The organism is Pseudomonas sp. TE3552, from assembly GCF_056278945.1.
This window is the reverse complement of the sequence record NZ_JBWBQJ010000001.1, coordinates 2,983,437-3,041,107: the sequence shown is the minus strand read 5'-3', so window position 1 is coordinate 3,041,107 and position 57,671 is coordinate 2,983,437. Positions and strand designations below refer to the sequence as shown.

Genomic DNA, 57,671 nt, shown 5'->3' with positions numbered 1-57,671 from the left:
TTCTGGGGTTGGTGCTGGCGACACTGATCGCCGGTGTGCTGCCGGCACTGGCGGCCTGGTTGGGGCAGCGGATTGTCGATGCGGTTGTCACCGCCATGCAGTTGCACGCCCAACAGGGCAGTGCGCCGTTGTGGCCGGTTGTGCGCTATGTGCTGCTCGAAGCGGGTGTGCTTGCGTTGCTGTCCGGGACGCAGCGCGCACTGTCGGTTCAGCAGTCGTTGTTGCGAGTGCAGTTGGGGCAGAAGGTCAACACGATGATTCTGGAGAAGGCCCAGACGTTATCGTTGGTCCAGTTCGAGAATTCCGAGTTCTACGACAAGCTTGTACGGGTGCGGCGCGAAGCATCGACCCGGCCGTTGGCGCTGGTGATGAAGTCGCTGGGGCTGATCCAGAACCTGATTGTATTGATCAGCTTCGGTGTGTTGCTGGTGCATTTTTCGCCGTGGGCACTGGTGCTGCTGGTGGTCGGTGCGTTGCCGGTGTTCTTTGCCGAAGCACATTTTTCCGGGGATGCCTTTCGGCTGTTCACTCGGCGGGCGCCGGAGAGTCGCCAGCAGAATTACATCGAAACGCTGCTCTCTCATGAGGGCTATATCAAGGAAGTGAAACTGTTTCGGCTTCGCGCCGCTGCTGTTGAAGCGCTATAGGGACACGTTTGCTCGACTTTACGCCGAAGATCGGCGCCTGACGCTGCGTCGCGATGGTTGGGGATTTGTGCTGGGGTTGCTGGGCACCGCGGCGTTTTACCTGGCCTACGCCTGGGTTGTGGTCGACACTGTTCACGGCAGCATCAGCCTCGGGCAAATGACCATGTACCTGGTGCTGTTCAAACAGGGGCAGGCCGCCGTGAGCAGTAGCTTGAGCGCGATCAGCGGTCTCTACGAGGACGGCCTTTACCTGTCGAGCCTCTACGAGTATTTGGCCGAGCCCGTTGTGGCTGACACCGGAAACCTTACCGTGGGCGCGGTGCCCGGCGATGGTTTGCGTTTTGAGAACGTCGGTTTCCGTTATCCGGGGGCGAGCCGTGCTGCTTTACAGGGCATCGATCTGCACTTGATGCCCGGGCACAGCGTGGCGCTGGTGGGGGAAAACGGTTCGGGCAAAACCACGCTGATCAAGTTGCTGACGCGCCTGTATCGCCCCGACCAGGGCCGTATCTTGCTGGACGGCAGCGATTTGCAGTCCTGGGAAGAAGAAGCGCTGAGGCGACGCATCGGTGTGATCTTCCAGGACTACATTCGCTACCAGTTCTCCGTGGGCGAGAACATCGGCGTGGGCGATACCCTGGCGTTCAACGATCAAGCTCGTTGGCAGCAAGCGGCTGCCGAGGGCATGGCCGCACCTTTTATCGAACGTCTGGATCGCGGTTATGCCACGCAATTGGGGCGATGGTTCGCCGGTGGGCAAGAGTTGTCCGGCGGGCAATGGCAAAAGATCGCTTTGTCTCGCGCTTACATGCGCCGCGACGCCGATATCCTGATTCTGGATGAGCCGACCTCGGCCCTGGACCCGGCGGCAGAAGCGGCGGTGTTCGAGCATTTCAGTCAGCACACCGAAGGCCGTATGACGTTGCTGATTTCTCACCGGTTTTCCAGCGTGCGCAATGCCGATCACATCATCGTGCTGGACCAGGGGTCGATCCTTGAGCGAGGCGATCACGACAGCCTGGTCGCGGCGGGCGGGCGTTATGCGCAGTTGTTCAACGTGCAGGCTCGCGGTTACCGGTAGCGCCTCAATTCCCTGTGGGAGCGGGATTTGTGCTGCCCCGCGTGCCATTTTTTTTTGTGCCTGGTGATACGGACTAATGTGGCGAGGGGGCTTGCCCCCGCTGGGCTGCGAAGCAGTCCTGAGCCCTGCCACCACGGTGAATCAGGCACACCGCATTCACTGGCTTGGCGACTGCTGCGCAGCCGAGCGGGGACAAGCCCCCTCGCCACAAGGTGTGGGGCTTCATGGCATCTGCGGCAATTCCTGCGGCCGCAAATCAAACACCAACACCTCGGCATCCACGCCGTTGCTCAAGGTCAGTACCTGTTCTTCCCGAACCCGCACACCGTCGCCTTCCTGCAACGGCATGCCGTTGAGCTCGACACTGCCGCGCGCCACATGCACATAGGCGTAGCGATCGGCGGCCAGTTCCAGGGTGGCGCTTTCCTTGCCGTCGATCAGGCCGGCATACACCCGTGCATCCTGCTGAACTTTCAGCGAACCGTTAGCGCCGTCCGGGGAGATGATCAGCTGCAAGCGCCCGCGTTTTTTCTGCGTGCTGAAGTGCTCTTGTTGATAACGCGGTTTGGCGCCGCTGACCTCCGGCACGATCCAGATTTGCAGGAAGTGCACCGGGCGTGTCGCCGAGTGATTGTATTCACTGTGGGCGACGCCGCTGCCGGCGCTCATCAATTGCACGTCACCGGGGCGGATCACCGAACCGGTGCCCAACGTGTCCTTGTGTTCCAGGGCTCCTTCAAGCACATAGGAAAATATTTCCATGTCGCGGTGAGGGTGCTGGCCAAAACCTTTTCCGGCGGCCACGCGGTCGTCGTTGATCACCAGCAGGTCGGAAAAACCCTGCTCGCGCGGGTTGCGGTAATTGGCGAAGGAAAAGGTGTGGAACGACTTCAACCAACCATGATTGGCCGCGCCACGATCCGAAGCTTTACGAAGGGTCAGCATGATGAAATCTCCTGTCAGGACGTGAATTCGTCCGAGTGAGGAGAAGGTTAATGTTTACCTTCTGGTGCAATAAGTAGATGGAAACTGAAATACTGTCCCGTTCAAGTTGACAGTTATGTGAGCGGGTTCATGTATTCTTGTTGTTACATTTGGCCATAATGCCGGGCGTGATACACAAGGGTTTGGCGTTCGGCGCAGTGCTATTAAACAGTTCTCTTTTAGTGACCTTGAACCCATGAAAACCGTGGCAATGGTGTTGTTTCCAGACTTTCTTCTGCTCGACATGGCCGGGCCCATGGAAGTGTTTTCCATCGCCAATCGCTATCTGGAGCCGGCGGACCGTTATGAGCTGTCGACCATCGGCACTGAACACGGCGCGTTGCGGGCCTCCAATGGCGTGAGCCTGCAAGCCGATCTGCACATCGATCAAGCGAACGAGCGCTATGACTTGTTGCTGGTGCCCGGTGGCCCGGGTGCCTATAACGAAAAGCATCCGTCGCTGCTCGGCTGGCTTCAGGGCGCTGTTACCCGGGCGAGTCGTTATGGTTCGATCTGCACCGGCGCGTTTGTGCTCGGGCATGCCGGGCTGCTGGATGGCTACCGCGTGACCACTCACTGGCATTACACCGAACGACTGATCAAGGGCTTTCCCAAGGCCAGCGTCGAGACCGATCAGATTTACGTGCAAGACCGCAATCTCATCACCTCCGGCGGCGTCACCGCGGGTATCGACCTGGCGTTGGCGGTGGTTGCCCAGGACCATGGTAAAAAAGTCGCCCAGGATGTCGCCAAAGTGCTGCTGGTGGTGATGAAGCGCCAGGGCGGGCAGGCGCAGTTCAGTCCGTTGATGGCGGCGGTGGCGCCCCATGAAACGCCGATCACCCGGGTGCAGAACTATGTACTCGAACACCTTGATGAAGCGTTCAGCATCGAACGCATGGCCAGTCTGGCAACCATGAGTGCGCGGCACTTCGCCAGGGTTTTCGCCCGGGAAGTGAACATGACGCCCATGGAGTTTCTGCAAAATGCGCGCATCGATTGCGCCAGGAACCTGCTGGAAACCAGTGACGTGCCGCTCAAGACCGTGGCCTTTAAAAGTGGTTTCGGCAGCGTGCGGCACATGCGTTTCCTGTTCAGTGAAAAGCTCGGCCTGACCCCCACGCAGTATCGCGAACAGTTCAGTTAAGAGGCGTTGTCCGTTGCGCGCACCGTGATGTCCGTGACGCTCCTCCCGTGGCCGTTGTACCGTCATCCATGCCTGCCAAGATACCCGTGAACTCTTTGCCATGGAGGCGCGGGAGCCTGGATGGACTCGTGCGACGGATCTTGCAGTACCTCGAGCGGGACCGGGTTTTCAGCGCATGAACGTGCATGAACAGCCTTAGAAATATAAATAGCGATTCGGTACTGCGGTTCGGGCCCTATGCGTTCCACCTGCATCAGCGACTGATCCTGGACGGTGATCGGCCGCTGCGCATGGGCGGGCGAGCCCTGGAAATTTTGCAGGTGCTGGTCGAGCACGCCGGTGCGGTGGTCAGCAAAGAGGCGCTGATTGCTCACGTCTGGCCGACCTCGGTGGTCGAGGAAATCAACCTGCGCGTACACATTGCCGCCCTGCGTCGGGCACTCGGCGATGGGGAGAACGGGCAGCGCTACATCGTCAACGTTCCTCAGTGCGGTTATAGCTTTATCGCCCCGGTGCAGCGCGATCGGGTTGGCACACAGCTTCTGGCCGAGACGGTGTACAAGCCTCAGCACAACCTGCCGGCGCGGCTCACACCGGTGACCGGCCGCGATTCGATTGTCGGCAGCGTGGTCCGGCAATTGCCGGTTCGACGCTTCATGACTTTGGCTGGTCCGGCCGGCATCGGCAAGACCACCGTGGCGTTGCGCGTAGCCGAGTTGCTGTTGCAGCACTATCAGGATGGCGTCTGGATGGTGGATCTGGCGGCCATCAATGACCCGTCGCAGCTCGTCGATCATCTGTCGTGCACTCTGGAACTGGAGGTCGGCGGGGAAGCGCTGGCGCAACGGCATGCCTTGGTGCTGCTCGATAATTGCGAACACCTGCTCGACCGTTGCCGGGCAGTGGTGGAAGACCTGCTGGCCTCGGCGCCACGGTTGTCGATCCTGGTCACCAGCCGTGAACCACTGCAGGCTATTGGGGAAACGGTGCTGCGTTTACCGCCCCTGACGGTGCCGCCGGCCTCGGCGATCTACAGCGTGGCCGAGGCCATGGACTACTCGGCGGTGCAGCTGTTTGTCAGCCGCGCCCGAGCCCGGCAGCATGGGTTTGTCCTGCGCGAACAAGATCTGAAGGCTGTGCGCGAAATCTGTCGACGCCTTGATGGCCTGCCCTTGGCCATTGAACTGGCGGCGGCGCAGATCGATGCGCTGGCGCTGGTGGGGTTGCAAGCGCAACTCGGCAACTGCCTGCAGTTGTTGACTCAAGGCCGGCGCACCGCGGTACCTCGGCATCAGACCCTCAAAGCGGCGCTGGACTGGAGCTATGAGCGGCTGGGCCCGTTGGAGCAAACCGTGTTGCAGCGGCTGGCGGTGTTCAACATGGCGTTCACGCTGGACGCGGCGATCAACGTAATCAGTTGCGCGGTGCTGACGCCCGCAAGCCTGGTGAAAGTGGTGGAACATCTGGCGCGCAAATCGCTGCTGTCGGTGGAGCAGGGGGGCGGCGCGACGCGTTACCGTCTCCTCAATACCACCCGCACCTATGCCCTGGAAAAACTCGAACACAGTGGCCATTTTTGCGCGCCGTTGAACAGCGCTATACCCGCTATACCCGCTACATCAGCCAGGCAGGTGTCGCTGCAGCTCGTCGAGTAACCGACGGACTTTCGTCAGGTCCGGTGTGGCAAAGCCTTCGGTGAACCGCTGGTAAATCGGCGTCAACAGCTCATAGGCTTGCCGGAAGTGGCCCTGGTGCTGCCATAACTGTGCCAGCGACGTGGCGCTGCGCAGCTCCCAAGCCAGCGCGCCCTGGTTTTTTGCCACGGCCAAAGCCTTGAGCAGCACCGCCTCGGCCGCGTCGGCCCTGGTCGGGCAATCCTCGGCCAGCACCGCCTCGGCCCTGGCCCGCAGAATCTCCGCCGTGCTCCAGCCGGCCGTACCGTTTTCGGCCCGTTCCAGCAGCGCGTCATCGATGAACCCGCTATCCAGGGTCACCATGATTTCCTTGATCAACCCGGTATCCGGTGGCGGGGACGCGTGCGCGTCGGCAGCGTCGATCACTTGCGCGTAGTGCCTGGCCCAGGTGTAGAACAGCAGCACCGAGTGTTTCTGCGCTTGCTCGCGCAAAAGGCCCAGGAGCTCGCGGGCTACCGGGGCATCGCCGTTGTAGTGGGCGATCAGGCAACCGGACAGCGCCAGGGTGTAGCAGATAGAGGTGCCATGATTGATCTGAATCGCGATGTCGAGCGCCTGTCGCGCGGTGCGCCAGGCTTTTTCGGGGTGCCCTTGTAACCAGAGGATACGCGCCAGAATCGTCAGCGCTGCAACGCTCTGATCGTACTGCACACCAAAACCGTAGGTGAAGCGGTTGAGATGACCGCTCTGGGCCAGGCCCTGAATGACCTGTTCGGCATTCTCCCGTGCCAGTTCCTGATGCCCGGCAAAATGCAGGGCAAGGACTTGCAAGCGCTGAGTGCTGAGGGACAACATGGCATCGCCATGCAGCCTCAACCGGTCGAACTGCCGGCTCTGTTTCAGCGCCATTCGGTAGTTGCCGCAAACGAGGTTGACGGCCAAGTGCCCGGAAATGGCTTTGAGCTGACCGGACATATCGTTGCAGTGTTCGGCCAGACGTTTGGCGTTGACGAACGCTTTGACGGTTTCGGCGGTACCGGCCTGGGTGTGGTAGCAGGAACTGCCGAGGGCGAGCGTCAGGGTCATTTTCAAACGAGGGCAGGGCTGATGCGCCGCCTCGAGCAACGCCAACGCTTTGCGCACATGCGCCCCGTGTTCCTTGAGTAGCGACAGTTCCTGCCACAGCGGCGTTGAGGCTGCCGCAAGGCGGATCGCCAGGCTCTTTGACCCTTGAGCGTTCAAGCCCCAATCGAGCGCAGCCCGGATGTCTTCCAGGCTGCGGGCGTAACGCTCGGTCCAGCGCTCGCTCGGGATGTGCTCCCAGTCATTCTGGGCCTGATGCATCAACGCCAGGCAGCGTTCGGCGTGGCGCTCTCGGGTGTCCGGCAGCTCTTGGGCCTGGCCGAGTTTTTCCAGGGCATAGCTACGCGTGGTGTCGAGCAGACGGTAGAACACCTCTTCGTCGCCGACTTCCACGTTTAGCAACGACTTGGCGACCAATTGGGTGATCGAGCCGAATACCACATCGGGCTCGATGTGTTCGCCGACGATCACCGCGGCCGCCGACTCCAGGGTGAAACCGCCCCGGAACACGCCCAATCGGCGCAGGCAGGTTTGCTCACAGGCATTGAGCAGTTCGAAGCTCCAGTCCAGTGTGGCGCGCAGGGTCTGATGGCGGCCCAGGGTGGTCTGGCAGCCTTGGGTGAGCAGGCGAAAACTGCCTTGCAGTTGCGACAGCAACCCACTCAAACCCAGGCTGCCCACTTGTGCCGCTGCCAGTTCGATGGCCAACGGTATGCCGTCCAGGCGACGACAGATTTCAATCGCCAGCGGCAGTTCGGCTTCGCTCAGTTCAAAACTGTCGTGGCTGGCCATTGCCCGTTCGACAAACAATTGCAGCGCCGAAAATGTCAGGGCCTGAGCGCGATCGAGCACCGCGATGGGCGGCGGGCAGTCCAGCGATTCCAGGCGCTGCACGCATTCGCCTTCGGCCCGCAGGCTCTCGCGACTGGTGGCCAGAATGTGCACCTGGGGCGCCGCGCGCAGGATGCTTTCGCAGAGTACGGCAATGGCATCGATCAGGTGTTCGCAGTTGTCGATGACCAGCAGCATCTGCCGCTCGCGCAGAAAAGTCGCCAGACCGTTCATGGGTTCGGCATCGTGCAAGGACAAATCCAGCAGCGTCGCTAAATGCGCAGTGATCATCGAGGTGTCATTGATCGGTGCCAGGTCCAGCAGGCGAATGCCGTCTCGATAGTGGCCGATCAGTTGCTCGGCGACGCGCAGCGCCACGGTCGTCTTGCCGATCCCGCCGGGGCCCGCGAGGGTGATGAAACGCTGCCGCGACAGTTGCGCCAACACGCTGTCGACCAGGGACTGACGACCGATCATGCGGGTCCGGCGGATCGGCAGGTTATGGCCGCCCGGCTCAACGGTGTCGTTCTGCGGGTGTTGTTCGATGGGCGCCAGGGAAAACGGCGCGACAAAACTGTAGCCGCGCTGGGCAACGGTGACGATGTAGCGCTGGCCGGCCTGACCGTCGCCGAGGGCTTTGCGCAGCGCCGCCATGTGCACCCGCAGGTTGATGTCTTCCACCACGCTTTTAGGCCAGACCCGGGCAATCAGTTGTTGCTTGCTCACCACATTCCCGGCGTGCTCCAGCAGGATCAACAGAATGTCCATGGCCCGCCGGCCCAGGCGCAGGGGCTGGTCGGCCTCCATCACCAGGCGTTGTCCGGGGTAGATCCGGTAAGGGCCGAAATGGATGGTCTGTTCGGGGGAAAGGGTCAACGGGTCACTCCTGCTTGCATCCGCCTATCGCACGGTATACGGGCATATTCCTGAGGTTTTTCCGGCAGTGCAATGCTCTGTCGGGCACCTCGTTGGTGTGTGCATCGCTGCCGGGTTCCCGCCAGCACTTGTCGATCCCGTATTTATTGGGGGCGGCGCTGGCCGGGTTCGTGGGCGCACCGTTGAAAATTAACAACGTTTAACTCGTCTGCGTTCGGTCTACGCTCAAAAATCCATTTCTTCAAGTAGCCGAAGGTATCGGCCTTTAAGCAATAAAAAACGTGCTGCAAAAAGGAAGAACACTTCTGGAGGAGCCGGAATGAGCAACGTGGTGGTGGTCTATCACAGTGGTTACGGGCACACCCGGGCCATGGCCGAAGCCGTGGGCCAGGGTGTGGAACGGCACTTGGGCAGCACCTGTCGGCTGATTCCGGTCGAAGAAGTGGACGATCACTGGGAACGCTTGCACCGCGCCGATGCAATCATCTTCGGCGCCCCGACCTATATGGGCAGTGCCTCGGCAGCCTTCAAGGGCTTCATGGACGCTACCGCCTCTTTCTACCTGGCCCAGCCATGGCGCGACAAACTCGCCGCTGGCTTCACCAACTCCGGCTGCCTGTGCGGCGACAAGCTCAACACCTTGCTGCAGATGGCAGTGTTCGCCGCCCAGCACTCGATGATCTGGGTCGGCCTCGACCTGCTGCCGGCACGTAGCAGCACGGGCCTGTTAGATGGGCAATTGAACCGACTCGGCAGCTCGCTGGGGGCGATGGCCCAATCGAACGTCGAACAGTCCCCCGAACTTGCACCCCCCCTCGAAGACCGCCGCACCGCCGCGCATTTGGGCGAGCGGGTGGCGCGCCTGGCCGAACGAATGGCCCACACCTCTTATTAACCACCGTAACCCCCTGCTTTAGGAGGCATCACAATGAGCACCTTTACCACCCGAGACGGCACCGAGATTTACTACAAGGACTGGGGCACCGGTCAGCCGATCGTCTTCAGCCACGGTTGGCCGTTGAATGCCGACAGTTGGGAGTCGCAGATGATCTTCCTGGCCTCCCAAGGCTACCGGGTCATCGCCCATGACCGCCGTGGCCACGGTCGTTCGAGCCAGCCATGGTTCGGCAACGAAATGGACACCTACGCCGATGACCTGGCGCAGCTGATCGAGCATCTGGATCTGCAAAACGCTGTGCTGTTCGGTTTCTCTACCGGCGGTGGCGAAGTGGCGCGTTACATCGGTCGCCACGGCACCGCTCGCGTGGCCAAGGCCGGGCTGATTTCCTCGGTGCCGCCGCAGATGCTCAAGACCGAGGCCAACCCTGGCGGCCTGCCAATGGAAGTGTTCGACGGTATTCGTCAGGCGTCTTTGGTCGACCGTTCGCAGCTGTACAAGGATTTGGCCAGCGGTCCGTTCTTCGGTTTCAACCGACCGGGTGCCAAGCCGTCCCAAGGCATGATCGACTGGTTCTGGCTGCAGGGCATGATGTCCGGCCACAAGAACGCGTATGACTGCATCAAGGCGTTCTCCGAAACCGACTTCACCGAAGACTTGAAAAAGTTCGATGTGCCAACCCTCGTGGTGCATGGCGACGACGACCAGGTAGTGCCGATCGAAGCTGCGGGCATCGCCTCGGCGAAACTGGTCAAGGGCTCCACGTTGAAGGTCTATCCGGGAGCCCCGCACGGCCTGACCGATACCCACAAGGATCAACTCAACGAAGATCTGCTGGCGTTCATCAAGGGCTGATCAAAATCAAAGGCGCCTACAGGGACATGTGAGCACCTGTAGGCGCTGGCGAAGGCCGCGATCTTTTGCTGTTGAGAGAGGGAAGAGCACGCACGGTCCGGCAACGCCAGGCAAACGGTGTGATGCCTTCGCTGCGAGTAAAGATATGAGAGAAATGTGCCTGATCGCAGAAGCCACATTCCAGGCTGATTTGCGTCAGGGTCAGGTCGGTGTCCTGGATCAACTGCTTGGCCCGGGCGATGCGTTGCAGACGAATCCAGTCTTGCGGCGAGAGGCCGGTGCTGCACTTGAACGCTCGGGAAAAATGACTGCGTGACAGGGCGCAGGCCCGTGCCAGTTCGGTCACTTCCAGGGTTTCGCCGATATGGTCGAGGATCAATTGCTTGACCAGGGTTTCGCGCCAGGGGCTAAGGCCACCCGTGGGTTTTTTTTGCGTTTCAATGGCACACGCCTTGATCGCGTTTTGCTGAATGAGAGCCATGGCCAATGTCCGTATCGATGGGCGCGCGCGGGTGCACTGCACGGTGGGTCAGCACGTTCCCTTGTCTAAAAAAACAAGTCTGCGCAGAAGGCTTCATTCTTGGTCGCGAGGGCTTTGGCTTACGAGTTAAACGTTGTTAATTCCGCAGTCAGGCTTAAGGGTGAAAATGTGCCAACTGAGCACATCGCTGCAATTCGCACCGATGCACGGTCATGCAAGATTGACGACGTGTAGCGGCCTGGGCAGGACCGCTTTTTCTGGCTCGATCAAGGGTGATCTCATGAAGCAATCCCGCGTTTGCACGCTTGGCGTACTCGGCCTGGCATTGGCGCTGATGTCCGGCACCAGCCTGGCCCAGGCACCGGCTCAGGTGAACACTCAGGTGCCCGGTTACTACCGGCTCGCGGTGGGCGACTATGAGGTGACGGCGTTGTTCGATGGCTACAACGACCTGTCGCCTAAATTGCTCGACGGTCTGACCCAAGACCAGATCCGCGCGTTGCTGGCTCGTCGCTCGATTGAAACACCGGGGGTGCAAACCGCGTTCAATGCGTTCCTGGTGAACACTGGCAAACAATTGATTCTGGTGGATACCGGGGCAGGGCAGTGCATCGGTGCCACGGCGGGTCAACTGTCGGCGAACATGAAAGCCGCCGGTTATCAGCCAGAACAGGTCGACACCATCCTGCTCACCCACTTGCATCTGGACCATGTGTGCGGGTTGGTTGATGCGCAGCACAAACCAGTGTTCGCCAACGCAACGGTCTACGCGGCCAAGGCGGAAGCCGATTACTGGCTTGACCCGCAGGCCATGGTCAAGGCACCGGCCGGTGCCAGGGAATTCTTCAAGATCGCCCAGGACTCCACCGCGCCATACATCGCTGCGGGCCGTTTCAAGACCTTTACTGCCGGGCAGTCGCCAGTGCCGGGCGTTGTCGATGCCGAACTGGAGGCCGGGCACACACCGGGCAGTACCACTTATCAGTTCAACTCCCAGGGCCAGAGCATTCTGTTCATGGGCGATCTAGTGCATAACCTGGCGGTGCAGTTCGAGCATCCCGAGGTATCGATCCGTTTCGACGTCGACAATCAGCAGGCGATCAAGAGCCGCGCCAAGGTGTTCAGCGATGCGGCGGCCAGCAAGATCTGGGTCACGGCGGCGCATTTGCCGTTTCCGGGTGTCGGCCATATCACCGCAGTGGACAAGCATTTCCAGTGGGTACCCATCGAGTACGGGCCTTACAAACGAGCGGCGAAAGTGCCGATGATCGAGTAAAGTCCGACGGACCTGTGCCTGGCTGAAGACAAAAGGGAATCGTGCCCATGAACCGTAATGATCTGCGCCGCGTCGACATGAACTTGCTGGTGATTTTCGAAGCCCTGATGTTCGAAAAAAACCTGACCCGGGTCGCCGAAAAGCTGTTCATGGGCCAACCGGCGGTTAGCGCCGCGCTGGGCCGGTTGCGTGATTTGTTCGACGATCCGTTGTTGTTGCGTAACGGCCGCGGGATGGAGCCAACGGCTCGGGCGCTGGCGATTCTCAAGGAGCTGCAACCGGCGATGGACACCATCTCGGGGGCGGTCAGCCGCGCCAAGGAATTCGACCCGGCCAGCAGCTGCGATGTGTTTCGCATCGGGCTGTCGGACGATGCCGAGTTCGGGCTGTTTCCACCGTTGCTGCGGCAATTGCAGGAAGAGGCACCGGGGATCGTGGTTGTGGTGCGCCGGGCCAACTATCTGTTGATGCCAGCGTTGCTGGCGTCGGGGGAAATCTCGGTGGGGGTGAGCTACACCACGGATCTGCCGGCCAATGCCAAGCGCAAGAAGCTGCGGGACATCCCCTGTAAAGTCCTGCGCGGCGATGACCGCCCGGGGCCGCTGACGCTGGACGAATACTGCGCCCGTCCGCATGCCATGGTGTCGTTCTCCGGCGACCTGAGCGGCAACATCGATCTGGATCTGGCCAAGGTCGGCCGCTCTCGCCGCGTGGTGCTGGGCGTGCCGCAATTCAGTGGTTTGCGCGCGTTGCTCGCCGGTACCGAGATGATTGCTACCGTGCCGGACTACGCCGCGTGTGCGTTGGTTGAAGGCTGTGCGTTGCGTGCTGAAGATCCACCATTTCCCATCGACGCGGCGCAATTGTCGATGGCCTGGAGCGGGGTGCATGACAACGATCCTGCCGAGAAATGGCTGCGGTCGCGGATCAGCCAGTTCATGTCCGAACCCCTCAAGATACCAACGCCGTAGGAACTGCCGAAGGCTGCGATCTTTCGATCCTGACGGCCGCCCCGATTTTGCGGATATACCCGACCCCACAGGGGAATGCGTTTCGCAGCGAACCGTGGCAGCTCCAATGACTCTAGGAGCTTCACCACGCTCAAAGCCACACCTAACCCGCCAGAAACCGACGGACGTTTCCCCCTACGATCCCCTCGACCCCCAAAAACTCCACGAAGCCGCCGAACGCGCCCTCGATCACTACCTCAAACCGTCCGACACCAAGACCCCGCGCAAACCGAGCACGATTTACACCGTCGCCCCGAACATCGACATCGAAGAGCTGCTGGCCAATGCCTGCGAGTCCTTCGCCTCGGCCAAGGTGATCGCCAGTGACTGCGCCGGGTTTCTGGAGGGGCCGCAGCGCAATACGATACTGGGCGTCGCGCAGCTCATCATGTTCGGTGAGCTGGCAGTGAATCGGGCGCTGGATAGTCTGGAGCTGAAGGCCAACCCGGCCCTATAACCTGATCCCCCTCGCCACAGGGGTTGCGTTGTCTGTGTATGGCGTTCCCACGGTACAAAGAAAGCACGTACATTCAATTTTTCCCTACCCCTTGGCGGCACTATTCAATCCAATGATTGAACAGGGGTGAGCCATGAATGCTTCGCAACGGGATGAACAGGCGCGGGATGTCGGGCTGCTGTTTCTGCGGGTCAGCGGCGGTCTGTTTCTGTTGTGGGTTCACGGCTTGCCCAAGCTGCTGGACTTCAGTGCGCAGTTGCAACTGATCGAAGACCCGTTCCACCTCGGTGCCCACCTCACCCTGAGCCTGGCGATTTTCGCCGAAGTGCTGTGCCCGCTGCTGATCGTCGCCGGTGTTCTGACGCGATTGGCGTGCTTGCCTATTCTGTTTGTGCTGCTGGTGGCGCTGCTGGTTGTGCATCCGCAATGGAGTGTGGCCGAAGGGCAGTTCGGCTGGCTGTTGTTGATCCTCTTTACAACTGTATTTATCGCCGGGCCTGGACGGCTGGCGCTCAATGTCCGTTTGCCCGGAGTGCTCCGTTATGTCTGAAGCCCAAACTCAAAAAACGCCGGGGTCCGATGAGATCGTGACGCTGATCGTCAAGCACCGGGTCAAGGCCGGTTTCGAAGCAGCCTATGAAGCCTGGCTGCGCAACATCGTCAGCGTAGCGGGGCGCACCGAAGGACATCTGGGCGTGGACGTGATCCGCGGCAAGAACGGTGGCCTGGACATGTTCACCTGCGTGCTGCGCTTTTGCTCCACCGAGGCCATGCAGCACTGGCTCGATTCGCCGCAACGTCAGGCGCTGATCGATGAAGCCGCGCCGATGCTGGCCGACGGCGACCAGACCGAGGTCAACCCGGTCAACGAATTCTGGTTCGCGCCGCTGGCCGATGCCGCGTCGCCGCCACCGCGCTGGAAGCAAGCGGTGGTGACACTGTTGGTGATTCTGCCGCACACCTTGCTGGTGCCGCTGCTCTGGGGGCCGCTGCTCAAACTCAACGCTTTTCTCTCCAACTACGTGGTCGCCACGTTCCTGATCACCCTGACCATCGTGGTGTCGGTGGTGTACGTGTGCATGCCGGCCGCGACTCGCTTGTTTGCGCCGTGGCTGACGGCCAGTCAGCCACGGGAGCACCTCGAATCCAACGCAAATTCGCCGCGCTGAGCCGGCGCTTGTTTGCTTCATTTCACTGATGACGAAGGAACTGCGATGAACGCCGATCTGATTCTGTTCAATGGCCAATTTCATACCGTAGACCGCGAAAAACCCCTCGCCAGCGCCGTGGCGATCCGCGCCGGTCGCTTCGTCGCGGTCGGCACCGACGCCGAAGCCATGGCCCTGCGTGGCTCGGGCACTCAGGTGATCGACCTCAAGGGCCGTTGTGTCATCCCTGGCCTCAACGACTCGCACTTGCACCTGATTCGTGGCGGTTTGAACTACAACCTCGAACTGCGCTGGGAAGGTGTGCCGTCCCTGGCTGATGCCTTGCGCATGCTCAAGGAGCAAGCCGAGCGCACACCGACACCGCAATGGGTGCGGGTGGTGGGTGGCTGGAACGAATTCCAGTTTGCCGAGAAGCGCATGCCGACCCTGGAAGAGCTCAACCAGGCGGCGCCAGATACCCCGGTGTTCGTGCTGCATTTGTACGACCGCGCCTTGCTCAACCGCGCTGCATTGCGGGTTGCCGGTTACACCCGCGACACGCCGAACCCGCCGGGTGGCGAAATCGTGCGTGATGCCAACGGCAACCCGACCGGCATGTTGGTCGCAAGGCCCAACGCGATGATTCTGTACTCGACCCTGGCCAAGGGGCCGAAGCTGCCGCTGGAGTATCAGGTCAACTCGACCCGCCAGTTCATGCGTGAGCTCAACCGCCTCGGCCTGACCAGTGCGATCGATGCCGGTGGTGGTTTCCAGAATTACCCGGACGATTATCAGGTGATCGAGCAGTTGGCCAAGGACGAGCAACTGACCATCCGCATCGCCTACAACCTGTTCACCCAGAAGCCGAAAGAAGAGCTGACCGATTTCCAGAACTGGACCGGCAGCGTCAAGTTGCACCAGGGCGACGATTTCCTGCGGCACAACGGCGCCGGCGAGATGCTGGTGTTCTCGGCGGCGGATTTCGAAGACTTCCTCGAACCGCGTCCGGACCTGCCGCAGACCATGGAGCAGGAGCTGGAACCGGTGGTCCGCCATCTGGTGGAACAGCGCTGGCCGTTCCGTCTGCACGCCACTTATAACGAATCCATCAGTCGCATGCTCGACGTGTTCGAGAAGGTCAACCGCGACATTCCCTTCAATGGTTTGCCGTGGTTCTTCGACCACGCCGAAACCATCACCCCGCACAACATCGAGCGGGTGAGGGCGCTGGGCGGTGGTATTGCGATCCAGGACCGCATGGCGTTCCAGGGTGAATATTTTGTCGACCGCTACGGCAAGCAGGCCGCCGAATCTACGCCGCCGATCAAGCGCATGTTGGCCGAGGGCGTACCGGTCGGCGCCGGCACCGATGCCACGCGAGTGTCCAGCTACAATCCCTGGACCTCGCTGTACTGGATGGTCAGCGGGCGCACCGTCGGTGGCCTGGCGCTGTACGAGGAAGGCTTGCCACGGCAGACCGCGCTGGAACTGTTCACCCATGGCAGTGCCTGGTTCTCGTCCGAGCAGGGCAAGAAGGGCCAGATCAAGGTCGGACAACTGGCGGACCTGGCGGCACTGAGTGCGGACTTCTTCAGCGTCGAGGAAGAAGCGATCAAGTGGATCGAGTCGGTATTGACCGTGGTCGGCGGCAAAGTGGTGTACGCCGCCGGCGACTTCGAAAAACTCGGGCCTGTCAGCCTGCCGGTGCTGCCGGACTGGTCGCCGGTGGCGAAGGTTCCGGGACACTGGCGGCCGAACGCGCCGATGCAGGCGCAGGTACACCAGTGCAGCGGCCCATGCGCCGTGCATACCCACAGCCATGAGAAGGCCCGTATGTCGAACGTGCCGGTGAGTGACTTCGCCGGTTTCTGGGGCGCCTTCGGCTGTTCCTGCTTCGCGTTCTGAGTCTTGCAACAAAAGCGTCGGCCATTTGTGGTCGACGCTTCACTCACCACCCTCCGAGGAGTTTCACATGAGCAACGTTCCTTACAAACGTCTGAACAAAGATGACGCCGTTGTGCTGCTGGTCGATCACCAGACCGGCCTGATCTCTCTGGTGCAGGATTTCTCGCCCAACGAATTCAAGAACAACGTGCTGGCCCTGGGCGACATCGCCAAGTTCTTCAACCTGCCGACCATCCTCACCACCAGTTTCGACAGCGGCCCGAACGGCCCGATCGTGCCGGAGCTCAAAGAGCAGTTCCCGGACGCGCCGTTCATTGCCCGTCCAGGCCAGATCAACGCTTGGGACAACGAAGACTTCGTCAAGGCAGTCAAGGCTACCGGCCGCAAGCAACTGATCATCGCCGGCGTGGTGACCGACGTCTGCGTGGCGTTCCCGACCCTGTCGGCCATTGCCGAAGGCTTTGAAGTATTCGTGGTAACCGACTCTTCCGGCACCTTCAACACCACCGTGCAACAAGCGGCGTGGGCACGCATGTCGGCGGCGGGTGCACACCTGCTGAACTGGTTCTCCGTGGCCTGCGAGCTGCAAGGCGACTGGCGCAACGACATGGAAGGCCTGGCCAACCTGCTGTCCCAGCGTCTGCCGAACTACCGCAACCTGATCAACAGCTACACCAAATTCACTGCCAAGTAAGGCGCTGAAGAAAAATGCCCGCGATGTGCGGGCATTTTTTTGTGCTGCTCGAATGTCCGCTGCATCAGCGCTTCTGCAACCATCCCAAAAAACCACCTTTGCTGATCGGCACCGGTTTGGCCATCAACGCCAGCCGACTGTTCTGCTGGCGCACCGCCTGCAACTTGTTCAACGCCCGGCCCACTTCGCTGCGCTGTTCCATGCACTGGCGGGTCAGGTTCTTGTCGAGACGGTAGATGATCGAAGATGTCAGCGCGGTGAACGTCGCCTGCGACGGCGTATCGGCCAGGATGCTCTGTTCGCCCATGACTTCGCTCGGCCCCATGCGACCGGCCTCGGTGAAACCATTGCCGTCCGGCACGCTGGCGCTGACGACGCCAGTGGCGATCACGAACAGGCTGTCCGGCACTTCATCCAGATCCAGCACCACCTGACCTGCGGCGTATTGTTGCGCGACCATCGATTCGGCGAGGCGATCACGTTCTTCATGGCTCAGCGAGCGGAAAATCTTCACTTCATCGAGCAGCGCGCGGGCGCGGGTCGAGGGTTCGATCACGCCGTCGGGGTGTCGCGAGATGCCGGCCGCTTCCAGATGGCGATGGGCAAGGTCGAACAGTTGATTGCGCACGTCGTTTTTCTTGCCCAGCTCGGCGATGAAACCGCTGGCCACGTATTCGGACATCTCTTCGCCAGCCTCTTTCAACACCGCTTTGGGGGCCGGATTCAGCAACAGGTTGCTGCTGCCTTGCAGCGTGCGGTCGAGGGCGTCGAGCACCCGGCGTGGGCGGATGTGGTTCGCCACCTTGATGCTGATCGACACCCCGTGCAGGTTGTTCGGGCGGCTGAGGTTGACGATCTTGGCCTTGGCCGCCACCGAGTTCGGCACCACGGCCATCGTGCCGGCGCTGCTCAACAGATGCGTGGCGCGCCAGTTGATGTCCAGCACTTTGCCTTCGACGCCATCGATAACGACAAAGTCGTCCACCTGATAGGGTTTGGTGGTATTCAGCACAATGCCGCAGAACACGTCGGCCAACGTACTCTGCAGCGCCAGACCGACCACGATGGCGAACACGCCGGACGTCGCGAGCAGACCTTTGACCGGCAGATCCAGCACATAACCGGCGGCCGCGACGATGGAGGCCAGAAACACCAGCGCACCGATCACGTCCTGCAACAAACGGCCGCTGTGACCGATGCGACGCATCAGCACCAGACCGAACACTTCCGTGAGTACCCGTGCGGCGTACAGCCACCAGAGAATCCCCAGTGCCGTTGCACCGAGTTGCGCCACCGGGTCATCGGCAAACAACGGTGCCTGCAACGGGCTGACGCCGGCATTGATAATCAGCGCGCTGAACGCCAGAAACAGCACCAGCCGCACACCGACTTTTGGCGCGCGATGCTTGAACGGGACGAGGTGCCAGAGCAGAGCGTCGAGCACCAGCAGCAGGGCGCTCCAAGGCAACAGGTGGGCAGAGAAAAGGCTCATGGACTGCACTCCAACGGGCACAAAAAAACTCGCCACACCTTGGGGTGTGGCGAGAGGATGGACTTAGTTCAGATGCGTCTTGAGCTCGGCCGCGGCCTGACGTACCGCCGCTTTGACTTCCGGAATCTGATTCAGCGGATTGAGCAGGCCAAAGTCATGAATCATCCCGTTGTAGCGCACCGAGGTCACCGGCACACCGGCCGCATCGAGGTGGCGGGCGTACCCTTCGCCTTCGTCACGCAGCACGTCGAATTCGGCGGTCTGCACCAGTGCGGCAGGCAGGCCCTTGAGTTGTTCGGCGCTGGCGTTGAGCGGCGAGGCATGCACCTGCGCACGCTCGGCCGGGTTGGTGGTGTAGTTGTCCCAGAACCACTGCATCATCCCTTTGGTGAGGAAGTGCCCCTCGGCGAATTGCTGGTACGAACCGTCGTCGAACTGTGCATTGGTCACCGGCCACATCAACAGCTGGAAGCGCAGGGCAGGGGTTTTCTGCTCCTTGGCCATCAGCGCCACGACTGCCGCCATGTTGCCGCCGACGCTGTTGCCGGCCACCGCCAGTCGCTTGCCGTCGACACCGATCTCTTTGCCATGCTCGGCCACCCATTTGGTCGCGGTGTAGGCCTGGTTGATGGCGGTCGGGTATTGCGCTTCTGGCGACGGCGTGTAGTCGACGTATACCGCGACTGCGCCGGAGCCCACTACCAGGTCACGGATCAGGCGCTGGTGAGTCGGGAAGTCGCCCAATACCCAGCCGCCACCGTGGAAGAACATGAACACCGGCAACTCGCCCTTGACCTTGGCCGGACGCACCACTTTCAGGTTGATGGTCTGGCCGTCGACCTTGATCGCCTTGTCGCTGACGTCAACACCCGACAGATCAACCTTCACCGAAGCCTGGGCACCGGTCAGCACCGCGCGGGCGTCTTTCGGGCTCAGTTGTTCCAGCGGTTTGCCACCGCCGGCGGCGAGGGCATCGAGGAAGGCCTGGGTGTTGTGTTCGACACCGGGGCTGCCGGCGGCGAATGCGTTGCCGATGGACAGGGCGAGGACGGAAGCGGCGAGGGTTTTCTTGATGTTCATGTGCAATTCCTTTTTAAATCGTTTGAGTTTTTGTATGCCTTGGGATCGGGCTGCTGTGGCGCTGGGGTTCAGGCCTCAGCAACACCGTGAGCACAGATTAATGAGATGCCGGAAAGTGAAAAAGCGGCTATAAAGCGAATAACTGTCAACCAGAGAGTGACAATGAACCCGTTCGAAGACATGCGTATTTTTTGTCAGGTCATGGACTCCGGCAGCTTCACGGCAGCGGCTGATCAGTTGGGCCTGTCCAAGCAGTTCGTCAGCCGCCGACTGATGCAACTGGAAGAGCGCCTCGGCGTGCGCCTGCTCAATCGTTCAACCCGGCGACTGGACGTCACCCCGCTGGGGCAGAGTTATTACGAATCGGCCCTGCGTCTGCTCAGCGAAGTCGAGCAAGTGGAGCAGGGCATCGCCGGCCAGACCACCGAGCCTCGCGGCACCATTCGCCTGAGCGCGCCGTTGTCGTTTGCCGTGGCGCATTTGGGCTGTCTGCTGCCGGTGTTTTTGCAGCGTTATCGCGATGTCACCGTGGAAGTCGATTTGAGCGATCGGCCGGTGGACTTGCTCGGTGAGGGTTACGATTTGGCCTTGCGCATCGGCGTGCTGGAAGACTCGACCCTGATCGCACGGCGCATCGCCTCCATCGAGCGAGTGTACTGTGCCAGCCCGGCGTATCTGGCCGAGCGCGGCACGCCGCTCAAACCCGAGGATTTGCATGCCCACGATTGCCTGCCTTACGGCCATGGTCGTCAGGTGCAATGGCGTTTCGAAGGGCAGGGCAAGCCGCTGACGGTCAACGTTGGGGGGCGGATGCGGGTCAACAACGGTGAGTTGCTCAAGGACGCGGCCATTGCCGGCATGGGCATCACGTACTTGCCGACCTTCATCGTCGGTTCAGCCCTGAAGGACGGCAGGCTGGTGACAGTGCTGGAGGATTTGCGCCCCGAGCCGCTGACTTTGTCGGCGGTCTACCCGCAGCACCGTCAAAGTTCGCGACCGGTGCAGGCGCTGATCGAGTTCTTGCGTGAGCGGCTGAATCAACGCGAAGAGGGTTCGCACTACCGGTGATTACAAGATTGCAACAAACCCCGGATGTGGTTTTTCCTGACGCTGATCTAGACTCGTGCCGGCCAATCAAAGACCCGGATTCTGGAGCGAGCAATGGATATGCCGACAAACGAAAAAGCCATCGCCAGCAATCGCGATGCGTGGAATGACTCCGCCCAACACCACAAAGACACCCCTGAGTGGCAGGCCTGTTCGAGTGCCGTGAGCCATGGCGATTTTTCCTGCCTGGATGACACCCTCACCGGGTTGCTTCAACAGGTCGGCGTCGACGGCAAGGATGTGGTGCAACTGGGCTGCAACAATGGGCGGGAAAGTCTTTCGCTGTTTGCGCTGGGTGCGCGCAGCGTAGTGGGCGTCGACCAGTCCGGGGCCTTTCTCGATCAGGCCCGGGAGCTGGCATCCCGTTCGCCTCATCAGCCCGAATTCATCGAGGCTGACATCCATCACCTGCCGACGGAACTTCACCAGCGCTTCGACGTGGCGGTGATCACCATCGGCGTATTGAACTGGATGCCGGACATCGGCGAGTTCTTGCGCCATGTCGCGCAAACCCTCAAGCCCGGCGGTGCGCTTGTGGTGTACGAAACCCACCCGTTTCTGGAAATGTTCGACCCCGAATCAGCCGATCCTTATCGTCCGGACAGCTCGTATTTTCGCAGCGAACCTTTCGTCCAGAATCAGCCGATCGTCTACGAAGGCAAAGTCGAACAGCAGGCCTCGGCGTCCTACTGGTTCGTCCACACCCTGGGCGCCATCTTCACCGGTGCCGTCGAGGCGGGATTGCAGATCAGCCATTTCAAGGAATACCCGCATTCCAATCGCGAAGAACTCTACGACAAGTATGAGCAGCAAAAAGCGCAGTTGCCGTTGTGCTACACGTTGGTGGCGGAGAAGCGAGCAACGTAGTGCCAGGGATATTCTCAGAGCGTTGAGTGATTTGCCGCATGTCCTGGTTGTGCGCAGAGATCAATACCTAAGGCATGAATGACCTTTAGAACCGTATCAAAATGTGGTTTCGCACCGGGTGCGAAGGCCTTGTACAGGCTTTCGCGCCCCATCCCGGAATCTTTGGCAATTTGTGTCATGCCGCGGGCCTTTACCACGTAGCCGATAGCACGAAGAAATTCTTCGTTGTCGCCGTCTGCCAATACCTGAGAGAGGTATTCGCTGATGGCTTCGTCACTGTCGAGCAGTGCCGCCATGTCGAAAGCAGTCAAAGTCTGGCCCATGTTCAAACCTCCCTTGCCAATTTTTTCGCCCGTCGGATATCAGTGTTTTGCGAGGACTTGTCACCACCGGCCAGCAATACGATGACTACGCCATTTCGCATAGTGAAGTAGACCCGATAGCCAGCGCCAACGTCCACGCGCATTTCGGAGACACCATCACCCACAGATTTGATATCGCCAAGATTACCCGTAGAGGCACGGTCAATGCGACGAGCAATAGCAACCTTCGCCCGCAAGTCGCGAATTGAGGCATGCCATGCCACGAAGATTGTGGTTTGTGGAATAAGATAATTCATTGCTCGACTGTATCCATATGAATACAGACGAGCAGTCAGGTCATTCTCTGGTCTAGTGTGTATTTTTCCCTGAACTGTGTAGGCAACATGACGCCATCGCAGGCAAGCCCGCGATGGTGATCAGGCGCTCCTCAGTCAAACAACGACTATCATTCCCACCGCCAATCACGCCTGTGCCGCAGTCGCGGTCGATTGCGCCGGTTTGCGCAGTGCAGTCAGCCGCGAGCCGGTGTAGTAGGTTTCGCGGAAGAAGCGCCAGCGGCCGAACAGGTCGTAGACGTGGGTGATGTGCCCTTGCTCCTGGTAGTCCATGCGCAGGTGCATTTTCATGGCCTGGATGTTGCGGGTATCGCAGACGTCGACGATCTTGTTGCACCCTTTGGCTCGCATCGCATCCCAGAGTTTGAACTGGGCGTCCATCGACAGGCTGGTGCCGAAGTATTGAGGGATCATTTCACCGCCGAACTCGAAAAACTCACCGGGATTGACCCGGAACCAGCAGCCGTAATAGTGCCGGTCGAAGTAGTCCCTGGCACTGGCCCAGATGAATCCGATGGCATCACCTTCATCGTTCACGTACATGTGCCCTGTGTGTCCCTCGGCGGCGATTTCGGCCATGGCTTTGACGCGGTTGCCGTAATACTTGGTGAACGCGATGGCGTTTTCCGGGGTGATGATCACCAGGCGCAAGCCCGAATAGGGCCGCAGATTTTGCGGCGTCACCGGGGTCACCAGGTCGCGTCCCAGCCACAGCAGCTCGCGATGGAAGTACACGTAGCGCTTCCAGAGCGACTGGAGCGTGTGGAGCAGGCCTTTTTGCTTGATGCGTTCGCGAAGCTTGTCGATGACGCTCATGAAGTCCTCCGAGGCCGAAGCCAGGGTGTGGTGGGTAACGTTTTCGATGGCGAAAAATCAGGATTTCAACGGGTGCAGTTCGGTCGGGTATTGCGGCTCCTCTTTGGTCGCCCTCGGCACAACGGCATAGGACACCCTCGGAACACCCGCAAGACGCTGCTCCAGCACATGGCTCAGCGACTCGCCCGGGTTCAGATAGGCATCGCCAAAGTCGGCGCCGATATGGATCGGATGGACGACGATTTCCAGCAGGCCGTCGATTGGCATTGCTACGGTGCGCAGGTCTACCGGGGTGCAGACGTTCTGGGCGGTCGCTCCGGACAGGCTGTTCAGGCGATGGTTGAGCAACGTCTTGAACACTCGCTTGGGCACGCTCAGGTTACTTCCCAGGTCGCGCGCCAGTCGCACGGGCACCCCTTGGCGGGCGGCAAACCGCGCGACGATTTCACCGATGGGCCAGATGTTGTGTACGTGCTGATGGGAATCGAGGTGGCTGGGGTGCAGGCCGTTGTCCAGGCAGCGTTGCCATTGGGCTTCGAGTTCCTCCAGCACCGCGTCGCGATCCAGGCGGTTGAGCCAGAGACAGTGACGGGGCAGGCTGAGGTCGAACTCACCCTGGCTGTCGCAGAACGTCGAACGCGCCAGAATCGACGGGCTCAACGGCCGGCCGTACGTGAGGTTGAAGTGCAGCCCGATCCGCCCCTTGAGCATTGGCTGCCGGGCCAGGACGCAGGCCGCTTCGAAGGCCGGCATGTTGGCCATGGCGGTTGCGGAGCTGATGACTCCCGCGTGGAAGGCACCCAGTATCACCGCGTTTTCGCTCGGACTGAGGCCGAAATCGTCAGCGTTGACTATGACTTGGCGAGGCATGGCTGCCCTCTCTTTCTTGTTCGGTGGGTGCAGCGTCTTCCGCGATAGGAGCCTGTATAGGTGTAAGCGTAGGAGCTACCAGCGCCGCTGCACGCCTGGCCTGCCATTTTTTTAACCAGGGTTTGATGCGGTGCCAGAGTCGCAGGGCCAGTCCGAGGGCGAGGCCGCTGGGGCGCCAGGAGTAGAAGCTCCAGCGCCAGTGCTCCAGTTGACCGGTCATGCGCTCCAGGAGTTGATGGCTGGAGTTTTCCAGGCTGATCCGCGAGGCATCGACCCAGTGCCAGTTGTCGTCCAGCCCCCAGTGGATCCACTCTTCGAGCAGCACGCGACCGCTGCCCAGGCCGGCGTACTGCGGCAAGAACGCCAGGTTGTAGTCGTACAACCGACCCCGTTCCAGCAAGCCGATGCGATAGCTGATGCAGCGCCCGTCCAGTTCCAGCACCACCACCCGCACCAGTCCCAGTTCGGCGAGGGCGGTGAAAGCTTGCTCGATCCATTGCCGGTAGCGGTCATTGGTGAAAATCCCCACGCCTTGAAGGCCTTTCCAGCTCAGCGCTTCGACTTTGCCGAGGGTCCGCAACAGTGGCCTGATGGTGGCGGCGTCGGGGGTTATCCGTCGGATCTCGGCACCGCAAGCCGCGATGCGTTTACGTGCACGGCGCAGTTTGTAGCGGGGGTCGCCGGACACTTCCCGATGATCGGCCTCGCTGATCAGGTGCACCGGCACCCGACAACTGAGGCGGCGCTCGCCGGTCGAGCTGTGGGCCATCCAGGTGGTCAGCGCACTTTCTTCGCCGATGGGTTCGCACAATTCATTGAGTTGCAGCATCGCATGGGGCACGCGACGGCGGATGATCACCAGCGCCTTGCGCATGCTCTCGGCATCGAGGCAACTGAGCAGGGCCAGGCGATCGGTGAGGGGATAGCCGAGGTGATGCAGGACCCGAAACGGTAGCCCGCCAAAGCGCTGCATGGACACCACCAGCGGCAGGCACAAGGCCAATTCATCGCCTTGCCAGCCGAGCAGAACGTGCAAGTGTTCCCCGGCCGTCAGTGCCTTTTCCGAGGCGCGCAGCCAGGCGAGGGTGTTGAACGGTGTATGGTCCGTCACGCGCCAGCGCAACCCCTCATAGGCGGCTGTTGGAAAGTCTGGAGCGCACAGCGTGGTGCGCCATTCGAATCGAGCCATCATAGATTCAGACCGCCGCATAACTCATGGACGTTCATGAGGCGCTCCAGCTCAAGGCGAATAAGGTTTCGCCCGGCAAATCGAAGCTCACGCGACCATCGTGACAATTGAATTGAGCGCTGCGACTGCGGCTGTCGGCACCGAAATACACCAGCGTTCCCTGGGCCAGCGGGCATGTCGCCCCAGCCAGATCGACACGCTGCAAGCGCGTGCTCTTGTTGACACCCAGCAGACTGCGCTGGCGCTCGGTGGCCATGGCCAGCACGTCGACTTCGAAGGCGTCGTTGTCCAGGCGCATGACGTTTTTCAGCCAGTGCTGCTGGATGAATTGCTGGGCCAGGCCCACCGGTTTGAGTTCGAAACGATCACCGCCAAGTACTCGCACCATGCCTTTGGGGTAGGTCGGTTCGTCGGCGGCCTGGAACCAGTTGAGCATGTCCAGCAACCCGTCCTGCGCCGAGTTGATGACCACCGAGGCCCACCACAGCGAGGTGAAATGGGTTTCCTGATCATAGGGGCTCAGGCTTGAACCGCTGGACAGGTTGGTCTGGTCCAGCAGCAAGGCCTTGCGTGGCCGGCCATGGGCATCGAGACCTACCAGTTCGGCGGCGCGGCGCACGCTGTCGCGATAAGTCCGGGTTGCCAGCAGATCGCGAATCATCCATTCATGCCAGGCGAGGGCGTCGATCTGCTCGCCGGATTCGGCCAACAGGCGCCGTGCCCAGTCGATACCGCGCTTGTCGATGGCATTGTCGGCGAACGGGCCGTTGACGAAGCGTGAACTGGCGGGCATGGCGATGCGCACGCCGGCCTCGGCATTGGCGGGATTGCTGCGCACCTGCCGGGCCATGCTGTTGAAGATCGCCTGGTAGTTGGCGTAGCTCGGGTAGTTAAGATTCGGCTCATCGGCGAACGCGATGTAGTGCGTCCCTTTGCCACCCAAGGCACGGGTCGCGGCGAGCCAGGCATCGAGGCCGGCGTTGCTCAGGGGATCGGCCCGCAGATCGGCCTGGCGTTGGCTGCCAGCCAACAGGGTGATGTCCTGCGTGATGCCGAAGCGGTTCTGATAGAGCTGCCGGAACGCATCTTCGTGATGCGGATTTTGCGCGGTGACGTCGACAAAACTGTAATAGGTGCCCGCCTGGGGCTTGAGGGCGTCGAGCGCTGCGAAACTGGATTGCGGTGGCAGCACGTAGGGCAAGTAAATACCCAGGTTCGGGGTTGGGCCGAGCAGCTCTTTGTGCAGGGTCAGCCGGGTCTGGCCATCGCCCTCGCGCAATGGTTTGAGTTGCTGCGGATTCTGCGCGAACAGGTTCGCCGTACCATCGAGCCAGAACGCCACCTTGCCGCTGCCTTGCAGGCGCAGGCGCCAGATCTGTTCATCCGAAGTGACGGGCAATGCCACCTGATCGAACTGCCAATAGCCGCGATAGGGTTTCAGTGCCAGGGATACTTGTTGGTTATCGCCCACGCGCTGGGCCAGCAGGGCGCTGACGCCACCGTGAAACTTGCCGGCCAGCACCGCGTGTTCCCCCGCTGCAACCTTGAAATACAGTTCATCGCCGCCGCGGGTTTCGGCGCTGAAATGCACCTTGGCCGGAGAGAACAACGCCACGGTATGTTCGTCGTGTTCGACTGTGTAGCGGCGGAAGCTGTAGCCCGGAATCTCCAGTCGATAACTGGCGGCACTCGGCGCCAACGGCCAGCTCTGCGTGCCTCGGGTTTCACTGGCGGCGATCAGGCGCTCACCTTTCAGGTTGCCGTTGCCGTCGAGCAAGTACAGGTGTTCTTCATTGGCGTCGGCCTGCCACGCCGCCACCCAGCGGATGGTCAGTGTGTCGGGGCGATCCGTTTGCAGGTACAGGCTGGCGTCGCGAATATCAGCCCAGCGCATGGGCGCCGCCTGGGCGCTCAATGCGAAGCCCAGGCTCAACAGCAGCATGAGGCGTTTCATGCCGATTTCCGTTGCAGCATCTGAAGCATCGGTGCCACATCGCTGGGCAGGATGATCAGGGTTTGCCAGGCCGGTACGCCACTCAACCGGCAGTATAAAACCAGTAACGCGAGGGTCACTGCCAGGTAGGCGATGGACGATGCCGTCGCGGCGCCGACGATGCCATAAAGCGGGATCAGCAGCAGGTTCAGGGCCAGGTTCAGTAACGCGCCGAGCCCCATCAACAGTGAGATCGTGCCGGGGCGATTCTTGCCCAGCAAGTCCAGGCGCAGGATGCTCGCATAGCAAAGACCGAACAGCCCCGGCAACAGCGCCAGCAAGGCCGGGTAGGCTGGCTGATAGGCCATGCCGAACAGCGTCACGATCAGCCATTCACCGATCACTGCCATGGTCAGGCAGGCACCGAGCATCACCGTGGCGGTCAGGCGCAGGGCCAACGGGGTCAGGCGTTCCATGCCTTCGTCCTGTTGCAGCAGGCGTTTCATCAGCGGTGTGGTCACCGCCTCCGGGACGATCAACAGCAATTCGGCGGCGGCGCTGGCCATGGCGTAATGACCCAGCGCGGTGCTGCCGAGCAGGGCGCCGATGAACAGGTAATCGGAGCGCAGAATCACTTGCTGGAACAGCAAGTCCGGATGGCTACGGGCGCTGTAGCGCAACAGTTCGTTCTGGCTGGCGCGGTCCCATTGCAAGTTCAAGGGCTGAGCGCGTTTGAGCCACAACCAACCGGCCAGCACCACCAGGCTGATACCCGCCAGCCAACTGATCAGCGCAGCCTCCAGTGCGGCGTCTTTCCACATCCAGAACAAGGCCAGAAACAGCAGCAGTGGCGCCAGGGATTCCGTCAGCCGCAAGGCATTGAACGCCCCCACGGCGCCCGACGCATTGTGTAAGGTCAAAAGACCGCTCTTGAGTACGGTCAGCGGCACCGCCAGCAGCAACAGCCAGGCGAGCAACCCCAGTTGTATGGTGACGTCGAGTTCACTGCCGAACTCGCGCACCAGCGCCACCACCAGTAATGTCAGCAGGCCCGCCAGTAGGCAACCGAACACCAGCACCTGACTCAGCAACAATCCCATGGGGCGTTGCTTGGCCGCCTGATAACCCACCGCCGAATTCAACCCGCCGCTGGTGGCCGCGCTGATCAGATCGGGCAGGGTGCTGAGCAGCGCAAACAAGCCGCGCTCGCTGGGGCCCAGAATTCGCGCCAGCAACACATTGCGCAGCAGCCGCAGGGCGATCATCGCCAGTTTGGTGCCCATGCTCAGGGCCAGGTGTTTGAGGTAATGATTGCGACTCATGGCCTGGCCCCGCGGTAGATACGCCAGGACAACAACTCCGGATTGCGCGCCGTGCGCTGGCTGATGCCGATCCGCGGCAAGGCCAATGGGTCGCTGATGCCCCGATAAATCCCGGCGACGGTGCCCAGTGCAAACGGGAAGTCGTGGTCGGCCACGTGTTCGCGCACCCGCGCATCATGGTTGCCATTGGGGTAGCAGTAGACCGGCAGCGGCCGGTTGCATCCGTTTTGCAGGGCAGTGCGACTGCGGCTCAGTTCTTCATCCAGGCGTTGATCGTCGAGGCCGGTGAGGATTGTGTGGCTGGCGCCATGAGGGCCGAAGCGGATCAACCCGCTGGCCTCCAGGGCACGCACTTGATGCCAGTCCAGGGCCTGGGGCAACGACTCTTCAGGGCATTGATCGGTGAGCCGATACAGTTCGCTCGGCGGCAGGGTTTTCAGGCTTTGCAGAAAGTGCAAAAGCGCCAGGCTACGGCGCTGCACATCCAGATCATCAAGCAGCACCGGTAACGGTCGCCCGATCTGTTGCAGGCATTCAATCAAATGCACCCGGGCTTTTTCACCGTGGCTGCGCCACAGGGTTTCACCCAGGCTTTCCCACCAGAAGCGTTGTCGGCTGCCGATAAAATCGGTGGAGAGAAATATGCTCGCCGGTACCTGATACTTCTTCAGCAACGGGAAGGCATTCAGTGCGTTGTCGCGCCAGCCGTCGTCGAAGGTCAGCGCAATTTTGGGGCGCTCCGATCTCGGTGTGCCGGGTTGCAGGATTTCCATCAGCGGCACGCACTCGAAATACTTTTTCAACCAACCCAGCAAATGTTCGAAGGCCTTCGGCCCCACACACAGTTCATTGCGATGGGGCAGGTCGGCGGCACGGTCGTTGGCCAGCACCCGGTGCAGCATCAGGATCACCCCGGCGCCGTGCAATTGATGACGACCTACCGGCGAGTTGAGATAAAGCCAGCCACTGGTGCGTTTTAATAATTGTCTGATCGCCATGGCGCGGTCCTATCAACGATTTTGCTCGGGGTTCCACTGCGCGTACCGCTGTCCACGCAGGAACTGCCACACACCGATACTCATCCCGGCAAGGGTCACCAGAAGAAATGCGGCGAGGCGAAAGGGTTTGGGCAAACGGTGTTGCACATCCAGCAGGCCGGCGATGGCCACCGCGTAACCAAGCAGTTGCGCGATCAGGCTCAGGCGATAAAAGCCATGGACATTCCACAGCCAGAAATTGGTCAGCAACAACGGCAGCAACACAACCGGTGCCAGGCGTCGAATCAGCTTGTGGCTGATCAGCGCAATCGCATACAGGCCATGGCGCCAAGGGTTCAGCAGTTCCCGGCGCTGGGCCAGGCTTTGCAGGCCGCCGACGGTGACACGCTGACGCCGCCGCCATTGTTTGTGGATCTCATCGACGCCGCGGTCGATCACCCGGGCTCCGGGCACATAGACGATGCGTTTAAAGGCCACCGGTGCGCAGGTGCTGATAAAGAAATCATCGTTGACCTCTGCCGGCACGTGCTGGAACAGCTCGCGACGCAAGGCGAGCAGGGCGCCGTCGGCGGAGACCATGCAGCCGGTGCGATTTTCCACTTCGCGCAGCCAGCCTTCGTAGTGCCGATAAAGGCTATCGCCCAGGCTCAGGCCCTTGCCCGTCACCGGAATCAGCATGTGCCCGGCGCAGACCCCGACTTCTGGATCGGCCAGGGGTGCGAGCAACTGGCCGAGGGTGTCGGTCGACCATTGGTTGTCGGCATCGGTGAACACCAGAATCTCGCCGGTACTCAGGGCGACGCCGGTATTCAACGTGGCGGCCTTGCCCAGACGGGGCAGGTCGAGCACGCTGATGCGCGGGTCGATCACCGTGTGCGCGCGGGCCACGGTGTCGTCGGTGGAGCCGTCGCTGGCCAGGATGATCTGCAGCGAGCGCGCCTGATAATCCTGGGCGAGCAGGATGTGCAGTTTCTCTTCGATGTACTGGGCTTCGTTGTGTGCGGCGATGATGATGCTCACGTTCATCGGTTGTGCTGGCCCATGACGCCGCACGGGAAACAACGGCGCGAGCAGCGTCAGCAGCAGCGGGTAGCCAAGATAGGCATACACCGGCAATAGCAGGCACAGCCAGAATATGAGCTCAGCCACGGGCGGGCCTCCTGGCATTCCAATGACCAAGGCTCAGGATGAGCGCGGCACCGGCCAGGTGCAGGCGTACCCAGTGCAGGCCCCAGAGTTGCAGCGTCAGGCGTAGGTCACGGTGTTTCAGGCTTTGCCGCAGGCTCTGGGCGAGTGCTGGCAGGCTGGTGACGAACAGCATGAATAGCGCCAGTCGGGGGGAACCGTTGAGCAGGGCGGATAGCGCCATGAAATCCAACACCCAGGCGATGATCGACAGCATCGGGAAACGCAGTAAACGCAGATTCATGCCGTGGCTGCGCAGTAATTGCAGGTGACTGCCCTGACGCCAGAACTCCTTGCCCATCCATTCGCGCCAACTGCTCTCGTAACCCCAATGCAGGGCAACGCTCTGGTTGACGGACAGCAGGCGTGCGCCAGAGTGGGAAAGGCGCATGGTGAAATCTTTGTCTTCGCCGGTGCGCAGGTTTTCGTTGAAGCCGCCGACCTTGTCGAACCATGGACGACGCATCAACAGGTTGGAACTGGGCAGCCATCGCACTGTTTTCACCGTTTCATCGTTCGGGCGCAACGTGCGGCGTTGCCAGGCATTGGCATACCACGGGGCTTCGGCCGGGGTGTGCAGGTCCAGTCCCAGGACGTCGACCTGAACCGCGGGTTGGATGCTCAACAACAGCGTGAGCCAGTCCTCGGGCATCTCGATATCGGCATCGATGAAGCTCAACCATTCCCCCGTCGCCATCGCCGCGCCGCGATTGCGCAGGGCGCCGATCGACAGGCCAGGCAGCACCAGCACCTGCGCACCGAGCTGGCGAGCGATGTGCGGGCCCTGATCGTCGGAGCCGTTATCGACCACAATCAGCTCGCCTTCCAGCCCGGCGGCCTCGACGGCTTTTTTCGCGGCGAACAACGTGCGGCCGATGTGCCGGGCTTCGTTGTACATCGGGACGACGAGGCTGATGCGGCTCATGCCCTGGCCTCCGTCGGCGGACATTCTTCAGCCTTCAGACGCAACACCCAGGTCAGGGCGAGCATGATCCACAGGTACTTGTGATTCGGTGCGCTGAGGAACATCAAAAACAGTGTCAACGACAGATAACTTATGCCCAGGTGGGTGATCAGGTCGGCCTGTTCCCAATTTCGTCGCAGCATCCAGGCTTGACGGGCGCGGACCAGGTTGTACATCCCCAGGCCCAGCATGCCGACGAACAACAGCCCGGCGGGAATCCCCAGTTCACTGAAGATTTCCATGTACGTGTTGTGAGCGCGACGGTACAAGTCGCCGGGTTTGCGGTTGGCGGAAAACACCTTGGCGTAACCGGAGGTGGCGTAGTGCAGCGGGAAGGTGCCGGGGCCGGAACCGAGTAACGGGTGTTCGCGAATGATCTGGCTGCCGACCACAAGGTATGACGCGCGACGGCCGAGGGATTCGTCCTGGCTTTTGGCGCCTTCTTTCAAGACGCTCAAGGACTGGATGCGCTTGAGGTAACCAGCCGGCATCGAATAAGTCGCCACCGGGATCACGATCGCAAGGCCGAGCATGGCAAAACCCAAGTGGCGTGGCCGGATGCGTGGCAACTGCGCGCGGTAGTGCCAGGCGCCGATCATCAAGCTCAGGAACAGGACCACCAGCCCGGAACGGGAATCGGTTTTGGTCATGCCGCCCAGCAGCAAAATACAGCAGCCGCCCCAGAACAATCGGTGCAACAGGTTCGGGCCGCGGATCACCAGCAGCAGGGCCAACGGTACGGCGAAGGCGATCAGCAGGGCAAACGAGTTCGCGTCTTCCAGCAGCCCGGCGGCGCGGCCCTGGTCCTGATACTTGGTGGAGAACATGGCCAGCACGCTGGTCGCGGTGACGCTGAGGGTCACCAGCCGGGCGAACAGATCGAGGTTCAAGTCACGGCCGATCAGCAAGGTGATCACAAACAGCACCAGGCCGACACTCATGTCCCGCAGGTGACTCTGGGACATGTCCAGGTTGTCGGTGTTGATCATGCTCAACAGGTACAACACCGTGAACCCGATCAGGTAGCGCCAGATGTTGCTGCGCAGGCGCTCGGACGGAATCTGGTGGATGGCCAGTTGCAACATCAGGATCAGTGCCAGTGACGCACCGATAAGTTTGGTGCCCGACACTGCATTGCCCTTGAAGAAACCTTCGAACGGCACCAGCGCCGCGATACCCAACAAACCCCAGGCGGGTTTTCGGTACAACACCCCGATGGCCACCAGGCCCAGCACCGCGCCTGGCGCCAGATACGGGTAAGGGCTGGCCAGTAAACCGAGACAGACCAGGGCGAACAGACTGACGATCGAGAGCGGAAAGATCACGCGCGTGCCTCCCGTGCAGTACGGATATAAAGCTGCGACCAGCGTTCAGCCAAAGCCTTCAGGTCGTAACGGTCCAATTGCGTACGTTTTGCGTTGTCGATCAATTCGCGAGCCAGTGCCGGCTCACGCAGCAGCGTGTCGATCTGCCGGGCGAGGGCGGCGCTGTCGGTGGGGGGCGCCAGCAGGCCGTTGTGCCGGTTCTCCAGCACATCGGGAATGCCGCCGACGCTGAACGCCACCACCGGCACCCCGGCCTGCATCGCTTCCAGCAAAATCATCGGTGTGCCCTCGGTGCGCGAGCTGATTACCAGCGCATCGAGTTGCGGCCACCAACGGTTCATGTCGGTCTGGTAACCCGGCAAGGTAATGCGTTGGTGCAAGCCGGCAGTGGTAACCCGTGCCTGCAGGATTTCGCGTTCCGGGCCGTCGCCGAGCATCACGGCGTCCAGTTGCGGGTGTTGCTGACAGAGCGGAATCAGGACATCGAGAAACAGGTCCGGGCCTTTTTCGCTGCTCAGCCGTCCGACGTAACCCGCCAGCCAGCGCTGGTGTCTGGCATTGTGGGGCTGCAGCTCGCAGGCTTTGGGCAAACCATTGGGAATCACTTGCAGTTTCTCCGTCCGGACACTGGCCTTGCGGTGCAGCGCGGCGATGCTTTCAGCGACGCAAACCACCCGGTTTACCGACGCGGTGCGACACAGTTGCAGGCTTAGCCAGGCATAGAAACGTTGCTTGCGACTGCGCGGCGTGAAACCGTGCTGGGTAATGACCAGCGGCAAATCCAACAACGTTGCGCCCATCCAGCCAAATAACAGCCCCTTGAAATTGTGCGTATTGATCAGCGGCCGTTCAGCCCGCCGCTGACGCAAATGACGCAGCAGTTCCCTGAATCCCGAGCAGCCACGGCAGTCGATCCCGGCCCCGCGAAACCTCGCGATCAGTGCTGGCGGCGCATCGAGAAACACCACCTGGTGTTGCCCCTGCGTCGCCAGGCAATGGTCCAGCAACATCCGCTCAGCGCCATAAAAGCCGCCGCTGCTGATCAAATGCATGATCGGCAGCGCGCTGGCGCTGAGCGGCCCGTTCAATGGCGCACCCAATACACGAAGCTAGGCACGGTCCAGTTCTTGTGCGGGTTGTTTGGCAGGGCATCTTGATCGTTAATCACCAACAGCACCGGCAAGCCCAATTCATGGGTGATTTGCGCTGGATGTTTGAAGCGGTGATCGAAGAACTCACGCACGTAGACGAAGGCAATCGCCAGCAGCAGACCGGTCAGCATCCCGAACGGAATGATCAGCAGCGGTTTGGGAAACGCCGCCTCGGTCGGTTCGTACGGTGGGCTGAGTACCCGAGCGTTGGACATGTCGTTGTCCAGCGAGCGGGCGGTGCTGCTTTCGGCAAAGCGCTGGGCGTAGGTAGAGAACGCCGCGTGCAAGGCATTGATCTCGGTGTCCATCTGCTGCAGCTTGCTCTGGGCCACTTGCAACTGGTGGATACGGTTCTTGAACTCGGCGATGCGCGCGGTTTTCTGGTTGATCACCGAGGTGACAATCGCCAGGTCGCTGGTGCGCTCCTGAATCCGGTTGCTGACGATTTTCAGGAACTGCTGACGGGTGCGGGAAATTTGCTCGCGGGTCAACAGCATCGGTTCACTGCCCGGCTGGAAGACCGCCAGGTCGTTCATGTAGCGGCTGACTTGAGTGGTCAGTTGCTCACCGAGCTGCCTGATCTCCCGGTCTTCGAAGGCAATGTTGTCCACCGTGGTGGTGAAGGTGAAGGGGAAGGTGTAGTCGTTGAGCCGAGACGTATTGGAGGCAACGGTCAGGGCGCTTTTCAGGTAGTCGAGCCAGCGCTGGCTTTGCAGCAGGCGATCCTGATACAGGCTCAGGGCCTGTTCTTCGGTGTTGATGGCGTTGAGGCGGAAGGTAATTTCCTCCTTCGGATCGGACGCGCCGATCTTTTCAAGCAATGCCAGTCGAGTGCCTTCCAGGCCATCGAGACGCACCTGATATTGCTTCTTCTTGGTTTCGTAGAAACTCTGCGGCAGGTCGATCGATTGCAGTTCCTGACGGTTGACCAGGTAGTTTTCCAGGAGCTGCGCGACAAACCGGGTGCCCTGGGCCGGATCGCCAAAGCTGTAGACAATGGAAATCACGTTGGAACCTGGCAGGGTATCGATTTTCAGGTCTTCGACGGCCTGTTGGGTGAAGACATCCAGATCAGTATTGCGGACCGGGTCGGTCTCAAGCCCGAACGCGTCGCGCACCGGATTGATCACGTATTCGCGCAAGGGGTTGGTCACGAAACTCTGTAGCGGTTCGGTCACCAGTTTGCTGAGGAGGCTGGTATTGGGCGTGTACTCGCCCTTGGCCATCAGATCGCTGATGGTCTGCCGGATCAGCGCTGGCGAACGCAGGATATTGCTCTCGGTTTCCATGTCTGCCAGTGATGGCGGAATGAACGAGGCGTCCCCTTGGGTCAGGGATGTGGTGGCGTCTCCCTGTGAGAGTTTTTTGGACTGCACGATCACCTGTGCGGTGATATCGAAGCTCTGTTTGAGCATCAACGGCAGGATCAGGGCAATCACTGCAAAAATCAGGAAGATTCGCTTCACCAATTGTTTGTTGGCGAAAAAGATCCTGAAGAACTCATGCAGGTAGTTTTCCTTCGGGTTCATAGTCGGTCACCTGAGAGTTAGTTGTTACTGCCTTTATTGTCGACGCGGTAGCCGAAGGTGAAACCGACCCCCTGGAACAACACCACGTCCGCCAGTTGCCGCGCGAGCTCACCGGCGCTGGCCAGTTTGGTCTTGGGCACGTAGAGCATGTCGTCCGGTTGCAGGTAAGCAATCTGCGACGCGTCACCGGACAAGGCTTTTTCCACGTCGTAGTGCACGGCCTGCACCTGGTTGCCGGTGCGACGCATGATCACTACCGAATCGAGCCGGGCCTTGACGTTGGTGCCTCGGGCCAGGGTCAACGCTTCGAGCACCGAGACCGGCCGGCGGATCGGGTAGGAACCCGGTTGCGCGACCTCACCCAGCACATAGATTTCGTTGCCCGAGGTGGATTTGAGCATGACGTCGACCGTCATCCGCCCCGGTAATTGCGCGTAGCGTTGATTGAGGAAAGTTTCCAGTTGGTTGACGGTCATGCCTTGCAGCGGCACGGAGCCGATTTCCGGGAAACTGGCATAGCCGTCATTGCCCACGGTGATCTCCCGGCTCATGCCGGTAGCGGGGTGGTTCAGGGCGCTCTTGAGGTTCTGCTCACCGCTCAGCGGGCTGGTGACGAGCACGGTCAGCTGGTTGCGATTGGGCTGGAACAGGGCTTTGCGGTTATAGGCACGCTGGATTTCTTCCCGCGCTTCGACCGACGTCAGCCCGCCGATTTTCACCGCGGTATTGGCCCCCGGCAGTTCGATGGTGCCGTCGGGCAGCACCAGTTGCGTGCCGTTGAGCTGGCTGGCCGCGGTGAAGTTCAGCGCGACCTGGTCACCGGGCTGAATGCGGTAAGCCTGCGAGCCACTGGTGCTGACGTGGAAGATCACGTCCAGCACGTCCTTGGGCCGCAAGGTCTGTTCGACCTTGGGCATGTCGGTGGCCTGGGCGTTGGCCGGCTCGGCCGTGAGGATTTGCACCGGCATATTCTGGGTTTCACTGGTGCTGGAGCAGCCTGCAAGCGGCAGCAACAGCAGGACAAGCATTTTGGCGTTCATGGCGTCATCCTTTCTGCGGTTGCTTACAGGTTTTTGTAGAGCCATCTGGGCATGTAGTACTTGCGCCGGTTGAGGACGCTGCCCACCAGATTCGCGCCGGCCTGGGTCAGGCGCTGGATCGCGGCTTGAGCGACTTCCCAGCGCGTGTCTTCGGCGCGCAGCACCATGATCACGCCGTCCGCCAGGGTGCTGATGACCAGGGTGTCGGCGGCCGAATACACCGCGTCGCCGTCGATCACCACGAAGCGATACCGTTCGCCCAGTTGCGTGAGCAATGGGTCCAGCTGTTCAGTGGTCAGGTGCTCGGCGCCGCGGATGTGCCGCCCGTTCGGCAGGATGTGGAAGGGCAGGCTGGAGACGGTCACCAGACAGTCCTGCAACAGCGGTGGGGAGTCGTTGAACAGCAGGTCGCGAAAGCCGCGCTCTTTGGTCAGCCCCAACTGCTGCGTGAGGTTGTCCGCCGCCTGGCTGGCGTCCACCAGCAGCACCTGGCCGCTGCTCATCGAGGCCAATTGGCTGGCCAGCGCCAGGGCGCTGGTGGTGGTGCCGGCCCCGATGTTGGCGGAGGTCAGGAAAAGGATCCGCAGATCCAGGTCGAGCACGGTCGAGGTCAGGTTGGACTCGCTCGGGCTGGCGATGGTCAGGCTTTTATTCGATGAACCGTCCATTTAACTCGCTCCGTGGCCGTTGAATACGATGAAGGGGGTTTTCAACAGAATCTTCAGATCAAGCAACAGGCTCTGCTCGGCGATGTACGTGAGGTCCAACTCAACGCGCTGGTCGAAGTCGATATTGCTGCGCCCGGAGATCTGCCACAGGCCGGTCATGCCGGGGTAGATGCTCAGGCGTGCAAGGTGGCTGTCCTTATAGCGACGGGCGTTGAACGAGGTTGGTCGTGGACCTACCAGGCGCATGTCGCCGCTCACCACATTGATCAGGTTCGGTAACTCATCGAGGCTGCTGCGCCGCAGGAAGCTGCCGATGGGGGTAATCCGCGGGTCGTCGTCGATCTTGAAGTCGATGGCGTCGGCGCCGTGTTTGTTCAGATGCCGCAGGGACTCCTTGAGCTCCTCGGCGTTGGCCACCATGGTGCGGAACTTGTACATGCCGAACATGCGGCCGCGGTAGCCGGTGCGTCGTTGCACGAACAGCACCGGCCCCGGGCTGCTGAACTTGATCGCCAGTGCCAGGCCCAGCAGCACTGGGGAGATCAACAGCAAAATCACCAGTGCACCGAGGCAGGCGACCACCCGATTGGTGCGCGACAGGGTCCAGGGCCGGCCACCGTTGCGCCCGGTCACCCAGCCGTGACCCTGCACGTGGATCGCCTTGTCGAGGCGCATTCGGTGCTCGGGATCCAGGCGGTTGTCACGCTGCATGTGATCGAGCAACATGCCTTTTTCATGTCCAGTCATAGAGTCCTCCGCTAAAGCCCGGCCATAAGTGGCGAGTGGGCACTACGCAGTGGGTAGTAGTCACGGAACCAGGCGATGAATCGCCCGAGTCCTTCATCCAGCTCGATCCGTGGCTGGAAACCGATGGCCTGTGCCAGATCGCTGGCATCGGCGCAGGTGTTGAGCACGTCGCCCGGTTGCAGGGGCAGCAACTCGACGAGGGCTTTTTGGCCGAGGTGTTTTTCCAGCAGCGCCAGGTAATCCTTGAGCGCCACCGGCTGTTGTCCGCCAATGTTGTAGAGGCACCACGGCGCCATGCTGCTGGCCGGGTCCGGTTGCTCGCGGTTCCAGTCTGGTGTTGGTTGGGGCGCGCATTCGATCAGGCGGGCGATGCTCTCGATGATGTCGTCGATGTAAGTGAAGTCCCGCTGATGCCGGCCGTAGTTGAACAGCTTCAGCGGCTGCCCTTCGGCTATCGCCCGGGCGAACCGGATCGGCGACATGTCGGGCCGGCCCCAAGGTCCGTACACGGTGAAAAAACGCAAGCCGGTGCAGGGAATGCCGAACAGATGGCTGTAGCTGTGGGCCATCAGCTCATTGGCTTTTTTGGTCGCGGCATACAGCGACAACGGATGGTCGGCGCCATCCTTGACCGAATAAGGTGTGTGTTGGTTGGCGCCGTACACCGAACTGGACGAGGCATAGATCAAGTGCTTGACCGGGTAATGGCGGCAGTTTTCGAGGATGTTCAGGAAACCGTTCAGATTGCTGTCGAGATAAGCCCGGGGATTTTCCAGGGAGTAGCGCACCCCGGCCTGGGCCGCGAGGTGAATCACCACCTCTGGCTGTTCGCAAACAAACAGTGCGTCGAGGGCCTGGGCATCGGCCAGATCGACTTTCGCGAGCGGGAAATCGCCTACTTGCTCGCGCACCCAATCCACGCGATCGTGTTTGAGTTGCGGGTCGTAGTAGTCGTTGAAGTTGTCCAGCCCGCACACCTGATGCCCGTCGCGCAATAGCCGCAACACGCAATGGGCGCCAATGAAACCGGCGGCTCCAGTGACGAGTATCTTCATGGCCGGGACGCCTCGGGAGTGATGTGCCGAAGCCCGATGCTGCTGTAGTTCAAACCGGCCGCCGCCACGTGCTGCGGGTTGTAGAGGTTGCGTCCATCGACGATCACCCGCGCCCGCAGTTTTTTCGCCAGCAGGTCGAAATCGACCACCCGAAAGTTTTTCCACTCGGTGCAGATCACCAGCGCGTCGGCATCTTCCAGCGTGTCGTCGCGGGTGGCGCACAGGTGCAGGTTATCGCGGTAGCCGTAGACGCGCCGACATTCGGACATGGCTTCCGGGTCGTAAGCCTGCACGCTCGCGCCTTCGGCCCACAGTGCCTCCATCAGATAACGGCTGGGGGCTTCGCGCATGTCATCGGTATTGGGCTTGAAGGCCAGGCCCCAGATAGCGATGGACTTGCCGGCCAGTCCATCGGGGAATTGCGCCTTCAGTTTGCTGAAGAGAATGTGCCGTTGGCTGTCGTTAACTTCTGTGACGCTGCGCAGCAGGCGCAATGGCATGCCGTGGTGTTCGGCGGTGTGCAGCAGGGCGCGCAAGTCTTTGGGAAAGCACGAGCCGCCGAAGCCGCAGCCGGGGTAGATGAAGTGGTAACCGATACGCGGGTCCGAGCCGATGCCTTTGCGCACCGCTTCGATGTCAGCCCCCAGCAACTCGGTGAGGTTGGCCAGTTCGTTCATGAAACTGATGCGGGTGGCGAGCATCGCATTGGCCGCGTACTTGGTCAGCTCGGCGCTGCGGTTGTCCATGAACATGAGTTTTTCACGGTTGCGGCAGAACGGTGCGTAGAGTTCGCTCATTTGGACGCGCGCCTCATCGTCATGGGTGCCGACGATGATCCGGTCCGGGCGCATGCAATCGGCCAGGGCACTGCCTTCCTTGAGAAACTCCGGGTTGGACACCACCCGCACCTTCAACGCACCTTTGCCACGGCGTCGTAGTTCTTCGTTGGCGGCGTTCGCCACTTGATCCGCGGTGCCCACCGGCACGGTGGACTTGATGATCAGGGTGCGATCGGTCTGCATTAAACCGGCGATCTGCCGGGCTACGTTCAATACATGGCTGAGGTCGGCGGAACCGTCCTCATCGGCGGGAGTACCCACCGCGATGAAAATCAGCTCGGCATGCTCGACCGCATCGCTGGCCTGCGTGCTGAAGAGCAATCGGCCGGCCTTGATATTGTCTTCCAGTGCGCTTGACAGTCCCGGTTCGCTGATCGGAGGAACGGCTTGCTGCAGTTGCCTGATCTTGTTGGGGTCGATATCGACGCACATCACGCGATGTCCGACATCGGCCAATGCCGCGGCTTGTATCAGGCCGACGTAACCCGTACCAAATACGCTCACGTCCATACCGGCGTGCCTCGTAAGACGGTGGATGTAACTGAAATGAGACTGTCAAAAGGGGTATAGCCCAGCCGTGGGAAAGCGTGTCAGCAAAATGACGGATAGCGCGGGCTGAAAACCCTGATTTCACGGGCTATTTGCTATCAAGTGCTTGCCGTGGCTGGATTTGTCGTGGTTTTTAGGGCTGGCGGAGGCTTTCAAGAAAGCGATAAACGGTCGCAAGGCTTGTATTACAAGGGTTACAGGCACTTTAGCGTGTCAGATTTGAGGCAACATTTTATTGACGCTTTTGGCAGAAAACCGGCATTTCTTGCGCTTTCATGGCTCGGTGCTAGTGTCAGAAAATGGCTGATAATCATTGGTTTCCATTGGCTAATGGCAGCCATGGAGGTACTGCACCGCCATGATCCGATACCTCAAGGAACTGTTGCTGGTTCTGTATTTACTCAAAAGCTACGACTATTACCTCGACCGTCTCGACGCGTTGGGCATCGGTTTCCCGATGTTGCTGTATGGTGGGATGTTCGTGGCGCTGACGATCGCGCTGTTCATGACGGCGTATATTCGCCAGACGCTGATCCGTCATCTGTTCGCGTTTGCGATGTTTGGCTCGGCGGTTTTCTTTGACGTTTATACGCACGTGACCGCCAGTTACCTGACTTACAGCAGCTTTGTGTCACTGGTGTATTCCGGCGGGTTCATTCAGGAAGCGGCGTACCAGTACCGCGATGCGCTCATCAGCGGGGTGGTCAGTGGTTTGTTGCTGCTGTTCGGGATCGGGCTCAAGCCGCGTCGACGGCTGCCATTGCCGGGCGCGCTGTTGGTGGCGGCGCCGGTGCTCGGGGTGCTGCTGCTCAGTGTCGTGCTGTTCGTGCGGGCCGGCGAGGGCGCCCGTGGCTTGCCGATCATGTACACGCCGTTGGCCTATTTGAATCTGTTTACCTACGAAGCGCTGCACAACACCGTCGGCCCGCGCGAACCCGTAAGCCTGGCGCGCATCGATCGGCCGGTGGGTCACGACATTGTGCTGATCATTGACGAGAGCATTTCCGGCAACTACCTGGACATCAACACGCCATTCGGTGTGCACAGCAACCTCAAGGAACCGCACGCCGGCGTGGACATTTTCAATTACGGCTACGCGGCATCCATCGCCAATTGCAGCGCCGACACCAATGTCACCCTGCGCTATGGCGGCACCCGCGCCGACTACATGCGGATCAACAGCACGCTGCCGTCGATCTGGCAGTACGCGAAAAAGGCCGGGCTGCGCACGGTTTACATCGACGCCCAGCGCACCGGCGGCAACTTGCAAAACCTGATGAATGCCGCCGAGAAAAAGGACATCGACGAGTTCGTGCAATTCGACCAGACCAGCGTGCGCGACCGCGACATGGCCGCAGCGGCCAAGCTGATCGATCTGCTCAACGACGGCACGCCGGAGTTGGTGGTGATCAACAAGGTCGGCGCGCATTTTCCAGTGCACGACAAGTATCCGGATGCGTTTATGGCTTACCGCCCGACCTTGCCTCGGGGGCAGTTTGTCGAGGTGGCGGACACCGGTAAACGCGATGGTTTCAACGGTCAGCCAGATGATTGGATGCTGTACCGCAATGCCTACAAAAATACTGTGCTGTGGAATGTCGGTGAGTTCTTCGCGCGGGTTTTCGCCCAGGCGGATTTACGCAATGCGTTGCTGATCTACACCTCGGACCATGGGCAGGATTTGCATGAACGGGGTAACCCGGGGCTCAACACGCACTGCGGCAGTGATCCGGTGGAGGAGGAGGGGCTGGTGCCGTTGGTGGTGATCCAGGGCAGCGATTTGAAGACTCTGGACTGGCAGGCGCAATTGCCGGCCAACAAGGATCGCTCCAGTCACTACAACATCTTCCCGACGTTGCTGCAGTTGATGGGCTACGACCTGGCGGGGGTCGAGGCGGTGTATGGCAAACCGTTAAGCGTGTCGACCGCGGATGATTTCACCTTCAACTATCGCTTCAATGCACGGCTCGGCGCTGTGCCGGCGTGGAAGTACATTGAGCTGAAAAGCATTGTGACGCCGGGGCAGGTGGTGCCGAGTGTGGCGGTGGGGCAGTGAGATTTTGAGTGATTGAACGGGCCTCTTCGCGGTCTACCTGCCGTCCGCTATCCTAGGCCCACTGCCTTCATCGAGTCTCCCCTCATGCTTTCGGTCCAGGGCGTCTTCAAAAGCTACGCCACCCCCCAAGGCCCACTGCCCGTGCTGCAAGGCGTCGACCTCACCTTGAAACCCGGCAGCAGCCTGGCGCTGATGGGCGAATCGGGCAGTGGCAAGAGCACCTTGCTGCACCTGATCGCCGGGCTGGACAAGGTCGATCGCGGCAGCATTCGCAGTGGCGAACATCGGCTGGAACACATGACCGAAAGCCAATTGGCAAACTGGCGGCGCAGCGAAATCGGGCTGGTGTTTCAGCAGTTCAACCTGATCGGCAGTTTGCGCGTCGAGGATAATCTGGCGTTTCAGGCGCGTCTGGCCGGGCGCCACGATCCGCGCTGGCAGGCGCATCTGGTGCAACGCCTGGGGTTGGGGGAACTGCTGCGGCGCTATCCGGAACAGCTGTCCGGCGGGCAACAGCAACGGGTCGCCCTGGGTCGCGCCCTGGCCTCGCAACCGAAACTGCTGTTGGCTGACGAGCCCACCGGCAGCCTCGATGAAGCCACCAGCGATGAGGTGTTGAAGTTGTTGCTGGAGCTGCTCGACGACAGCCCGACAACCTTGTTGATGGTCACCCACAGCCCACGGGTCGCTGCACGGCTGGCAGAAAAAGTGGTGCTGCACGGTGGCCGCCTGGCTGGCGTGGACGAGCGCTGAAGTGCGGGTTTTTCGCGAGACCTTGCGGGCGCTGCTCAGCCATTGGCGCCAGCACCCGGTGCAATTTTTCAGTGTGCTGACCGGGCTCTGGCTCGCCACCAGCCTGCTGACCGGCGTGCAAGCGCTGAACAGCCAGGCGCGAGAAAGCTACGCCCGGGCCAGTCAGTTGATCGGTGGCGAACCTCAGGCCAGCCTCAGTGCGCCCGGCGGCGGGGTGTTTTCTCAGCAAGTGTTTGTCGAGCTGCGTCGTGCGGGCTGGCCGGTATCGCCCGTGTTGCAAGGCCGAGTGACGCTCAAGGGCCATGAAGACCAACGCTTGCAGTTGATGGGCATTGAGCCGGTGTCACTGCCCAGCGGCTCCGCAGTAGCCGGGCGGTCGTTGGCGATCGAGCAAGTCGTCGAGTTTTTCACCCCCGCCGGGCAGCACCTGGATTGCTCCGCAGACCCTACAGACATTGAGCCTGCACGAAGGTGACACACCAGTGGCCCAGAGCGGAATCAGCCTGCCGCCATTGCGTGGCCAACCCGACATGGCCCCCGGTGTGTTGCTGGTGGACATCGGCTTCGCCCAGCAGATTTTGCAGTTGCCCGATCAACTGTCGCGCCTGCTGCTGCCCAAGGATTTCGTCGGGACCCTGCCGGATGAGCTCAAGGGCCAACTCCAGTTCAAAAGCAGCGGCGAAGAAAACAATCTCGCGCGCCTGACCGAGAGCTTTCACCTGAACCTCGATGCCTTGGGCTTTCTGTCGTTCGTCGTCGGCCTGTTCATCGTTCACGCGGCGATCGGCCTGGCGCTGGAGCAACGCCGAGGTTTGCTCAGAATCCTGCGCGCCTGTGGCGTCAGCGCGCGGATGCTGATTGCCTGCCTCGCCGTTGAACTGGGTGGGCTGGCGCTGATCGGTGGTCTTGCCGGCGTCGTCAGCGGCTACCTGCTGGCCGGCGTGCTATTGCCGGATGTAGCCGCCAGCCTGCGCGGGCTGTACGGCGCCGAAGTGCCGGGGCAGTTGAGCCTCAGCCCGCTGTGGTGGCTCAGCGGTATTGGCCTGAGCCTGTTTGGCGCCTTGCTGGCCGGCACCAACAGTTTGCTGCGGGCGGCACGTTTGCCGTTGCTGGCGCTGGCCAATCCACAAGCCTGGCATCAGGCCCATGCGCGCTGGTTGCGGCACCAGGGTTGGGTCGCGGCGATGGCGGCGGTGATCGCGTTGTTGGCACTGACCCTTGGCGACAGCCTTAGCAGCGGTTTCGTGCTGATGGCCGCGGTGTTGATCGGCGCCGCGCTGGCCTTGCCAGTGGTGTTGAATACTGTGCTCGACCGTGGGCTACGGCGCAGTCGTTCGGTACTCGGCCAATGGTTTGTCGCCGACTGCCGCCAGCAACTGCCGGCCCTGAGCCTGGCCTTGATGGCGCTGTTGTTGGCGCTGGCGGCGAACATCGGCGCCGGCAGCATGACCGCCGGTTTCCGCCAGACCTTCAGCAACTGGCTGGAACAACGCCTGACCGCCGAGCTGTACCTCAATCCGCAAAATCCCGCCCAGGCCCGGGAGCTGCACACCTGGCTCAAACAACAACCCCACGTCAGCGCGGTGCTACCGAACTGGCAGGTGTCGATTCAGTTGCAGGGCTGGCCGGCGGACGTCTATGGCGTGATCGATCACCCGACCTATCGCCAACACTGGCCGCTGCTCGAAGCCTTGGGCGATGACCCTTGGGAGCGACTGGCCAAGGACGACGCGCTGATGGTCAGCGAACAATTGGCCCGACGGTTGAAAGTACGCCTGGGTGATCACCTGACGATCCCCACGCCGAATGGGCCATGGTCGCCACGGATCGTCGGGATCTACGCCGACTACGGCAATCCCAAGGGCCATCTGCTGGTCAACATCAATCACCTGCTGCGCGGCTGGCCGCAGCTGACGCCCAGCCGTTTCAATCTGCGCATCGACCCGGCGTCTATCCCCGGGTTCCTGACCGCGCTGCAAGCACGCTTCGCCCTGGACGACAGCCGCATCGTCGATCAGGCCCGCCTCAAGGGCTGGTCCACGCAAGTGTTCGAACGCACCTTCGCCGCCACCGCCGCACTCAACAGCCTGACGCTTTGCGTCGCGGGCGTGGCGCTGTTCATCAGCCTGCTGACCCAGAGCCAGAGCCGCCTGGGGCAACTCGCGCCGTTGTGGGCGCTGGGCGTGACGCGTCGACAACTGATGCTGCTGAACCTCGGGCAAACCTGGTTGTTGGCGCTGCTGACCCTGGTGCTGGCGTTGCCGTTGGGCATCGCATTGGCGTGGTGCCTGGACACGGTGATCAACGTTCAGGCCTTCGGCTGGCGCTTGCCGTTACAGGTATTTCCACTGCAACTGTTGCAGTTGATGGGCCTGGCCTTGCTCGCCACGTTGCTCGCGTCGGCGTGGCCGTTGTACGCGCTGTATCGCACGCAACCGGCGGATCTGCTGAGGACGTTTGCTCATGAAGATTAAAGTCGGTGTGTTGCTACTGGTGCTGCTGAGCGGCTGCGACAACACCCCTGCGCCGGAAAAAGGCTTCGCCGGCCTCGGCCATCAGGCCGCCGCATTTACCCCGGTGATGCCCGGGCGAGTTTTCAATTTCCCGGCGGACCACGGCCCCCACGATGGCTTTCGCATCGAATGGTGGTACGTCACCGCCAACCTCAAAGACGATCAGGGCCAGGAATTCGGCGCGCAATGGACGCTGTTTCGCAGCGCCTTGAAAGCGTCCCCCGAGCAACCCGGCTGGAGCAATCAGACGATCTGGCTGGGCCATGCGGCCGTGACTTCCGCCACCGCGCACCATGCCGCCGAACGCTACGCCCGAGGCGGCGTCGGCCAGGCCGGAGTGAGCCTGACGCCGTTCAATGCATGGATCGACGACTGGCGTTTCAGCAGCCAGGCTTCCGATGCCGATGCCCTGTCGGACCTGCAACTCAGCGCCCGCGACAAGGCTTTCAGCTATCAGTTGCGACTGACTTCTACGAGGCCATTGGTGCTTCAGGGCGACAAAGGCTTCAGCCAGAAATCCGAACAAGGCCAGGCTTCGTATTACTACAGCCAACCGTTTTTCCAGGCCAGCGGCACCCTGGAAATCGACGGCAAAACCTACACCGTCAGCGGCCCGGCCTGGCTCGACCGCGAGTGGAGCAGCCAACCGCTGACCGCCAACCAGACCGGTTGGGACTGGTTCTCCCTGCACCTGGACAGCGGCGAACAGGTCATGCTCTACCGCATGCGGCAAAAGGACGGCGCGTCATACCTCACCGGCACCTGGATCGACGCCCAAGGGCAGACGCAGTTACTGCACGCCGACGACATCAGCCTCACTCCTCAGGAGAAGGCCAATGTGGCTGGCCGTTCGATGCCTGTGAGCTGGTCGATCAAGATTCCCGCCAAACACCTCGATATCACCATCGGTGCCCTCAACCCCAAGGCCTGGATGGACTTGCGCATTCCCTATTGGGAAGGGCCGGTGCGACTGAGCGGCAGCCATGGCGGGCAGGGCTATCTGGAGATGACCGGCTACTGAGCCGGAACTCTCGGCGCCGACGATCCTGAAGCCTGAGGGAAAGCTCCTGGTCCATGTCCAGGGAAAATGAAAGATCCGAACGTAGAGCAGAGCGTTGTGGTGACCGATACCGATGTGCTCAGAAACCTGTTAATACCCAAACTGATCATTACTTGTACGTATTGATCGTTCTTGTGCAAATACTTGTATAAGAACAATCAATTTTAATGGTCGAACCGGTGAGTTTCAGAGATTTGTAGTGGGTTTGTAACCAAACCCTTACGAGATATTACGTGCATAAATTTCATGTTTATACACGAGGACATATCGGCCATTTTCTATTAAAATCTTCCCCGTTCGCCCGGTGTCAGGGCTCTTTACCGGTGCATGGATTGCCAGGCCATTACACTGGGCGAACACCTTCTTTGGGAGGTGCTGTTTAAAAGTTTCGGATATAAGAATGGGCGACCCTGGGGTCGCCCATTTTTATTGGAGGATGGAGCCGATCCGGGTCAGGATACGGTCTACGCCACCAATAGCCAGATTCTGGCGTCAACTTGAAATTGCATCCTCTACCCGAATGCTGGCCTGGAGCTGTTGCCGATAATTGGCTGCTCGTTGAAGCACTCCGGTCAAGGCCTTGAAGTTCGCCGGTTTGGTTAAAATGTCATTGGCTCCGGCGGCCCTGAAACGCTCTATCTCGCTTGAAAAAGCGCTCGCGGTAAACGCAACGATGTAGCAAGTATCGCCTAGCGGTAGTGTGCGAATCTTACGCATGGCCGCTAGCCCATCCATAACAGGCATATTGATATCCATAAAAATGATATCTGGAGTCGACGTCATGCACTCATTGACCGCCTCCAGACCATCTGACGCAAGGGCGGGTGTATAACCCAACGCCTGTAACATCGCCAGGGCAACTTTCTGACTGATGGGATGGTTCTCCACCAGCAAGATATCAAGCGGGTAATCCTCGGCAAAAGATGAGTCGAAATCAACGGATGCCGGATCGTCCCCGAGGGGTATTTCCGAGACTGAAAAAAGCTCCATCGGGAGTGAGAAGGAGAACGTCGACCCGACACCAGGTTGACTGGTAAAGGACAAAGTCCCCCGTTGCGCCTCGATCAGATTCTTGCAGATTGAAAGACCGAGCCCGCTCCCGGTAAAGCGTTGACTGACCGGCCCTTTAAACTGGGTAAAGGGCTTGAATAAGCTGTCTTGCCGCGCCAAGGGGATCCCTATGCCGGTATCGCGAATGGAGAAATCGAGCCGGGCTTGAGGGCCGTAACCGCTAGTCGTGACCACGAGTGATACTTGTCCGGCTTCGGTGAATTTGACCGCATTGCCCAACAAGTTGATCAATATCTGGCGAAGGCAATCGCTATCGGTTTTGACCCAGGGAGGTACGTCCGGTGAGACCTGGGCTTCAAGGACTATTGGCTTGTCCTGAATGTTTTGCCGGATCACTTCAATACTGGATGAAACCAGTACTCTCACGTCGAATACACGAGGCTTCAACTCAAGTTTACCGGCTTCGATTTTTGCAAGGTCGAGAACGTTGTCGATAAGAGACAGCAACGTTCGTCCGCTGGTATGAATCGTTTTTACCAGACTACGTTGCTCGGGATTCAGGGCAGACCGGGCCAACAACTCGGTGGTGCCGATGACACCGTACATGGGCGTGCGGATTTCATGACTCATGGTGGCCAAAAATCTGGTTTTTGAACGATCAGCGTCCTCGGCGGCATTTTTTGCCTGATTCAATACCTGTTCATTTATTTGCAATTGCTGAAGATGCGCACGCATGCGCAAAAGACTGAAGGCGAGAAATACCAGAATGGCAAGGACGATATGGTGCAGGGAGTCTTGATTAAGTTGCTGGTAGTAATCCGTCAACGTCATCTCCGCACCCGCCACATAAATCGTACCGTCCTGGGATTTCATTGGAACGAAGACCGCGCGAAAGTCCCCCCAATGATCCGAGTAGTCGATCCAGGTGGGCTCGGTGCGCTCAAAACTGTCGAGCAAAGCCTGACTGGCATCCGGATAGGGATCGAAAAAGCGTACGAAATTCTTCTCCAGGATCTCTTTTTTCGAGGCGCTGGAGCTGACTAGATAAGCCTCGCCCGAGCGTTTGACCACGCTGTAGACAAAGGCAGTCCCCATGGACTCGTTGAACCGGGAGAGCCGCTGAATGGCATCCCAGTCTTGCGCTTGCGTTTTCGACTGTTTGTCGATCAGATTGTCATGGTAGCGATCGCCAAGGATGGCCGAAGCCCCCAACGCGGCATGCAGCAGCTTGTTATTAATATTGTCAGTGAGGATTCCTTGAGTCTCGACGTAGAGGTAGTAGATATAGCCACTGACACCTACTGTGTAGGCCAAGAGAAAAATCCATGTTTTCCGTTTGAGTTTGAACATAAATCACAGCCTCCATACTGTGGGCCCAAGCATAATTTGAAGGCGGGCTGAAAACCATTGTTTTGTTTTCGCTGTTTTGAGGTGAGGGCGGTGAGGAACTACTTGACCGAAGAGCCAGTTTTTTGGGTGTTGAGCCGATTTTTTGGATTGATCAGAAATTTAAAGACAGTTTTTAACAAACTCTTGCGAAGTGCTGCGTGCATAAGCCTGGGAAGCGGAATTGAAAATTTCGGATATAAAAATGGGCGATCCTACCCTGGGTCGCCCATTTTTTATTGATGATTTAAAGTTGCGCTCGCAACCATGACTCGACACATGCCGATTACCGGCATCGATTGCACGATCCCTTCCCTGCTGATCGACACTGGGTGGATCGAGATTGTCCAGCGCCCGGTTTACCAACAATTCACCCAGCACGGCCAATTGCTGAATCGACAGCGCCAGGCTGCGGTGCGAGCCTTCGAGTTCACAAGCAAAGTCGGTAGCCAGCACATTGAGCGAGGCGAGGGTTTCACAGGCGTGGCTTAGCAGGGTTTCGGTGTCGATGTTGGGGAGGAGGGTGAAAGCGTAGAACCGAAAGGGGGCAGATTAATGAAATACTAGCAAAATGGGATAGATTTATTTTTATGAGTACGTTGAGAGTAAACCTGTCCCCTTTATGCTAAATGGATCTGTTCTGTTGTTCGAAAGAGTCTTCATAAACTGATAATGCTGTTTTCCAATTTTCAAATAGCCGTCCTTCGGATCCTTCGACTCCTTCGGGGGGCGGCATGTATCTAACTAAAGAGGAAATTTCTTCTGGATAATTGAAGTCTGCGTACAGTTCTTCCACTATTTCAAGCGGATCGTCATAGTTTTCTTGATGCTCAAATAAAAAAGAGAGTAATAAAAAGATCCAAGGTTTGGTGGTGTCTGTTGCTGGTGAGAGGTCCTTGTTAGCCAATGAATGGAGTAAGTCGTTTGCCAAATAATTTTCTTGAGGTAGCAATGAGGCGAGCTCAATGGCTTCTTGTGAAGATTTTTCTGTTAGGGTTTTACAAGCGTATTCCGATACTCCTTTTTCATCTATAAAGCCATGCTCAAACCCATACAGAAGCTCTTTCCAATTTAACCATGGAGTTTTTTTGTATATATAATAGCTGTCAAGCGAAAAATTTTTCATTTTTGTATCTGCTTGCAAAAAAAAGGAGCAGATTTATTTTCATGTGCATAGAAAATAAATCTGTCCCCGTTTCTCTAAAAATTTAAAAAACCTGAATTTTAAAGGGCGAAAATCTAAATGTGAGGTTAATTGGCCTTTTTTGATTGCGTAAAAAAATATAAGTTGGAGGTGGAATTGTCCATTTTTTTAACCATATTTTCTTGGATGTATTGGTTTAACTCTGATTCAACTGTAGCGAAGTTTGTGTATTTTGCATGTTTCTCTGGGAATTCGCATGCATAGTTATACAAGCGCCATGCGTCGAATCCATCGGTTCTTCCATTTGGCCCGAAATCGAAATCCACACAGTACTCCGGGTATTCGATCATGCATCCGTTCCCATGTAACTGATAGCTTACACCCTTAAAAATCTCTCCTCGTTGAGCTATTTTATTGTCATGCCATAATTGGTGTAGTGATCTCGAGCCGAATTTGTCTTCAAGCAACTTCAGTGAAGCTTCCACGGCGCTTAAAAAATCAAAAATTAATAATTTCAGATCTTTGTTAATCATCTTCTCAGCCAAAAGGGGAGCAGCCAAAAGGAACAGATTTATTTTCATGAGTGCGTAGAGAATAGATCTGTCGCCTTTCTTGTTGTTTTTTCTTGTTGCTAAATTACTCTGAGTCCATAAGTGTTTTGTATTTCGCAAATGTAGTGATAGCTTGCTCGTCGCCATCAATTAAATTTTCATAAAAGCTAATGTTTGTGGCCCATTCTTGGAATATAAGCGAGCTTTTGTATTTATTGTTTTCTTGAGTTCGAAAGCTAAGTTTCCAATGAGAGGAAAGTCGCTCATCAATAATATCAAAGACATCCGCTGCATATGGTTTTGGATACTCATCATCTTCTTCTGCGCATATATAGAACCAAGGGCAGTTGTCTCGAAACTCGATGCCGTAAACCGTGTATTCCATTCCCAGTTGCAAGTCTAGCTCGCCGTCAGGCATGAATATGTAACGCTTTAAACGCATGACGGTTTCTGGTGCTGATATGTCATTCAGATTGTTGATTTTGCATACGACTTTCATTTGTCGATGACTCCGGGTGGCACTGATGGGTCATTACCCCAAGGTTTTATATCATCGGTGCTGTGTTTTTTGAATTTGAAATCCATGAGCTCTCCAGTCTGCGGATTGCGTACATAATGTACTACGGAGTCATTTCCGTTCTTCGATTTTATCTTGAGCTCAACTTTATCCATTCCTTTAAAGGCAGGATCATTGAGGTTTTCGATAATAACGACGCCTCGACCTTCTTTAGCTGCCTGTAATGTCATCTGATCTTGAATGCTTTTAGGTTCCCGACTCCACTTGTCCGGTTTTGGAGGGGCTGGAGGGGGAGGAGATCCTTCATTTACGGTCGCTTTAACTGGTGGATCTTCCAGTCTGATTTCCGACTTGCTACCACCCGCTCCAGGACAGCTTGTCAACCCCAACGGATCCACCCACCCCGTAGGGTTAAGCACGTATTGGTAGTTGTCCAACCCACCCGCAAGCTTGATCGGATCCGGCGTCAAGAACCGCCCAGTCCCCGGATTGTAGTAGCGATGCCGGTTGTAATGTAACCCTGTCTCGGCATCGAAATACTGGCCCTGAAAGCGCAGCGGGTTGTCGATTTCGGCGACGTCCAGCGCAGCGAGGTTGCCATAGGCGCGGTACTTGGCCGACCACATGATTTCGCCGCTGTAATCGGTGAGTTCCTGCGGGGTGCCGAGGTGGTCGAGTTGGTAGTAGAACGGAGCGGCTTTCAGCGGCCCTTCGCCGTCGAGCATCGCCAGTGGGCGGAAAGTCCCGGGCTCGTAGATGTAGCTGCGATAGCGGTTGTCGCCGCTCTCGGCGATGAGGCGTTCGCCTTGCCAGAGGAATTCGGTGGTATGGCCATCGACGGTCTTTTCGAGGCGTCGACCGAAGGCGTCGTATTTGTAGGATGCGACGCTGCCACCCGGCAGGCTGACGCCGATCAGGCGATGCTGGCAGTCGTAACGGTACTCGGTAACGAGTTTCTGCCCGGCGCCTCGGCGTTCGCGGATCAGGTTGCCGTAGGCGTCGTAGTCGTAATGACGGTCGCCCTGCATCAGCAGGCGGTTGCCCTTGACGTTGGCGAGGTTGGCGGTCGGCTCGTTGTTTTGGCCGAGGAGGTTGCCCGCCGGGTCGTGGGCGAAGCTTTCAGGCGTAGCGCCGCGTACGTTGATCAGGCGGTCAAGCGGATCATAGTGATAGCTGCGGTGGCCTTTGCGGCTGTCGTCGATGCCGGCGAGGTTGCCATTGGCGTCGTAGGTGTAGCGGCGCTGGAACAGATTCTTTTCGCGCTGGCTGACGCTGTGGGCTTGCAACCGACCCTGTTCGTCGTACTGGTATTGGCTGAGCAGCAGCCCTTGTTGGCGCTGTTGTTCGCGGCCGGCGTTGAACTGGTGGCTGGTCAGGCGCGAGCCGTTGAGGTCGATGCTGCTCAGCTGGCCGCCAGGCTGGTGGCGGTAGTCGAGTTTGCTGCCATCCGGCAGGCGGCAGTGCTTCAGTTGGCCGACGCTGTCGTACTCGTAACGCAGCGTGCCCCAGCCCTGGTGTTCGGTGATCAGGCGATCTTGCAGATCGTATTCGTAGGCGAGGGGCCAGTGGCTGTCGTCGACGTTGACAAGGCGCCCTAGGGCGTCATAGCTGTAGTGAATTTCTTCACCGTCAGCCAGGGTTTTCACCAGCAGACGGCCAGCAGCGTCGCGCTGGTACTCGGTTATCAGCTCGCTGCCATCGTCGCCGAATTCGGTTTTTTTCAGCAGTTGGCCATTGAGATCGTACTCGTAAGCGGTCCGGCGACCGTCGAAACCGGTTTCCTGCTGGATCAGGCCGTTCGGGTAATAGTCGAGGTGGTAGTGCTCGCCACGTTCGTTTTCGATCTCGGTGAGCAGCAGGCGCGAGTTGTCGTAGCGGTAGCGCAGCTGGCTGCCGTCCGGGTTGATGCGGCGGCTCACGAGGTGCAGGTTGTCTGCGTATTCGTAGCGGGTGATGCGCCCGAGTTCATCCCGTTCGGCGGTGACGCGACCATACGGGTTATAGGTGAAGGCGCGGGTGGCGCCGCCGGGGAGGGTGATTTGTGTCAGTCGATCAACGGCATCCCATTGGTAATGGGTGATGGCGCCGATTTCATCCTGACGTGTGATTTGCCTACCTAGCGCGTCGTAACGGTACTTGCGTTGGCCGCCGTCGGGCAGGCGTTCTTCCAACAGTTGACCGAGGTTGTTCCAACCCAGTTGATGACGACTGCCATCGGGATGGCGGATTTCCAGCAGGCGGCCTTGACGGTCGTAGTTGTAGTGGGTTTCGGCGCCGTGAGGGTCTGTTTGCTGGGTGATATCGCCTTGACGGTTGCGCTCGTACTTCCAGCGCGCTTTACCTCGCTGGACATCAATGAGTTGACCATTGAAGTAGTTGTAACGGGTCGGTTCGTCTTCTGGCGGGATCACGGCCATCAAGCGCCCGGCATCGCTGTACTGATACTCGGTGATGGCGCCCATCGGGTCTTTTACTGCGACCAGACGTCCCTGATCGTCATAGGCTTTCTGCGTTTCCCCACCATCGGGAGCGGTCTCGCTGATCAAACGCGCATTCTTGTCATGCACGTACACATGCTCGCTGCCGTCGGAGTTGTAAGCAGTCACTGAACCTTTGTCATCCCACTCGTAACGCGCTTCCAGCTGCGAGTAGTTAGCCCAGTGGCGGACGCAACGGGAGAGCTTGCCTTCACGCTCCCATTCCCAGAAAAAACTGGCACCACCGGCCAGTTGCCGTTCCAGAATGACGTGCTGGTCGTTGTAGTGGTAATGCTCGGTTTCACCTGCCGCATTGGTCGAGGATACGAGCTGATTACGCGTGTTGTAGCGGTAGGAGACCAAGGTCTGAATGGTTAGCCATGGATCCTGGCGTTCACCGCGTTCGTTGTACTCGGAACGTTGTTGTTGATGATCCACTGCAGCGATATGACGGTTGTCGTAACGCAGCAGCAAGGCGCGGCCTGCACCGTTGTCGATGCGTTGAATGCGGTCGACAAAGTCATAACTGATATGCACCCGATTGTCGTAGGCATCGCTGATGGTGATCAATCGCCCGGCACGGAAGTGATAGAAGCGTGCTTTTGGTCCCGCCTGGGTAAGGATTAACTCACCGGGTGCATCGCCCAAATAAATCGCCGCCTGCGCCAGGCTGTTGGTGATAGCCGGGCGTTGTTCGGTTGGCATCGGGAAGCGGATCTGGCGGTTTTCGTTGTCCGTCCACAGCACACCTTCATCGTCCAGTTGCAAACGATGAGACAAGGAATGGCTCCAACCGTGGCCAAGACGGCTGTCGATTTCGACCGCACTGCTTCGGTAAAGGCGCGTCCATTCCAGAGGTAACAACCCACCCAGCTCGCCATCGGAGAGGGTCAGTAATTCCTCGCCGGTCACCATCGAAATCGGGTCGTCTTTGAGGCAGGTTTTATTGGCACACTCGGTGGGTTGGTCAGCCGGGTTTTTCGATTGGTTTGGCGCGTTGTCGACCGCTTCTTTTTGCTCGACGCGTGTGGCGCTTTCAGTTTTGCCGCGCGCCTGGATCTGCGCATCCGTTTCCACTTTTCCACCGGCGACAGGTGGCTTTTTCTTCGGCGCCGTTGCTGTTTCGGCGGGTTTGGGCGGGGCGATCTCAACGTTGGCTTTACGCGCCGGGTTGAATGCCGAATTGCCATTAAGCAGTAAAGGCCGAGCAGCCTCGGTATGCGGTGTGGCGCTTGTTTTGCTGACTTTCATCAGCATGCCGGTAAAATCTTCAATCAGTTTCACAACTTTGGCGCTGTTTTGCGTGGCTTTAACTACCTTTGTGCCAATGCGCACGGCCAAGCCGAGACCACCGGTCAGGACGACACCAACCAGAATGTTCAGCAGGAACTCTGTGGTCAGCTGAGCCAGCACTTCTGTGCATGTCTGCGGCGGCAGCATCTTCACCCACGCCACGATGGCAGCGACATAGATCCACATCAGTGGTTCATCGCTGGCGATCAACAAGGCGGTATGAATGGCCTCAGCGGAGGCGTCATAAATCTTCTTGATTTGCTCTTCGGTGAAGAAGTTTTTCAGCTTCTCGTAGTTCTCACGAGGATGCGCAACCAGGTTGTAGAGACTTTTGATATCACCCCACAAACCCATGATCGCTTTCAGAAAGCCTTCCCATGCGGCCTCCAGTTCCTGCAGGGCACGGCCACCCATCGAGGCATCGGTATGTGCCTGCCAAAGCGGTAGGAAACTGGTGCTCCATTCAGTCTGCAACCAGCCGCTCAAATCGCCGATCACGCCCTGATAGGAGTTGAACAGGCTGTCGATCTGCGCGCGAGTGGGGTTCGGGAAGAACGTGATTTTGTATTGCTGATTGGGCGTGAGGCCGGTGACTTCCAGAATCCCGGTCGAGTCGATTGTCTTGTTGATTTCCGGTCCGGTTTCGTTCTTGCCAATGAATCGGCCATCCACCACAGGCACCAGACGGACCGGCGTATTACCGATCGGAACAAATCGTGCAGACTCGAAGCTATGCACAAGCGTGAGCTTGCCGTTGGCCGGGCAGTTGGCATAAAGGGTGTTTTCCTTTTTGCTGTCCTTGTCCTGAGTACCGACCTCATCACCGACCTTGAATTGCTGTTCCGCGTCCAGCACACCGCCGTACCAGGCCTCGGCATGCTCACGGTAATCCTTCAGGCACTTCTTGAAGTCACTGATGATGGCCTGAGCATCAGGTTGTTTTGCCGTGAGGTTGCCTACGATCTCACCCATCAAAATGCTCATACAGCCACCTCATTTTCCAGATGGGCCTTCAACAGCCCGGTGAAGTTTTCTTCCGTGAGCGGCGTGCGTTTTACGAAGCGCGCCACTTTTGTTCGCAGGTTGGATTCGGGGAACGAGAAGTACAGGTCGGCGTGATCCTCCTTCAACCACTGCATCATGTTGCCGACTACGGTCGATGGGTTTTGCTTGGTCAGGCCATCAAGCAACGCCTTCGGCACCTCCCACCAAGGCCAATCCTTCGCCGGTGGCACCACTCTCGGCCCCACCTCCAGGCTCTTGCCATTAATCAAATACCGATCAAACACCGGCAGCACTTCCCCAGCGGCATCGCCGAGCCCTTCCAGAATCGGGTAGATATGCCGCCCATCCCAGAACCGGAAAAACACTTCGGTCCCGTCCGGCATCCTTACCTGAGTGAGGCTACGCAGATGTTCGAACACCACGTTCGGTTCGCTGCGGGAAACGGCCAGCCACCCCCCAATCGAGGGCATCCGTTTCGGCAATCCATGACAGGAAGCTTGAGTTGGGTTTCAACTCGGTGAGGTAGGGCATTACCGGCTGCCAGGCCGCGTAGGGTGTACCGCCCCAGATCGGGATCGCCTGGGTTGTGGGTTCATTTTGGTAAAGCGACTTGAGCGCTTCGGCATCACTGGCCGCGCTAACAATCAAGTACAACCGCTCACCCGTCTGCAACGGCCGTTCAGCCAGCCAAGCCTGCGGAGTCATCGGATCAGATCGCACAAGCACCTGCCTTGCATTTCTCGCACTCTTCACAGAACGGCGCATTACGTTTCAGCGTATTGATCTGCGCCGGGCTCAGAACCGCACCAGCCTTATCCGCATCGGCCTGTTTCAACGCCCCAGGCAACAACGGCGCAGCCCCCGTCCCACTTCCCGGCCCACCTCCGGAGTTCATGTTGATCACCGGCCCGCTCAGCGTCACGCCGCTGGCGTCGATCTTGATGAAGCTGCCGCCGCCCTTGAGGGTCAGTTCGCTGCCGGCTTCGAGCACGACTTTCATGCCGCTGCTCAGGTGGATTTCCTGGCCGGCTTCGATGAATTGGCCGGTGCCGACTTTGATGTGCTGGTTGACGCCCACGGTCAGGTGGTCATTGGCGCGGGCTTCGACTTTGCGGTCGGCATAGACGGTGTGGTGTTCTTCGGCCTTGAATTCGCTGTAGCTGTTTTGCTCGACGGTGTCGTGGCGTTCGTTGCCGACGCGGATTTTCTGGTCGTGTTCGACGTTTTCGTCCCAGTCGCGCTGGGCGTGCAGGAAGATTTGTTCCTGGCCCTTTTTGTCTTCGATGCGCAGTTCGTTGAAACCACCGCCGCCCGGAGAGCTCAGGGTTTTGAAGGTGCTGCGGGTTTTGTTCGCCGGCAGGGCGTACGGGACGACGTTTTCCTTGTGGTACAGGCAGCCGCTGATCAGCGGTTGGTCGGGGTCGCCTTCGAGGAAGCTGACCAGCACTTCCATGCCGATGCGCGGAATGGCGATGCCGCCGTAATGGGCACCGGCCCAGGCGGAGGAAACGCGC

43 protein-coding genes and 6 pseudogenes (2 of these 49 cut by a window edge) are annotated in these 57,671 nt (G+C 59.5%); 18 read left to right on the top strand and 31 right to left on the bottom strand.

Going from position 1 to position 57,671, the window contains the following annotated elements; all coding sequences use genetic code 11:
* Nucleotides 1-1,728, top strand: a pseudogene (locus tag ACZ9BB_RS13475) (ABC transporter ATP-binding protein) (it extends 85 nt beyond the left edge of the window).
* A 222-nt stretch (nt 1,729-1,950) separates the two neighbouring features.
* Here ACZ9BB_RS13475 and ACZ9BB_RS13470 read toward each other — a convergent pair.
* On the bottom strand, nt 1,951-2,673 hold the full coding sequence (locus tag ACZ9BB_RS13470) for a pirin family protein (protein ID WP_476214209.1): 723 nt from the start codon (nt 2,671-2,673) through the stop codon (nt 1,951-1,953).
* Between the two features lie 235 nt (nt 2,674-2,908).
* Here ACZ9BB_RS13470 and ACZ9BB_RS13465 point away from each other — a divergent pair, with 235 nt between their 5' ends.
* Together ACZ9BB_RS13465 and ACZ9BB_RS13460 are read left to right on the top strand one after the other, a co-directional pair.
* The gene (locus ACZ9BB_RS13465) at nt 2,909-3,859 is read left to right on the top strand and encodes a GlxA family transcriptional regulator (protein WP_476214208.1); all 951 of its coding nucleotides are present in this window, start codon (nt 2,909-2,911) and stop codon (nt 3,857-3,859) included.
* A gap of 185 nt (nt 3,860-4,044) precedes the next feature.
* Nucleotides 4,045-5,514: pseudogene (locus tag ACZ9BB_RS13460) on the top strand (ATP-binding protein).
* Here the strand turns inward: ACZ9BB_RS13460 and ACZ9BB_RS13455 are convergent.
* Nucleotides 5,479-8,283: an ATP-binding protein gene (locus ACZ9BB_RS13455; RefSeq protein WP_476214207.1), complete on the bottom strand. Its 2,805-nt coding sequence runs from the start codon at nt 8,281-8,283 to the stop codon at nt 5,479-5,481. The pseudogene ACZ9BB_RS13460 and the gene ACZ9BB_RS13455 sit on opposite strands and share 36 nt — an antisense overlap.
* Nucleotides 8,284-8,602: 319 nt before the next feature.
* On the opposite strand from ACZ9BB_RS13455, the gene ACZ9BB_RS13450 reads away from it, so the two are divergent.
* Together ACZ9BB_RS13450 and ACZ9BB_RS13445 are read left to right on the top strand one after the other, a co-directional pair.
* Complete coding sequence (locus ACZ9BB_RS13450) at nt 8,603-9,178, top strand: flavodoxin family protein (RefSeq protein ID WP_476214206.1); 576 nt, start codon at nt 8,603-8,605, stop codon at nt 9,176-9,178.
* 33 nt (nt 9,179-9,211) lie between these two features.
* The gene (locus tag ACZ9BB_RS13445; RefSeq protein ID WP_476214205.1) at nt 9,212-10,036 is read left to right on the top strand and encodes an alpha/beta fold hydrolase; all 825 of its coding nucleotides are present in this window, start codon (nt 9,212-9,214) and stop codon (nt 10,034-10,036) included.
* 16 nt (nt 10,037-10,052) lie between these two features.
* On the opposite strand, the gene ACZ9BB_RS13440 is transcribed toward ACZ9BB_RS13445, so the two are convergent.
* Nucleotides 10,053-10,517, bottom strand: coding sequence for a helix-turn-helix domain-containing protein (locus tag ACZ9BB_RS13440; protein WP_476214204.1), 465 nt, complete (start codon nt 10,515-10,517; stop codon nt 10,053-10,055).
* 280 nt (nt 10,518-10,797) lie between these two features.
* Here ACZ9BB_RS13440 and ACZ9BB_RS13435 point away from each other — a divergent pair, with 280 nt between their 5' ends.
* From ACZ9BB_RS13435 to ycaC, 7 genes and pseudogenes are all read left to right on the top strand, one after another.
* The gene (locus ACZ9BB_RS13435; protein WP_476214203.1) at nt 10,798-11,793 is read left to right on the top strand and encodes an MBL fold metallo-hydrolase; all 996 of its coding nucleotides are present in this window, start codon (nt 10,798-10,800) and stop codon (nt 11,791-11,793) included.
* Nucleotides 11,794-11,840: 47 nt separating this feature from the next.
* On the top strand, nt 11,841-12,764 hold the full coding sequence (locus tag ACZ9BB_RS13430) for a LysR family transcriptional regulator (protein ID WP_476214202.1): 924 nt from the start codon (nt 11,841-11,843) through the stop codon (nt 12,762-12,764).
* Between the two features lie 75 nt (nt 12,765-12,839).
* Nucleotides 12,840-13,260, top strand: a pseudogene (locus ACZ9BB_RS13425) (DUF6124 family protein).
* A gap of 133 nt (nt 13,261-13,393) precedes the next feature.
* The gene (locus tag ACZ9BB_RS13420; protein WP_476214201.1) at nt 13,394-13,810 is read left to right on the top strand and encodes a DoxX family protein; all 417 of its coding nucleotides are present in this window, start codon (nt 13,394-13,396) and stop codon (nt 13,808-13,810) included.
* A complete protein-coding gene (locus ACZ9BB_RS13415) occupies nt 13,803-14,429 on the top strand; it encodes an antibiotic biosynthesis monooxygenase (protein WP_476214200.1) in 627 nt (208 codons plus the stop codon). The genes ACZ9BB_RS13420 and ACZ9BB_RS13415 overlap by 8 nt, the downstream gene beginning before the upstream one ends.
* Before the next feature lie 45 nt (nt 14,430-14,474).
* On the top strand, nt 14,475-16,313 hold the full coding sequence (locus ACZ9BB_RS13410; protein WP_476214199.1) for an amidohydrolase: 1,839 nt from the start codon (nt 14,475-14,477) through the stop codon (nt 16,311-16,313).
* A 67-nt stretch (nt 16,314-16,380) separates the two neighbouring features.
* Nucleotides 16,381-17,007, top strand: coding sequence for an isochorismate family cysteine hydrolase YcaC (gene ycaC / locus ACZ9BB_RS13405; RefSeq protein ID WP_476214198.1), 627 nt, complete (start codon nt 16,381-16,383; stop codon nt 17,005-17,007).
* Between the two features lie 64 nt (nt 17,008-17,071).
* Here the strand turns inward: ycaC and ACZ9BB_RS13400 are convergent, their stop codons facing one another.
* Nucleotides 17,072-18,499, bottom strand: a complete 1,428-nt coding sequence (locus tag ACZ9BB_RS13400; RefSeq protein WP_476214197.1) for a mechanosensitive ion channel domain-containing protein — start codon at nt 18,497-18,499, stop codon at nt 17,072-17,074.
* Nucleotides 18,500-18,562: 63 nt separating this feature from the next.
* Nucleotides 18,563-19,579, bottom strand: a complete 1,017-nt coding sequence (locus ACZ9BB_RS13395) for an alpha/beta hydrolase (RefSeq protein ID WP_476214196.1) — start codon at nt 19,577-19,579, stop codon at nt 18,563-18,565.
* A gap of 162 nt (nt 19,580-19,741) precedes the next feature.
* Here ACZ9BB_RS13395 and ACZ9BB_RS13390 point away from each other — a divergent pair, with 162 nt between their 5' ends.
* Together ACZ9BB_RS13390 and ACZ9BB_RS13385 are read left to right on the top strand one after the other, a co-directional pair.
* The gene (locus ACZ9BB_RS13390) at nt 19,742-20,647 is read left to right on the top strand and encodes a LysR family transcriptional regulator (RefSeq protein WP_476214195.1); all 906 of its coding nucleotides are present in this window, start codon (nt 19,742-19,744) and stop codon (nt 20,645-20,647) included.
* Between the two features lie 93 nt (nt 20,648-20,740).
* On the top strand, nt 20,741-21,553 hold the full coding sequence (locus ACZ9BB_RS13385) for a class I SAM-dependent methyltransferase (protein ID WP_476214194.1): 813 nt from the start codon (nt 20,741-20,743) through the stop codon (nt 21,551-21,553).
* Nucleotides 21,554-21,567: 14 nt separating this feature from the next.
* Here the strand turns inward: ACZ9BB_RS13385 and ACZ9BB_RS13380 are convergent, their stop codons facing one another.
* The 18 genes from ACZ9BB_RS13380 to ACZ9BB_RS13295 form a co-directional block, all read right to left on the bottom strand.
* Entirely contained in the window at nt 21,568-21,876 is a 309-nt protein-coding gene (locus tag ACZ9BB_RS13380; RefSeq protein ID WP_476214193.1) for an addiction module antidote protein, read from the bottom strand.
* 2 nt (nt 21,877-21,878) lie between these two features.
* Entirely contained in the window at nt 21,879-22,172 is a 294-nt protein-coding gene (locus ACZ9BB_RS13375) for a type II toxin-antitoxin system RelE/ParE family toxin (RefSeq protein WP_476214192.1), read from the bottom strand.
* 165 nt (nt 22,173-22,337) lie between these two features.
* Nucleotides 22,338-23,027 carry an N-acetyltransferase gene (locus ACZ9BB_RS13370; RefSeq protein ID WP_476214191.1) on the bottom strand — a complete coding sequence of 230 codons (690 nt, stop codon included), beginning with the start codon at nt 23,025-23,027 and terminating at the stop codon, nt 22,338-22,340.
* 57 nt (nt 23,028-23,084) lie between these two features.
* Nucleotides 23,085-23,897 carry a ChbG/HpnK family deacetylase gene (locus tag ACZ9BB_RS13365; protein ID WP_476214190.1) on the bottom strand — a complete coding sequence of 271 codons (813 nt, stop codon included), beginning with the start codon at nt 23,895-23,897 and terminating at the stop codon, nt 23,085-23,087.
* Nucleotides 23,869-25,089, bottom strand: a complete 1,221-nt coding sequence (locus ACZ9BB_RS13360) for a GNAT family N-acetyltransferase (RefSeq protein WP_476214189.1) — start codon at nt 25,087-25,089, stop codon at nt 23,869-23,871. The genes ACZ9BB_RS13365 and ACZ9BB_RS13360 overlap by 29 nt, the downstream gene beginning before the upstream one ends.
* A 31-nt stretch (nt 25,090-25,120) precedes the next feature.
* Nucleotides 25,121-27,040: a hypothetical protein gene (locus tag ACZ9BB_RS13355; protein ID WP_476214188.1), complete on the bottom strand. Its 1,920-nt coding sequence runs from the start codon at nt 27,038-27,040 to the stop codon at nt 25,121-25,123.
* Nucleotides 27,037-28,341: a lipopolysaccharide biosynthesis protein gene (locus ACZ9BB_RS13350; protein ID WP_476214187.1), complete on the bottom strand. Its 1,305-nt coding sequence runs from the start codon at nt 28,339-28,341 to the stop codon at nt 27,037-27,039. The genes ACZ9BB_RS13355 and ACZ9BB_RS13350 overlap by 4 nt, the downstream gene beginning before the upstream one ends.
* The gene (locus tag ACZ9BB_RS13345; protein WP_476214186.1) at nt 28,338-29,339 is read right to left on the bottom strand and encodes a polysaccharide deacetylase family protein; all 1,002 of its coding nucleotides are present in this window, start codon (nt 29,337-29,339) and stop codon (nt 28,338-28,340) included. Before ACZ9BB_RS13345 ends, ACZ9BB_RS13350 begins: the two co-directional genes overlap by 4 nt.
* Nucleotides 29,340-29,351: 12 nt before the next feature.
* Nucleotides 29,352-30,488 (bottom strand): glycosyltransferase, encoded by a 1,137-nt coding sequence (locus tag ACZ9BB_RS13340; RefSeq protein WP_476214185.1) that lies wholly within the window; start codon nt 30,486-30,488, stop codon nt 29,352-29,354.
* A complete protein-coding gene (locus ACZ9BB_RS13335) occupies nt 30,481-31,449 on the bottom strand; it encodes a glycosyltransferase family 2 protein (protein WP_476214184.1) in 969 nt (322 codons plus the stop codon). The genes ACZ9BB_RS13340 and ACZ9BB_RS13335 overlap by 8 nt, the downstream gene beginning before the upstream one ends.
* Complete coding sequence (locus tag ACZ9BB_RS13330) at nt 31,446-32,813, bottom strand: O-antigen ligase family protein (RefSeq protein ID WP_476214183.1); 1,368 nt, start codon at nt 32,811-32,813, stop codon at nt 31,446-31,448. Before ACZ9BB_RS13330 ends, ACZ9BB_RS13335 begins: the two co-directional genes overlap by 4 nt.
* On the bottom strand, nt 32,810-33,865 hold the full coding sequence (locus tag ACZ9BB_RS13325) for a glycosyltransferase family 4 protein (protein ID WP_476218303.1): 1,056 nt from the start codon (nt 33,863-33,865) through the stop codon (nt 32,810-32,812). The genes ACZ9BB_RS13330 and ACZ9BB_RS13325 overlap by 4 nt, the downstream gene beginning before the upstream one ends.
* A 32-nt stretch (nt 33,866-33,897) precedes the next feature.
* Nucleotides 33,898-35,493: a GumC family protein gene (locus ACZ9BB_RS13320; protein ID WP_476214182.1), complete on the bottom strand. Its 1,596-nt coding sequence runs from the start codon at nt 35,491-35,493 to the stop codon at nt 33,898-33,900.
* A 17-nt stretch (nt 35,494-35,510) separates the two neighbouring features.
* Nucleotides 35,511-36,533 carry a polysaccharide biosynthesis/export family protein gene (locus ACZ9BB_RS13315; protein WP_476214181.1) on the bottom strand — a complete coding sequence of 341 codons (1,023 nt, stop codon included), beginning with the start codon at nt 36,531-36,533 and terminating at the stop codon, nt 35,511-35,513.
* A 23-nt stretch (nt 36,534-36,556) separates the two neighbouring features.
* Nucleotides 36,557-37,201 (bottom strand): CpsD/CapB family tyrosine-protein kinase, encoded by a 645-nt coding sequence (locus ACZ9BB_RS13310; protein WP_476214180.1) that lies wholly within the window; start codon nt 37,199-37,201, stop codon nt 36,557-36,559.
* Nucleotides 37,202-37,948: a sugar transferase gene (locus ACZ9BB_RS13305; protein ID WP_476214179.1), complete on the bottom strand. Its 747-nt coding sequence runs from the start codon at nt 37,946-37,948 to the stop codon at nt 37,202-37,204.
* Between the two features lie 11 nt (nt 37,949-37,959).
* Nucleotides 37,960-39,003, bottom strand: coding sequence for an NAD-dependent epimerase (locus ACZ9BB_RS13300; RefSeq protein WP_476214178.1), 1,044 nt, complete (start codon nt 39,001-39,003; stop codon nt 37,960-37,962).
* Nucleotides 39,000-40,352 (bottom strand): UDP-glucose dehydrogenase family protein, encoded by a 1,353-nt coding sequence (locus ACZ9BB_RS13295; protein ID WP_476214177.1) that lies wholly within the window; start codon nt 40,350-40,352, stop codon nt 39,000-39,002. The genes ACZ9BB_RS13300 and ACZ9BB_RS13295 overlap by 4 nt, the downstream gene beginning before the upstream one ends.
* A gap of 397 nt (nt 40,353-40,749) precedes the next feature.
* Here ACZ9BB_RS13295 and ACZ9BB_RS13290 point away from each other — a divergent pair, with 397 nt between their 5' ends.
* From ACZ9BB_RS13290 to ACZ9BB_RS13275, 4 genes and pseudogenes are all read left to right on the top strand, one after another.
* Nucleotides 40,750-42,447 carry a sulfatase-like hydrolase/transferase gene (locus ACZ9BB_RS13290; RefSeq protein WP_476214176.1) on the top strand — a complete coding sequence of 566 codons (1,698 nt, stop codon included), beginning with the start codon at nt 40,750-40,752 and terminating at the stop codon, nt 42,445-42,447.
* A gap of 84 nt (nt 42,448-42,531) precedes the next feature.
* The gene (locus ACZ9BB_RS13285) at nt 42,532-43,200 is read left to right on the top strand and encodes an ABC transporter ATP-binding protein (protein ID WP_476214175.1); all 669 of its coding nucleotides are present in this window, start codon (nt 42,532-42,534) and stop codon (nt 43,198-43,200) included.
* Nucleotide 43,201: 1 nt separating this feature from the next.
* A pseudogene (locus ACZ9BB_RS13280) lies at nt 43,202-45,674 on the top strand (ABC transporter permease).
* Nucleotides 45,664-46,734: a lipocalin-like domain-containing protein gene (locus ACZ9BB_RS13275; protein WP_476214174.1), complete on the top strand. Its 1,071-nt coding sequence runs from the start codon at nt 45,664-45,666 to the stop codon at nt 46,732-46,734. Before ACZ9BB_RS13280 ends, ACZ9BB_RS13275 begins: the two are co-directional and overlap by 11 nt.
* A gap of 531 nt (nt 46,735-47,265) precedes the next feature.
* Here the strand turns inward: ACZ9BB_RS13275 and ACZ9BB_RS13270 are convergent.
* The 8 genes and pseudogenes from ACZ9BB_RS13270 to ACZ9BB_RS13235 all read right to left on the bottom strand — a co-directional run.
* The gene (locus ACZ9BB_RS13270; RefSeq protein ID WP_476214173.1) at nt 47,266-49,134 is read right to left on the bottom strand and encodes an ATP-binding protein; all 1,869 of its coding nucleotides are present in this window, start codon (nt 49,132-49,134) and stop codon (nt 47,266-47,268) included.
* 366 nt (nt 49,135-49,500) lie between these two features.
* A pseudogene (locus tag ACZ9BB_RS13265) lies at nt 49,501-49,704 on the bottom strand (DUF6124 family protein); the annotation flags it as partial.
* 91 nt (nt 49,705-49,795) lie between these two features.
* Nucleotides 49,796-50,296, bottom strand: coding sequence for a DUF2247 family protein (locus ACZ9BB_RS13260; protein ID WP_476214172.1), 501 nt, complete (start codon nt 50,294-50,296; stop codon nt 49,796-49,798).
* Between the two features lie 125 nt (nt 50,297-50,421).
* Nucleotides 50,422-50,895, bottom strand: coding sequence for a DUF6896 domain-containing protein (locus ACZ9BB_RS13255; protein WP_476214171.1), 474 nt, complete (start codon nt 50,893-50,895; stop codon nt 50,422-50,424).
* A gap of 55 nt (nt 50,896-50,950) precedes the next feature.
* A complete protein-coding gene (locus ACZ9BB_RS13250; protein ID WP_007900671.1) occupies nt 50,951-51,364 on the bottom strand; it encodes a hypothetical protein in 414 nt (137 codons plus the stop codon).
* Nucleotides 51,361-56,136 (bottom strand): RHS repeat-associated core domain-containing protein, encoded by a 4,776-nt coding sequence (locus ACZ9BB_RS13245; RefSeq protein ID WP_476214170.1) that lies wholly within the window; start codon nt 56,134-56,136, stop codon nt 51,361-51,363. The genes ACZ9BB_RS13250 and ACZ9BB_RS13245 overlap by 4 nt, the downstream gene beginning before the upstream one ends.
* A pseudogene (locus ACZ9BB_RS13240) lies at nt 56,133-56,862 on the bottom strand (DUF4123 domain-containing protein). The gene ACZ9BB_RS13245 and the pseudogene ACZ9BB_RS13240 overlap by 4 nt, the downstream one beginning before the upstream one ends.
* 4 nt (nt 56,863-56,866) lie before the next feature.
* A protein-coding gene (locus ACZ9BB_RS13235) for a type VI secretion system Vgr family protein (protein ID WP_476214169.1) crosses the window boundary here: on the bottom strand, nt 56,867-57,671 show its end. Its footprint extends 1,238 nt past the window's final position; 805 of the gene's 2,043 nt are visible here — the last part of the coding sequence; the start codon falls outside the window, past its right edge — the gene reads right to left on this strand; the stop codon is at nt 56,867-56,869.

What these genes read in the sequence shown, in the direction of transcription:
- ACZ9BB_RS13305 (WP_476214179.1), bottom strand. Translation starts at nt 37,948, where the DNA reads ATGACTGGACATGAAAAAGGCATGTTGCTCGATCACATGCAGCGTGAC.
- ACZ9BB_RS13360 (WP_476214189.1), bottom strand. Translation starts at nt 25,089, where the DNA reads ATGATGGCTCGATTCGAATGGCGCACCACGCTGTGCGCTCCAGACTTT.
- ACZ9BB_RS13420 (WP_476214201.1), top strand. Translation starts at nt 13,394, where the DNA reads ATGAATGCTTCGCAACGGGATGAACAGGCGCGGGATGTCGGGCTGCTG.
- ACZ9BB_RS13450 (WP_476214206.1), top strand. Translation starts at nt 8,603, where the DNA reads ATGAGCAACGTGGTGGTGGTCTATCACAGTGGTTACGGGCACACCCGG.
- ACZ9BB_RS13400 (WP_476214197.1), bottom strand. Translation starts at nt 18,499, where the DNA reads ATGAGCCTTTTCTCTGCCCACCTGTTGCCTTGGAGCGCCCTGCTGCTG.
- ACZ9BB_RS13355 (WP_476214188.1), bottom strand. Translation starts at nt 27,040, where the DNA reads ATGAAACGCCTCATGCTGCTGTTGAGCCTGGGCTTCGCATTGAGCGCC.
- ACZ9BB_RS13250 (WP_007900671.1), bottom strand. Translation starts at nt 51,364, where the DNA reads ATGAAAGTCGTATGCAAAATCAACAATCTGAATGACATATCAGCACCA.
- ACZ9BB_RS13375 (WP_476214192.1), bottom strand. Translation starts at nt 22,172, where the DNA reads ATGAATTATCTTATTCCACAAACCACAATCTTCGTGGCATGGCATGCC.
- ACZ9BB_RS13430 (WP_476214202.1), top strand. Translation starts at nt 11,841, where the DNA reads ATGAACCGTAATGATCTGCGCCGCGTCGACATGAACTTGCTGGTGATT.
- ycaC (WP_476214198.1), top strand. Translation starts at nt 16,381, where the DNA reads ATGAGCAACGTTCCTTACAAACGTCTGAACAAAGATGACGCCGTTGTG.
- ACZ9BB_RS13395 (WP_476214196.1), bottom strand. Translation starts at nt 19,579, where the DNA reads ATGAACATCAAGAAAACCCTCGCCGCTTCCGTCCTCGCCCTGTCCATC.
- ACZ9BB_RS13290 (WP_476214176.1), top strand. Translation starts at nt 40,750, where the DNA reads ATGATCCGATACCTCAAGGAACTGTTGCTGGTTCTGTATTTACTCAAA.
- ACZ9BB_RS13245 (WP_476214170.1), bottom strand. Translation starts at nt 56,136, where the DNA reads ATGAGCATTTTGATGGGTGAGATCGTAGGCAACCTCACGGCAAAACAA.
- ACZ9BB_RS13465 (WP_476214208.1), top strand. Translation starts at nt 2,909, where the DNA reads ATGAAAACCGTGGCAATGGTGTTGTTTCCAGACTTTCTTCTGCTCGAC.
- ACZ9BB_RS13345 (WP_476214186.1), bottom strand. Translation starts at nt 29,339, where the DNA reads ATGGCGATCAGACAATTATTAAAACGCACCAGTGGCTGGCTTTATCTC.
- ACZ9BB_RS13440 (WP_476214204.1), bottom strand. Translation starts at nt 10,517, where the DNA reads ATGGCTCTCATTCAGCAAAACGCGATCAAGGCGTGTGCCATTGAAACG.
- ACZ9BB_RS13365 (WP_476214190.1), bottom strand. Translation starts at nt 23,897, where the DNA reads ATGCCTCGCCAAGTCATAGTCAACGCTGACGATTTCGGCCTCAGTCCG.
- ACZ9BB_RS13325 (WP_476218303.1), bottom strand. Translation starts at nt 33,865, where the DNA reads ATGCATTTGATCAGCAGCGGCGGCTTTTATGGCGCTGAGCGGATGTTG.
- ACZ9BB_RS13350 (WP_476214187.1), bottom strand. Translation starts at nt 28,341, where the DNA reads ATGAGTCGCAATCATTACCTCAAACACCTGGCCCTGAGCATGGGCACC.
- ACZ9BB_RS13310 (WP_476214180.1), bottom strand. Translation starts at nt 37,201, where the DNA reads ATGGACGGTTCATCGAATAAAAGCCTGACCATCGCCAGCCCGAGCGAG.
- ACZ9BB_RS13335 (WP_476214184.1), bottom strand. Translation starts at nt 31,449, where the DNA reads ATGAGCCGCATCAGCCTCGTCGTCCCGATGTACAACGAAGCCCGGCAC.
- ACZ9BB_RS13385 (WP_476214194.1), top strand. Translation starts at nt 20,741, where the DNA reads ATGGATATGCCGACAAACGAAAAAGCCATCGCCAGCAATCGCGATGCG.
- ACZ9BB_RS13390 (WP_476214195.1), top strand. Translation starts at nt 19,742, where the DNA reads ATGAACCCGTTCGAAGACATGCGTATTTTTTGTCAGGTCATGGACTCC.
- ACZ9BB_RS13300 (WP_476214178.1), bottom strand. Translation starts at nt 39,003, where the DNA reads ATGAAGATACTCGTCACTGGAGCCGCCGGTTTCATTGGCGCCCATTGC.
- ACZ9BB_RS13315 (WP_476214181.1), bottom strand. Translation starts at nt 36,533, where the DNA reads ATGAACGCCAAAATGCTTGTCCTGCTGTTGCTGCCGCTTGCAGGCTGC.
- ACZ9BB_RS13255 (WP_476214171.1), bottom strand. Translation starts at nt 50,895, where the DNA reads ATGAAAATAAATCTGTTCCTTTTGGCTGCTCCCCTTTTGGCTGAGAAG.
- ACZ9BB_RS13260 (WP_476214172.1), bottom strand. Translation starts at nt 50,296, where the DNA reads ATGAAAAATTTTTCGCTTGACAGCTATTATATATACAAAAAAACTCCA.
- ACZ9BB_RS13435 (WP_476214203.1), top strand. Translation starts at nt 10,798, where the DNA reads ATGAAGCAATCCCGCGTTTGCACGCTTGGCGTACTCGGCCTGGCATTG.
- ACZ9BB_RS13415 (WP_476214200.1), top strand. Translation starts at nt 13,803, where the DNA reads ATGTCTGAAGCCCAAACTCAAAAAACGCCGGGGTCCGATGAGATCGTG.
- ACZ9BB_RS13320 (WP_476214182.1), bottom strand. Translation starts at nt 35,493, where the DNA reads ATGAACCCGAAGGAAAACTACCTGCATGAGTTCTTCAGGATCTTTTTC.
- ACZ9BB_RS13380 (WP_476214193.1), bottom strand. Translation starts at nt 21,876, where the DNA reads ATGGGCCAGACTTTGACTGCTTTCGACATGGCGGCACTGCTCGACAGT.
- ACZ9BB_RS13295 (WP_476214177.1), bottom strand. Translation starts at nt 40,352, where the DNA reads ATGGACGTGAGCGTATTTGGTACGGGTTACGTCGGCCTGATACAAGCC.
- ACZ9BB_RS13275 (WP_476214174.1), top strand. Translation starts at nt 45,664, where the DNA reads ATGAAGATTAAAGTCGGTGTGTTGCTACTGGTGCTGCTGAGCGGCTGC.
- ACZ9BB_RS13270 (WP_476214173.1), bottom strand. Translation starts at nt 49,134, where the DNA reads ATGTTCAAACTCAAACGGAAAACATGGATTTTTCTCTTGGCCTACACA.
- ACZ9BB_RS13470 (WP_476214209.1), bottom strand. Translation starts at nt 2,673, where the DNA reads ATGCTGACCCTTCGTAAAGCTTCGGATCGTGGCGCGGCCAATCATGGT.
- ACZ9BB_RS13285 (WP_476214175.1), top strand. Translation starts at nt 42,532, where the DNA reads ATGCTTTCGGTCCAGGGCGTCTTCAAAAGCTACGCCACCCCCCAAGGC.
- ACZ9BB_RS13445 (WP_476214205.1), top strand. Translation starts at nt 9,212, where the DNA reads ATGAGCACCTTTACCACCCGAGACGGCACCGAGATTTACTACAAGGAC.
- ACZ9BB_RS13410 (WP_476214199.1), top strand. Translation starts at nt 14,475, where the DNA reads ATGAACGCCGATCTGATTCTGTTCAATGGCCAATTTCATACCGTAGAC.
- ACZ9BB_RS13370 (WP_476214191.1), bottom strand. Translation starts at nt 23,027, where the DNA reads ATGAGCGTCATCGACAAGCTTCGCGAACGCATCAAGCAAAAAGGCCTG.